Raw genomic sequence first — 57,349 nt, 5'->3', positions numbered from 1 at the left:
AGTCGGCGGCCGGCACCCCCCGGTACACCAGGGAGGTGATGCCGATCCGCCGGTAGCCGGGCCAGACGTTGTCGGCCGTCCCGGCCCTCTCCACCTTCTGCCAGTGCCTGACCGGGTTCTTCTCCGGGTCGTCTGTCGACTCGATCCACAGGAAACCGCTCGCGCCGGGGGCGCGGAACTCCACCCTGTCACGGCCGGCGAACCGCTTGACCTGCCAGTTCATGGGCACCGCGACGGAGAAGCCCATCGGGTCGCGGTGCAGCCGCCAGCCCGCGGGGACGGTCCGGGAAGGACGCGGCGTCGCCGTCGGGGTCGGCTCCGGCGTGGGCTCCTGGGTGGGGTCGGTGGCCGGGGTCGTGACCTCGGCCTGGCCGTCACCGGTGTCCACCGTGATACCCGTGTCCCGCAGGAACAGCCACCCGCCGACCCCGACCGCCACCGCGAGCGCGGGCACCCCGGCCAGGAGCGCCAGCCGCCCCGCCCGCGCCCGTCGTACGGGCTCGGCTCCCGTGTCCGTGGGCCGCTCCCGCCCCGGCCGGGAACCGGGAGACGAGGGCTCGGAGCCGTACGCCCCCTGTCCGGGATGCGTGAACGGGGACCGCTGTTCGTGGTACGCGTACGGAGGCCGCTCGTCGTGCGCGTACGGCTCGGGCCGCGCGTGGGACTCGGGGTGCCGCGGGTACTGAGGCTGCTCGGGCCGCGTGTGCCCGGACGCGTACGGCGACTGTCCCGGGTGTGTGGGCGTGGGCGTGGCGGGGTGCGAAGGCCGCCCGGGACCGCTCGGGGAGTCCCCGTACCCCGGCTGCCACGCGCCCCGTCCCACGTCCTGACGCGTGTCCTGACGCGGTGGCGGGTCGGCGCGCGGCGGGTCGGTGGGGAACCCGGGGGAGGCGTACGCCCGCCCGGAGACAGGCCCGGGACGCGGTGCCCGCCCGGCGGCCGGACCCGGGGAGGCGGGGGAGGAGGCGCGGCCGAGCAGGGCCTCGGCCTGGTCGGGGCCCATCCGGGCGGCGGGGTCCCTCGCCATCAGGCCGAGGATCACCGCCGACAGCGGCCCGGAATGGGCCATCGGGCTGGGCTCGCCGTGCAGGACGGCCATCATGGTGGCGGCGGCCGTGGCCCGCTCGAACGGAGGACGGCCCTCCAGCGCCGCGTACAGCGTCGCGCCGAGCGACCACAGGTCCGACTCCGCGGTGGCGGGCAGCCCGTGCAGCCGCTCGGGCGGCAGGAACGCGGGGGTGCCGACCATCGCGCCCGTACGGGTGATGCCGGTCTCCTGCGTCATGGAGGCGATGCCGAAGTCGGTCAGCACCACCCGGCCGTCGTCGGCCAGCAGCACGTTCTCCGGCTTGACGTCGCGGTGCAGCACCCCAGCGGCGTGCGCGGCCCGCAGCGCGCCCAGCACGTGCAGCCCCACCGAGGCGACCCGCTCGGGCGGGAGCGGCCCGCCCGTGCGGACGATCTCGCCCAGCGACCGGGACCGGACCAGCTGCATCACGATCCAGGGACGCCCGTCCTCCTCGACCACGTCGTGCACGATGACCACGGAGGGGTGGTCGAGACGCCCCGCCGTCCTGGCCTCGCGGATGGTGCGCCGGTTCAGGTCGGTGCGCGCGGCCTCGTCGACCCCCCGGTAACGGACCTCCTTGACGGCCACCACCCGGTCGAGGAGCTCGTCGTGGGCGCGCCAGACGATGCCCATGCCGCCCTCGCCGATGTGTTCGAGCAGCCGGTAGCGGCCCGCCACCTTTCTCTCCGCCATCCCCCGCCCTTCCAAGCTCACCGACCGCGGGCGTCAGGGCTCCCGCTCACTTTTTCGAGGAGAAGGTCGCGGTGAACCCTTCGAAGAGATGCATGTTCTTCTTCGCGTCCTTGGCCAGGGTATGCCAGTAAATCGCATACCCCCGGCCGCCCTTGGTGACGAACCCCCGGTTGATCACGCGAGCCTTGCCGGAGCTGGTGTTCCAGGTGAACTCCCAGTCGGCGGCCTTCTCCATGTACTTGACGTTCGCGATCTTGATCCGCTGGTAGCCGGAGAAGTTGCCCCGGACGGCCCTCTCCTGGTTCTCCCAGTCCTTCTTCGGATCGGGGTTCGCCTTGTCGACGTACTCGACGAAGACGAAGCTCGTCCGGTCGGGGCCGCGGAACCACACCTGCTGGCCGGGCCGTTTCTCCACGGCCCACCCCTTGGGCAGGCCGATCGAGAAGCCGTTGCCGTCCTTGTGCATTCGCCATCCGGACGGGAGGGCGGACTTCTTCTCCGTCTTGGTGGGGCTCGGGCTGGACGAGGGGGACGCCGAAGGCGACTCCGAGGAGGAGGCCGACGAGGACGGCGACGTCTCCGGGTCCGGCGAGCCCTCCGGCGTCGTCTCGGCGGTGCCGCTCGGAGCGTTCGACGCGCTGGACGCGCTCGGCTCGCCAGGCCTGGCCTGCGGGGTCTCGTCGCCGTCGCCGCTGCGCAGGCCGAGCCAGCCGGCGATCCCGCCGACGATCAGCAGCGCGGGTACGAGCACCAGCAGACCACGCCTCACCGGGGAGCCGCCCGGCCCTCGCGAGGCGAGCGTGTCGTGGTTCCCGGAGTAGGCGCCGCCGCCTCCCGCGTGGGGGGGCGCGAGCTCCTCGCGCGGAGCGGGCTCGGCCCTGGAGGCGGAGACGGGCTCCACGACGGGTTCCGGCCTCGGCGCGGGCTCCCGCCCCACGGGCGGGAAGGGGTTGGGACGCGCGGCGGGCTTCTGGCGCGCGGCTTCCTGCTCCCCGGCCGGGGGGGCGCTCTCACGGCTCGCCCGGGGCGCGGGCCGCCGCCCGGCGGTGGAGCCGGGAACCGCCGCGCCGGGGGACGCGGAGGCCGCCGTGCCCGGCCTCGCCTCGCGGGCCGCCGCGACGTCGGCGGCGGGTTCGGGCTTCGGGTCGGCGGCGGGCCTCGGCTTGGGAGCGAACCTCGCCAGGATCGGGGGCGCGGCCGCGGCCTCGGGCTCCGGGGCGGGTTCGGGTTTCGGGGTGGTGGCGGGCCTCGGCTTGGGGGCGAACCTGGCCAGGATCGGGGGCGCGCTCTCGGCGGGGGCCACCGGGGGAACGGGCGTGCCCTCGGCGGCGGGACGGCTCGCCTTCGGGTCCGTTTCCGCGTCGGAGCCCTGCTCGGAGTCCGGCGCGGAGACCTGGGCACCCGCTCCGGCGGCCGAGACGGGAGCTCCGGCTCCGACCCCGGCAGCCTGGCCGCTCTTCGCGGCGGACGCGTCCTTCTCGGGCGCCTTCTCGGGCTCCTTCTTGGGTTCCTCAGCCTTCCCGGGCCTCTCCACGGCACCGGCCGCCGCGGGGGCGGACTCCTGCCGCGCGTCCTCGGCGGGCGCCTTCGGGATGGCCTTCCGCGGCTCCTCGCGGCGCGCGGGCGGGGCGTCTTTCTGCTGAGCCGGGGGTACCGAGTCCAGCTTCGCGCCCGTCTCGGGGACGGCGCCGGGCCGGAAGCCGACTCCGGGGTCGGTCTCGTCCGCCGGGCTCACGGCCGGCATGACGGCGGTCCTCGCGGGCCGGCCCCGGTCGCCGTCGCCCTCGGCCACCCGGCGCAGCAGCCGCTCGGCCTCCTTGTAGGGCATGCGCAGCGCCGGATCCTTGCGGAGCAGCCCTTCGAGGACCGGGGCGAGCGGCCCGGCGTGGGCCGGGGGCTCGGGCTCGTCGTTCAGGATGGCGTGCATGGTCGGCAGTGCCCCGCCCCGGTCGTGCGGGGGCCTGCCCTCGACTGCGGCGTACAGGGTCGCGCCGAGCGACCACAGGTCGGACTCGCGCTGCGCGCTGCCGCCCTTGATGCGTTCCGGCGGGATGAACGCGGGGGTGCCCGCGATGCCGGTCATGGTCAGCGCGGTCTCGGCTTCGAGGGTCGCGATGCCGAAGTCGGTCAGCACCACCCGGCCGTCGTCGGCCAGCAGCACGTTCTCCGGCTTGACGTCGCGGTGCAGCACTCCCTGGGCGTGGGCGGCGCGCAGCGCCTCCAGCAGCTTGAGGCCGATCTCCGCGACCCGGCGCGGCGGCAGCGGGCCGTCCTGGCGCAGCACCTTGCCGAGGGAACGCGACTCCACCAGCTGCATGACGATCCAGGGACGCCCGTCCTCCTCGACGACGTCGTGGACGACCACCACGTTCGGGTGCGCCAGGCGACCGGCGGCACGCGCCTCGCGCTTGGTGCGCCGGTTGAAGTCCTCCTGGTTGTCCTCGCCGAGCATGTCGGCGTAGCGGACCTCCTTGATCGCGACCTCGCGGTCGAGGAGCTCGTCATGGGCCCGCCACACGATGCCCATGCCACCCCGGCCGATGGCTTCGAGCAGGTGGTAGCGGGAGGCGATACGGCGCCCCTCGGGCTGTGCTTCGGCCATCAACCGGCTTACCTCCTTCTGAACCCCCGAATACTCTCATAGCCCGGTAAAGTGATCGACTCACCCGGCTCTGGAAAGGTCCATATCTTGAGATCCGATGTCCAGTACGTGGCGGATGTCGGGAAGGTGACCTAAGATTGGCCGCATGACCTGTCACTTTGTGTCCAATGGCTCGGCTCCGGAGAGCCGATCGTGACAGTGTTGAACTAGCGACCGGACGGAGCAGGCACGAGGCGGAGACGCGAAGTCTCTGCCTCTTTCTCTGTCCGAAGTCCCTTTCCGAACGGCCGCCGGCTCGCGGGACGCGCGTCGGCCGAACATGGGGAGCCTCATGTCGTCCACCGCACGGTACGCCACCCACCGTGAACGCGCGGCGATACGGATGGGCACGCTCACGGTGGGCGCCGGACCGGCCGTGGTGATCGGCGGGCCCGGCGCGGACGCCCACTGGATCAGCCTGCGGGACCACCACGGACACGGCCGTGCGACAGTCTTCGCAACCTCCGCAACCTCCGCAACCTTCGCGCCCGAGGCCGTGGCGGCGGCCCGCGCCCAGGGGACGGGGCCGGTCCTGGTGGAGCCGTCCTCGGCGGAGGACCTGCCGCTGATCGCCGAGGGGGCCGACGGCGCGGTGGTCGGCGCGGCCTGGATGCGCGACTCCGCGCTGGTACGCGCCACCGCCGGGCTCGGCCTGCCGGTGCTCGTCCAGCGCGACCCCCGCGCGACGCTGGAGGAGTGGCTGGAGGTCGCCGGTCACTGCGTGGCGGAGGGCAACGACGGGATCGTGCTCTGCGAGGGCGGCGGCCGCGCCTACCCGGGGGGAGCCGCTCTCGACCTGGCCCTGCTGCGCGCCGCGTGCGAGAGGTCGGGGCGCCCCGTGCTGGCCGGGCTCGGCGCCGACCCCGCGCTGGCCGCCGCGGCGATCGCCGCCGGGGCCGACGGCCTGCTCCTCGACCCCTCCGCCACCGAGCGGGACGCGCTGGCCGCCCGCGAGGCCGTGCGGATCGTCGGCGCCCTCACCCGCAGGGAGAGCCCCGACTCCGTGCGCGCCGCCCGCGAGGCCATCGACCGCGTCGACGCCGCCCTCGCCGTCCTCCTGGAGCGCCGCGCCGAGCTGGCCGGGACCATCCAGCGCCTCAAGCCCGTCGGGGGCTTCGCCGGTCGCGACGCCGACCGCGAGCGGCGGCTGGTCGCCGAGATGGCCCGCCGCGCCCCCGTCCTGGGCGAGGCCAGGCTCGCCCCCATCATGAACGCCGTCATCGAGGCGGGCCTCCACCTCGCCGAGGAACGCCGGTCGGCGCCCCAAGACCGAGCGCCCCGGGACTGAACGCCCCAGGGCCGGCCGGTTCACATGACTTCCGGCCGTAGGTCGAGCCGGTGCCGGGCGGTGGCGGCGAGGCGGGTCAGCCGGGCCGTCTCCTCGGCCAGGACCGTGCGGCCCTCGCCCCTGAGGCCGTAGTAGCGCCGGTGGCGGCCGTCGACGACCTCCTCCTTGACCACGCCGATCAGGCCCTCTCCCGACAGGCGGTCCAGGGCGCCGTAGAGGGTGCCGGCGCCGAGCCGCACGCGCTCCTCCGACAGCTCGCGCACCGTCCTGGCCACGCCGTATCCGTGCAGCGGGCCCTCGGACAGGGCCAGCAGGATCAGGTAACTCTGCTCGCGTAGCGCCATGGGCGATATATATCGTTACTCGTACTATGGAGCAAGGGTAGACCTCGCGCCGGGAGGTCCGGGGCGTCGCGGGGGAAGAGGCGACCTGGAGCACACCCGGCGCACAGGGCACTTTCGAAACCCAGATTTGGATACGCTTTCCCCGCCGACGGTGCGACTAGGGGAGGACGGGGCCGCATGTCAGACTCGTTTGTGCATCTGCACGTTCACACGGAATACTCCATGCTGGATGGGGCCGCCCGTTTGAAGCAGATGTTCAAACAGGTCGGTGACCTGGGCATGCCCGCCATCGCGATCACCGACCACGGCAACATGCACGGCGCCTACGACTTCTACAGGCAGGCGACCGGGGCCGGGATCAAGCCGATCATCGGCATCGAGGCCTACGTCGCCCCGGCCTCCCGGCACCAGAAGAAGCCGGTGCTGTGGGGCGAGCCGCACCAGAAGCGCGACGACGTCTCCGCGGGCGGCTACTACACCCACATGACCATCTGGGCGAAGAACGCCACGGGCCTGGGCAACCTGATGAAGCTCTCCTCGCGCGCCTACACCGAGGGCTTCGTCCGCAAGTGGGCCCGGATGGACGCCGAGATCCTCGCCGAGCACGCCGAGGGCCTGATGGCCACCACCGGCTGCCCGTCGGGCGAGGTGCAGACCCGCCTGCGCCTGGGCCAGTACGACGAGGCGGTCGCGGCGGCGGCCAGGTTCCAGGAGCTGTTCGGCAAGGACAACTACTACCTGGAGATCATGGACCACGGGCTCGACATCGAGCGCCGGGTCCGCGAGGGCCTGACCCGCATCTCCAAGGAGCTGAGCATCCCGCCGCTGGTCACCAACGACTCCCACTACACCTACGAGTCGGACGCGACCTCGCACGACGCGCTCCTGTGCATCCAGACCGGCAAGCAGCTGTCCGACCCCGACCGCTTCCGCTTCGACGGCAGCGGTTACTACATCAAGAACGCCGACGAGATGCGCGCCGTCGACTCCTCGGACCTGTGGGCCGAGGGCTGCCGCAACACCCTGCTGGTCGCCGAGAAGGTCGACCCGAGCGGCATGTTCGGCTTCAAGAACCTGATGCCCACCTTCCCCCTGCCCGAGGGGGAGACCGAGGAGAGCTGGTTCCGCAAGGAGATCTGGTCGGGCATGGACCGGCGCTTCCCCGAGGGCGTCGACGATGAGCACCGCACGCAGATCGAGTTCGAGATGGGCGTCATCCTGCAGATGGGGTTCCCCTCCTACTTCCTCGTGGTCGCCGACTTCATCATGTGGGCCAAGAACAACGGCATCCGGGTCGGCCCCGGGCGAGGCTCGGCCGCGGGCTCGCTGGCCGCGTACGCGCTGGGCATCACCGACCTCGACCCGCTGCCGCACGGGCTGATCTTCGAGCGGTTCCTCAACCCCGACCGCGTCTCCATGCCCGACGTCGACATCGACTTCGACGAGCGCAGGCGCGGCGACGTGATCCGTTACGTGACGGAGAAGTACGGCGCCGACAAGGTCGCGATGATCGCCACCTTCGGCACCATCAAGGCGAAAGCGGCCATCAAGGACGCGGCTCGCGTCCTCGGGCACCCGTACGCGCTGGGTGACAAGGTCTCCAAGGCGTTCCCGCCCGCGGTGATGGGCAAGGACATCCCGCTGTCGGGCATCTTCGACAAGGACCACCCGCGCTACAACGAGGCGGGCGAGCTGCGCAGGCTGTACGAGGAGGACGTCGACGTCAAGTCGGCGATGGACCTCGGCAGGGGCCTGGAGGGCCTGATCCGGCAGACCGGCGTGCACGCCGCCGGGGTCATCATGTCGGCGGAGGTGCTGACCGACTACATCCCGATCATGCGCCGCGACTCCGACGGTGTGATCATCACGCAGTTCGACTACCCGACCTGCGAGACGCTCGGCCTGCTGAAGATGGACTTCCTGGGCCTGCGCAACCTCACGATCATCGACGACTGCCTGAAGATGATCGAGGCCAACACCGGCGAGCAGATCGACCTGCTCAAACTGCCGCTGGACGACCGCAAGACGTACGAGCTGCTCGGCCGGGGCGACACCCTGGGCGTGTTCCAGCTGGACGGCGGCGGCATGCGGTCGCTGCTGCGGCTGATGAAGCCCGACAACTTCGAGGACATCTCCGCCGTCGGCGCCCTGTACCGGCCGGGCCCGATGGGTGCCAACTCCCACACCAACTACGCGCTGCGCAAGAACGGCCAGCAGGAGATCGTCCCGATCCACCCGGAGTTCGAGGAGTCGCTCCAGGAGATCCTCGGCACGACGTACGGCCTGATCGTCTACCAGGAGCAGGTCATGGCCATCGCGCAGAAGGTCGCCGGGTTCTCGCTCGGCAAGGCCGACCTGCTGCGCCGCGCGATGGGCAAGAAGAAGAAGTCGGAGCTGGACAAGCAGTTCGAGTCCTTCGAGCAGGGCATGAAGGACAACGGCTACTCGGCGGCCGCGATCAAGACGCTCTGGGACATCCTGCTGCCCTTCTCCGACTACGCCTTCAACAAGGCGCACAGCGCCGCGTACGGCCTGGTCTCCTACTGGACCGCCTACCTCAAGGCCAACTACCCGGCCGAGTACATGGCGGGCCTGCTCACCTCGGTCAAGGACGACAAGGACAAGTCGGCCCTCTATCTGAACGAGTGCCGCCGGATGGGCATCAAGGTGCTGCCGCCGGACGTCAACGACTCCGACTTCGACTTCACCCCGCGCGGCACCGACGTCCGGTTCGGCCTGTCGGCGATCCGCAACGTCGGCGGCAACGTGGTCGACGGGATCATCGCCGCGCGCCGGGAGAAGACCCGCTTCGCCGACTTCAAGGACTTCCTGCGCAAGGTCCCCATGGTGGTCTGCAACAAGCGGGTCATCGAGTCGCTGGTGAAGGCCGGTGCCTTCGACTCCTTCGGGCACGTGCGCAAGGGCCTGGTGATGATCCACGAGCAGGCCGTCGACAGCATCATCGGGATCAAGAAGAACGAGGCCCAGGGACAGGACTCCCTGTTCGGCGCCGTCGAGGGAGCCGAGGACGAGACCTTCGACGTGCAGATCCCGGTGGGCGAGTGGGACAAGAACACCCTGCTGCAGTTCGAGCGGGAGATGCTCGGCCTGTACGTCTCCGACCACCCGCTCTTCGGCGTGGAGCACATCCTCGCCTCCGGCGCCGACTGCACCGTCGCCGCGCTGCAGGACGAGCACCGTCCCGACGGCCAGGTCGTCACCGTCGGCGGCATCCTGAGCGGCCTGCAGCGCAAGGTCACCAAGAAGGGCGACACCTGGGTCCTCACCCAGCTGGAGGACCTGGAGGGCGCGATCGAGGTGATGATCTTCCCGTCCGCGTACCAGCTCTGCGCGACGGTGCTCGCCGAGGACGCGATCGTGTTCGTCAAGGGGCGCCTGGACAAGCGCGAGGACGTCGGGAAGATCATCGCGATGGAGGTGACGGCGCCCGACCTGACCCGCGAGGCCGGTGGCCCGCTCGCCGTGAGTCTCGCGCTGGCCCGCTGCACCCCGCCGGTGGTCGGCCGCCTCAAGGAGGTGCTGACCGCGCACCCCGGCACCACCGAGGTGCACCTGCAGGTCCACAACGGTCCGAAGACCACCATCGTGCGCCTCGACGACCGCCTGCGGGTCTCGCCGTCCCCGGCCCTGATGGGCGACCTGAAGCAACTGCTCGGCCCCGCCTGCCTCGGAGCCTGACGCGATCCATGTGACATTTTGCATCGGGGCGCGCCCCGGCCCTCGTCCTGGCGGACCAGGAACAGGTCGTCCGCGGTGAGGAGGGCGGGCCGGGCCGGAATTGCGATGATCGTTATGTCGTACATTCCGGATCTGAGGAGCTGACAGCCGATGACTCTCGCGCGACTTCCCCACCGTGGACGGACGATCGCCGGCCTCGGGTTGAGCGCGATACTCGTGACCTGGGCCGTCGCGCCTCCCGCGTCCGCCGAACCCGTACCCGCGCCCTCGGTGTCCGCCGGGCGGGAGACCGGGCTCGACCGCGAGGCGCTCCGGCTGAGCCTCGCCGCGATGCACGAGGCCGGCATGTACGGCACCTACTCCGCCGTCCGGGACGGCGGGTCGAAGTGGCTCGGGGCGGCGGGCGTCGCCGACGTGCGGACCCGGCGGCCCGTCCACCCCCGGATGGTCCACCGGGTGGGCAGCATCACCAAGACCTTCACGGCCGTGGCGATCCTCCAGCAGGCCGAACGGGGCCGCGTCGAGCTGGACGCGCCCGTCGCCCGCTATCTCCCCGGCCTGCTGCCGGACGACCTCGGGCAGAGGACCACGGTCCGGATGCTGCTCAACCACACCAGCGGCATCGGCGACTACATCGCGGGCGCCTTCCCCTCCCTCCTCGAAGCCTCCCCGCGGAGCCTCGACGAGAACCGGTTCCGCAGGATCAGCCCGGCGGAGCTGGTGAGGTTCGCGCTGGAGGCACCCCGAACGGGCGAGCCGGGGCAGGGGTGGTCGTACTCCAACGCCAACTACGTGATCGCCGGCCTGCTCCTGGAGAAGGTGACCGGCACCGGCGCGGAGGCGTACATCACCCGGCACGTGATCCGGCGGGCCGGGCTGCGCGACACGTCCTTCCCGCGCACGCCGGTCATCCCCGGGCCGCACTCCAAGGCGTACGAGGCGCTGTACGGCTACATCGACCCGCCGCGCGACTACAGCGTCTACGACATGTCGTGGGCGGGCACGGCGGGTGCCGTCGTCGCGACCATGGAGGACCTCAACCGGTTCTACCGGGAACTGCTGGGCGGCCGGCTGCTCGCCCCGGCGCAGCTCGCCCAGATGCGGACGACGGTGCCGGTCACCGACGCCGAGGGCAACGTCATCATGAACTACGGTCTCGGCGTCTACGCCCAGGACCTGCCCTGCGGCCGGTTCTGGGGCCACGACGGGGGAGTGTTCGGCATGGGCACGGTCTCCCTGTCCACCGAGGACGGCCGGCGCCAGCTCTCCCTGGGGTTCAACCTGATGAAGTACCAGAGCGTCGACGAGAACGGCGACATCCAGCCGCACGCGATCGACTACGCGATGGCGAGCCACCTCATGCGGGCGCTGTGCGGGCCGCTCGCGGCGACGGCGAAGGGCTCCCGGCCTCCGGTGCTCCTGCCGACCCAGCAGGTGCTGGTCAAGCGCTGACCCGCCGGTCGGCCGGTTCCGGGGGGGGGACGGTGTCCGGGCGCGCGTCCGCCGACCGGGTGCCGGGTGGCGGGGGCGGCGAGGGGCTTCCGGTGCTCCTCCCGTCTCGGCAGGTCGAGCGGTCCGGCGTCCGGGCACCGGTTCACCAGGCACCGGTCAGCGGGGGCGGTCGCGCCAGTGGGGGGTTCGGTACCCGCGGTGGGCGCCGTTCCCCCGGTACCGGCGCTCCTGCCGGTAGCGCCGCTCCTCCCGGTACCCGCGTCCGTCCCGGTACCTGTACTCCTCGCGGAAGCGGCGTCCGTGGTCTCCCCGGGCGCCGCGACGCCCCTCGGCGTCAGCGCCCTCGGCGCCCTCCTCCTCGCGTTCCCTGGCCAGGGCCTCCTTCATGCCTGGGGTGAACCCGCCGCCGAAACGGCCCATGTCGGGATGGTGGAAGCGGGTCTCGCGCGTGCCGTCGAGAGCGGCCGACATCGACGAGACCCAGATCGGTCCCGGCAGGGAGGCGCCCTGCACCGCGCCGAAGTACTCGTCGCCGATCTCGACGTCGGTCAGCGGGTAGCGGTACGAGCCCCGGATGTCGCCCACGCTGACCGCCGCCGCCAGGTCGGGGGTGTAACCGGCGAACCAGGCCGAGGTGTAGCCGTTGTTGGTGCCCGTCTTGCCCGCGGCCGGGCGGCCGATGTCCTGGCCGGTCATGGTGCCCTTGGTGAACACCCCGGCCAGCAGGTGGTTGACCGCGTCGGCCACGTCGCGCTCGATCGCCCGCGCGCAGCTGGGCGGGACCTTGAAGCGCCTGCCGTCCCGCTCGACGATCTCGACGATGGCCATCGGGCGGCAGTAGCGGCCCCGCGCCCCGAACGCGGCGAACGCGGCCGCCACGGTCACCGGGTCCATCTCGTTCACGCCGAGGGTGAAGGTCGGCACCTCCCGCAGCGGGGTGCCGTCGGCGCGGGCGATGCCCAGCGCCCTGGCGGTCGTGACGACCGGGCACAGGCCCACCCGCTGCTCCAGCATCATGTAGAAGATGTTCACCGACTTCCAGGTGCCGGTGGACAGGCTCTGCGGGCCGCCCTTGCCCTCGCCGCTGGCGTTGAAGATCTCCGCGCCGGGGTCGTTGACCTTGCGGCCCTCGCAGTCGGTGAAACCGCTGCCGGGGACGAAACTGCCCGGCGTCATGAAGCCCTGGTCGAACCGCCAGCCCTGGGCCAGCGCGGTCGCCAGGGTGAACACCTTGAACGTCGATCCCGCCTGGAAGCCCTGGCCGCCGCCGTGCGCCATGTCGGCGGCCAGGTTGTAGGTGGTGTCGGGGCCGTTCTTGGTGTTCGCTGTATTGCCGCCGTTGCTGCCGTACCGCTTGCTCGCCGCCATGGCCCGGATCCGGCCGGTGCCCGGCTGGATCATGGCCTCGGCCGCGACCTCGGTGTCCCTCCTGCCGACCCTCGCGGCGATGGCGCGCTGCGCGGCCCGCTGCGCCTTCGGCGCCAGGGTGGTGCGCAGCACGATGCCGCCCCTGGCCAGGCGGCGCTCCCGCTCCGCGCGGGTGGGGCCGAAGGCCGGGTTGGTCAGCAGCTCCCGGTGCACGTAGAGGCAGAAGTAGGGGTAGACGCTCCCCTGGCAGCCGCCGGGTTCCGGCTTGAGGCGGATGGCCAGCGGGCGCCTCTTGGCGGCCTCGGCCCGCGCCGGGGTGACGTACGACAGCTGGGCCATCCGGTCCAGGACGATGTCCCTGCGCTCGCGCAGCCGCTCCCTGCGTTTCAGGTCCAGAGACGGGTCGGTGGCGTACGGCGTGCGGACCGCGCCGGCCAGCGTCGCCGCCTGGGGCAGGGTGAGCCGGGCGGCCGGGACCGAGAAGAACCGCTGGGCGGCGGCCTCCACCCCGAAGGCGCCCGCGCCGAAGTAGGCGATGTTGAGGTAGCGCTCCAGGATCTCGGCCTTGCTGTACTTGCGCTCCATCGCCAGCGCGTACCGCAACTCCGTGATCTTGCGCTGGACGCTGGGCGCGCGGGCCTGGGCGCGTTCGGTGTCGCTCTCGGAGTTCTCGACCAGGATGTTCTTCACGAGCTGCTGGGTGAGCGAGGACCCGCCCTGCCGCACCTCGCCCGCCTTGGTGTTGGTGACCAGGGCGCGCAGGGTGCCCTTGATGTCCAGGCCCGCGTGCTCGTAGAAACGCGAGTCCTCGATCGCCACGATCGCGTCACGCATGACGGGGGCGACCTGGGCGAGCGTCACGACCGTCCGGTTCTCCGTGTAGAACTGGGCGAACCGCTTGCCGTTCCTGTCCAGCAGCACGGTGCGCTGGGGGAGCGGGTTCTCCCGGGGGCTCGGGGGCAGGTCGGTGAGGGTCCTGGTGACGTTGTTGACGGTGAGCCCGGCCGTGCCGACCAGCGGCAGCGCGGCCAGGGCGGCGAGCAGCCCGCCGAACACCCCGCAGGCCAACAGCCCGCGCAGGCACGCGCCGGGACCACGTCTCACCTCTGGGCGCGATGTCACGCATAGTAACGTGCGACCGGGTGATCACCCACAAACGCCCGATTGCCAATCCTTACCCGTCCTGCACCTTTTCTCGACTGATCTTCAGCCCGAGCGAGGCGAACTGCTCGAACGGCCGGTGGTAGCCCCGTTCGATGTGGTGCACCCCGCGCAGCGTGGAGGTGCCCTCGGCGGCGGCGGCGGCCAGCACGGCCGAGAACCCGGCCCGGATGTCGGGCAGCGTCACATCGGCGCCGCTCAGCCTGGACACGCCGCGCACGACCGCCGAGTGCTTGGCGTTGGTGTCGTGGTATCGGCAGGCGGGGCCGCCGAGGCAGACGTCGAACACCTCGATCTCGCAGCCCATCCTCTGCAGCGCGGGCACGTAGACCAGGCGGTTCTCGAACACCGTCTCGTGCAGCACCGACATGCCCTGGGCCTGCGTGAACAGCACCATCAGGGGCGTCTGCCAGTCGGTCATGAACCCCGGGTGGGTGTCGGTCTGCACCGCCGCGGCCCGCAGCCCGTGCGGCGCGGACGCCGACAGGTAGTCGTCGGTGATGTCGACCTCGGCGCCCATCCTGGCCAGGGTGGTGATCGCGGTCACCAGCCGGTCCTGGGGACAGCCGTGCACCCGCACCTGCCCGCCGGTGATCAGACCGGCCGCCAGGTAGGAGAACGCCTCGATGCGGTCGCCGTTGAGCCAGGTGGAGGCGCCGTGCAGGCGCTCCACGCCCTCGATCACGATGCGCCGGTCGGGGCTCAGCTCGATGCGGGCGCCCATGCGCTGCAGGAAGAGGGCGAGCTCCACCACCTCGGGCTCCATCGCCGCGCCCTTCAGCACGGTCTTGCCCTCGGCCAGCACCGCCGACATCAGGATCGTCTCGGTGGCCCCGACGCTGGGGTAGGGCAGCTCGATCCGGGTGCCGCGCAGCCGCTTGGCCTTGGCGTACACCCCCGTGTCGCTCACCTCGACCTCGGCGCCCATCGCGCGCAGCGCCTCGACGTGGAAGTCGACGGGCCGGCGGCCGATCGGGTCGCCGCCCACCAGCGGCACGAACGCCTCGCCCGCCAGGTGCAGCAGCGGGCCGAGCATCAGGATCGGGATCCTGTTGAGACCGGTGAACGCCGCGGGGACGTGCGGGTTGATCTGCTTCCCCGGGGCGACGGAGATCTCCCCCGAGCTGATCTCCACGTCGATGCCGAGCGCCCTCAGCATCTGCGCGGTGATCCCCACCTCGCCCACGTCGGGGGCGTTCTGGATCGTGCTCTCACCGGTGCCCAGCATCGCGGCGACCATGTGCTTGGAGACGCCGTTCTTGGAGCCGCGGACCTCGACATCACCGCGGAGCGGCCCGGAGGGTTCGATCAGCCATACCTCTTCATTCACAACGCCAGAGTAACGGGATTCGGTCGAAGCCTCGGATGGCGCCGGGCCGAGGGCTATGTAACATCGGGCACATCTGCACAGAGGGTGAGGGAACCATGGTGCGCGGTGTGCGTGACTTCGTGATCACCGTGCTGGTGCTCGCGCTGGCCGGGGTCGTCGCCGGGATCCTGTGGTCGCTGGCCGCGCCGCGCGCCCCGTACGTCGCGACGAGCGAGGGGCCGCTGCTGGCCGATCCCTCCACGCAGGCGCTGATCGCCGCCGACGGCTGGTTCGCCCTGATCACCGGCGCGCTGGGGCTCGTCTGCGGGGCCGTCGGCTACAGCGTGTCGCGCGGGGGCCGCCCGCTGCCGGTGGTGGTGGGCCTGGCCGCGGGCGGCCTGGCCGGCGCGTACCTGGCGCTGGTGGTCGGGGAGACGGTCAACCTCGGGGCCGTGAGCGTCACCGCCTCGGGGACGTCCAGGCCGCTGATCGCGGGGCCGCTGGTGCTGACCGCCAGGGGGGTGCTGTTCGCGTGGCCGACGCTGGCCGCCGGTCTCTTCTTCGCCCTGGAGGGCATCGCTGGCTACCGCGACTCCCCGCTGCGCTGGCCGTTCGGCGGGAACGACCCCTACGGGCCGCTGTCGTCGTACGACATCAGCGACCGGTTCGGCGACCGGTAGGCGCCCTCGTTCCGTGCTCCCGGGGGGTGAGGGCCGGGTCAGAGGGGCGGGCGGCGTGAGCCGTGGCCGGTGGCGCGTTCGAACGCGTGGGCCAGCCGCAGCACCGCCATGTCGGCGAAGGGGCGCCCGATGATCTGCACCCCCACCGGCAGCCCGCCGGAGGTGAACCCGCACGGCACCGACGCCGCCGGGGCGTGCAGCACGCTGACCCAGTAGGCCGAGCGCATCCACGCCAGGTAGTCGGGCAGCGCCTCCCCGTTGATCTCCGAGACGTACGGGGCGTCCACCGGGAACGGCGGCACCTGGCTGACCGGCGCGATCAGGAAGTCGTAGGTGTCGAAGAAGGAGTTCATCCGCTGGTAGAGGCCGCTGCGCAGCCGCTCCGCGCGGGCCAGGTCGGCGCCGGTCACCTCGCGGCCCCGCTCGACGTTCCAGCGCACGTTCGCGCCCAGGCTCTCCTGCGGCAGGTCGCCGAAGGAGAGCGCGTAGTACCACGCCCGGTAGATCCGGAAGGCGTCCTCGGCGGCGGACAGGTTCAGGTCCACCCGCTCCACCCGCGCGCCCAGCTCCGCGAGCGTGGCCGGGGCGTCCGCGGTGACCTTGGCCGTCTCCGCGTCGACCGGCAGCCCGCCCAGGTCAGGGCTCCAGGCCACCCGCAGCCCGGTCAGGTCGAGGTCCATCGGCCCGGCGAAGGCGGAGCCGCTCCCGATGATCGACAGGGGGGAGGCGGCGTCGAACCCCGCCACCGCGCTCATCAGCAGCGCCAGGTCCTCCGCGGTACGGGCCATCGGGCCCGGCACGCCCAGGGTGAACCAGGCCGCGACGGGCGACGGCGAGGGGACCCGCCCCGGGGTGGGCCGCAGCCCCGCCACGTTGCAGAAGGAGGCCGGGTTGCGCAGCGAGCCGCCCATGTCGGAGCCGTCGGCCAGCGCCACCATGCCGGTCGCCAGCGCCGCCGCGGCCCCGCCGCTGCTGCCCCCGGCCGACTTCGACAGGTCGTAGGGGTTGCGGGTGGCGCCGAAGATCTCGTTCACGGTGTGCGAGCCGGTGCCGAACTCCGGGGTGTTGGTCTTGCCGACCGTGATCGCCCCGGCCTCGCGCATCCGCCGCACGATCGGCGCGTCGGCGTGGGGGACGTGGTCGGCGAAGATCGGGGAGCCGTACGTGGTGCGAATCCCCGCGGTGTCGGCCAGGTCCTTGTGCGCGACCGGCAGGCCGTGCAGCGGCCCCCGCCAACGGCCGCGGGCCAGGTCCCGGTCGGCCTCCTCGGCCTCCCGCCTGGCACGCTCGGCCACCAGCGTGACGATCGCGTTGACCTCCGGGTTGACCTCCTCGATCCGCCGCAGGTGCGCGTCGAGCAGCTCGACCGCGCCGACCTGTCTGGTGCGTAGCAGTTCGATCATCTCGGTAGCGGTCAAATAGTGCATCTTCCCCCCGATGGCCCTGGTCAGGTGTGTCCTGTCGTACCGAGTCTGACCGAACGCCGCCGCGCGCCGCGTCGGCAACCTTCGACAGGACCTTGCGGGGGGAGCGGGTCCGTCTTGTGGGGCCTCGCCCAGGTGGGGCCCGTGGGGCCCCGGGAGGTCGTCAGCCGGTTTTGCCGATGGGGGCGGTGACGGCCTGGGTGAGCCGGACCAACTCCGAGGGGGCGGTCTCGATCTGCAGCCCGCGCCGCCCGGCGGAGAAGTAGATCGTCGCGAAGCCGAGCGCGGAGGCGTCGACCACGGTCGGCAGGCGCCTGCGCTGCCCCAGGGGGCTGATGCCGCCGACCACGTAGCCGGTGACCCGCTCGACCTTGGCCGCGTCGGCCATCGCCGCCCGCTTGCCCCCCAGCGCCGCCGCGAACGCCTTGAGGTCGAGCTTGCCCGCCACCGGCACCACCGCGACGGCGAGCCCGCTCTCCACCTCGGCCACCAGGGTTTTGAAGATCTGCCCGTACGGCACCCCGAGGGCGTCGGCCGCCTCCTCGCCGTAGGCCTGCGCGTTCGCGTCGTGCTCGTAGGGGTGCAGGGTGAAATCGACCTTGGCCTGGGCCAGGGCCACCGTCGCGGGGGTTCCCTGGCCGCCCTTGTTCTTGCTCTTGCTCACGGGGGAAGCGTAGCGGCTGATTAAAATCTACATAGTAAAGGCGCCGTCCGGATAATGGACGAGACGATATCGGGTGGCGGACCTCCGTAGACTGAACGGGTGATTTCGCGTACCGACCTGCGAGGGCCACTGCCTGAGGACCTTCGCGACGTGCTGCCCCGCGCCGACCTCGACGTCGAAGCCGCCCTGGAGAAGGTGCGGCCCATCTGCGAGGACGTCCATCATCGCGGGGTCGCCGCCGTGCGCGAGCTGACCGCCAGGTTCGACGGGGTCGAGCTGGAGTCCACCCGGGTGCCCGCCGAGGCGATCACCGGGGCGCTGGAGACCCTCGACCCGAAGGTGAGGGCGGCGCTGGAGGAGTCGATCCGCCGCGCCCGCCTCGTCCACCGCGACCAGCGGCGCGCCGACGTCACCACCCAGGTCGTGCCCGGCGGCACCGTCACCGAGCGGTGGGTGCCCGTCGACCGCGTGGGGCTGTACGTCCCCGGCGGCCGGGCGGTCTACCCCTCAAGCGTGGTCATGAACGTCGTTCCCGCCCAGGAGGCGGGGGTGCCCTCCCTGGCGGTCTCCTCGCCCGCGCAGCGCGAGTTCGGCGGGCTGCCGCACCCGGCCATCCTGGCGGCGTGCGCGCTGCTCGGCGTGGACGAGGTCTACGCGGTCGGCGGCGCCCAGGCGGTGGCGATGTTCGCGTACGGCACCGAGGAGTGCCCGCCGGTCACCATGGTCACCGGCCCCGGCAACATCTGGGTCGCCGCCGCCAAGCGCCTGCTCAAGGGGCGCATCGGCATCGACTCCGAGGCCGGTCCCACCGAGATCGCGATCCTCGCCGACGCCACGGCCGACCCGGTGCACGTCGCCGCCGACCTGATCAGCCAGGCCGAGCACGACACGATCGCCGCCGCCGTGCTCGTCACCGACTCGGTGGAGCTGGCCGAGGCCGTCGAGGGGGAGCTGCCCCGCCAGGTCGCCGCGACCAAGCACGCCGAGCGGATCACCGAGGCCCTGTCGGGGCGCCAGTCGGGCATCCTGCTCGTCGACGACATGGAGGCCGGGCTGCGCGTCGTCGACGCGTACGCCGCCGAGCACCTGGAGATCCACGCCGCCGGGGCGCACGCCCTGGCCGCCCGGGTGCGCAACGCCGGAGCGATCTTCGTCGGCTCCTACGCGCCGGTCTCGCTCGGCGACTACATGGCCGGTTCCAACCACGTGCTGCCCACCGGCGGCTGCGCCTGCCACTCCTCGGGGCTGTCGGTGCAGACGTTCCTGCGCGGCATCCACGTCGTCGACTACAGCCGCGAGGCCCTCGCCGGTGCCGCCGCCCACGTGTGCGTGCTGGCCGACACCGAGGACCTCCCGGCGCACGGCGCGGCGATCCGCGCGCGTTTCGACTGGGAGGTGCCCTCGTGAGGGCCCTTCCGCTGATGCCCACTCGACCGGGAAGGGCTTTCCCGCCGGTGTTCACCGGGGATGTCCGTGTTCGATTTCGCTGGGAGACTTCGTCGTGAGGCTTGAAGATCTGCCGATCCGCGACGACCTTCGGGGGCGCACGCCGTACGGTGCCCCCCAGATCGACGTCCCGGTCAGGCTCAACACCAACGAGAACCCCTACGGGCCCTCCGCGTCCCTGGTCGCGGACCTGGCCGAGGCCGTACGGGCCCAGGCGGGCGAGCTCAACCGCTACCCCGACCGCGACGCGCTCGCCCTGCGCGGGGAGCTGGCCAAGTATCTGGGGCACGGCCTGGACGTGGAGCGGGTCTGGGCGGCCAACGGCTCCAACGAGGTGCTCCAGCAGATCCTGCAGGCCTTCGGCGGCCACGGCCGGGTCGCGATGGGCTTCGAGCCCTCCTACTCGATGCACCCGATCATCACCACCGGCGCCTCGACCGAGTGGATCTCCGGGGCGCGTGAGGACGACTTCGGGATCGACCCGGACAAGGCCGTCGCCGCGATCGAGGAGCACCGGCCCGACATCGTCTTCCTGACGTCGCCCAACAACCCGACCGGCACCGCCCTGGACCCGGAGGTGATCGCCAGGATCGTCGAGGCGGCGCCGGGCATGGTGGTGGTGGACGAGGCGTACTTCGAGTTCGCCCGCACCGGCACCCCGTCGGCGCTCACCCTGCTGCCGGACAACCCCCGGCTGATCGTCACGCGGACGATGTCCAAGGCGTTCGCGATGGCCGGGACCCGGCTCGGTTACCTGGCCGCCGACCCGGCGGTGATCGAGGCGCTGCTGCTGGTCCGGCTCCCGTACCACCTGTCCACGCTCACCCAGACGGCGGCGCGGGTCGCGCTCGCCCACGGCGCCGAGCTGCTCGGGGCCGTCGACGCGCTGCGGGCCGAGCGGGACGCCACGGTGGAGTGGCTGCGCGGCCGGGGGCTGACGGTCGCCGACTCGGACGCCAACTTCGTGCTGTTCGGGCTCTTCGAGGACAGGCACGCGGTGTGGCGGGGCATGCTGGATCGCGGGGTGCTGATCCGTGAGGTGGGGCCGCCCGAGTGGCTGAGAGTTTCGATCGGTACCCCCGAGGAGATGGCGGCGTTCCGCGCCGCCCTGGAGGAGATCCTGTGAGCAGCATCATCGCCGGCACCGACGGCACCGCCGTCGTGGCCGCGCCGCGTCGCGGTCGCGTCGAGCGTGTCACCAAGGAGACCTCGGTGCTGGTCGAGGTCGACCTCGACGGCACCGGGAACGTCGAGGTGTCCACCGGTGTCGGGTTCTTCGACCACATGCTGAACCAGCTCGGCAAGCACGGCCTGTTCGACCTGACCGTGAAGACCGAGGGTGACCTGCACATCGACGCCCACCACACGATCGAGGACACCTCGCTCGCGCTTGGGGCGGCGTTCCGCGAGGCTCTGGGCGACAAGTCGGGCCTGCGGAGGTTCGGCAACGCGTCCTGCCCGCTGGACGAGTCGCTCGCGGAGGTCACGGTCGACCTGTCGGGGCGCCCCTACCTGGTGCACAGCGAGCCCGAGGGCATGGCCCCCATGATCGGGCCGGAGTACGACACGACGATGACCAGGCACATCCTGGAGTCGTTCGTCGCCCAGGCCGCGATCTGCCTGCACGTGCGCGTCCCGTACGGCCGCAACGCCCACCACATCGTGGAGGCGCAGTTCAAGGCGCTGGCCAGGGCGCTGCGGGCGGCCTCGGAGCGTGACCCGCGCGCCACCGGGGTGCCCAGCACGAAGGGCGTGCTGTGACCGTTTCTCGTTCTCGTACGGGGAGGGGGGCGCGCCGGTGAGCGACAACTGGACGGCCGTCGCGATGGCCTTCGTGGCACTCTTCCTCGTCGGCGGGATCGTCTCATTCCTCAAACAGGGTCTGAAGAAGGGCGCGGTGCTGCTCGCCGCCCTCGCGGCCCTGGCGACCACGGCGGCGGTGCTCTGGTGGTGAAGAAGGTAACCGTTCTCGACTACGGCTCGGGCAACCTCCGTTCGGCGGAGCGCGCGCTGGCCCGGGTCGGCGCGGAGGTCACGGTGACGGCCGACTACGAGGCGGCGATGGAGGCCGACGGCCTCGTCGTGCCGGGGGTGGGGGCGTTCGCCGCGTGCATGGCGGGGCTGCGCGCCGCGCGGGGCGACCGGATCGTCGCGCGGCGCCTGTCGGCGGGGCGGCCGGTCCTCGGCATCTGTGTCGGCATGCAGATCCTCTTCGAGACGGGCGTCGAGCACGGCGTCACGACCGAGGGCTGCGGGGAGTGGCCGGGCACGGTGGAGCGCCTGGAGGCTCCTGTCCTGCCGCACATGGGCTGGAACACGGTGAAGGCGCCCGCCGAGACCGTGTTGTTCGCCGGGCTCGACGCCGGCACGCGCTTCTACTTCGTGCACTCGTACGGCGTGCGCTCCTGGGAGCTCCAGGCGGGACCGGGTTTCACCGACCCGCTGGTCACCTGGTCCGAGCACGGGGTGCCGTTCGTCGCGGCGGTGGAGAACGGCCCGCTGACGGCCACCCAGTTCCACCCGGAGAAGTCGGGCGACGCCGGAGCGCAGCTGCTCACGAACTGGCTCGGGACCGTCACGTGATCTCGCGGGCCGCGGGTGGGGTTTCGTTCGGGGCTCCTTTACGGTTCTCGGCGGGGTCTCCGTCCGGGGGTTCCGGCGGGGGCTCCGCCGGGTTTCCGTTCGGGTTCTCGTCCGGGGGCGCGGGCGGGTCTCCGTTCGGGGTTTCCGGCGGGTTCTCGTCCGGGGGGCCGGTGAGTTCCCGATGAGCAAGGAGCGGGCCAGGCGCAGGGCCGAGCGGGAGGCCGAGCAGGCGCGCCAGGCGGCTCTGCGTGCCGAGCGGGAGGCGCGGCTGGCGCGACGGCGCGAGCGGGTCGGCAGGGTGGTCGCGCTGCTGCCGGGCAGGCCCGTCCGTATCGTGTCCCAGGGCGGCATCATGGCCCGCCGCCGCCGGACGCAGAACGGCGTCGCGGCGGTGCTGTTCCTGATCGCCCAGGTGATCGTCTGGCTGCTGTGGTCCTCGTGGGCGGCCCGGGTCGGGGCTCTTGTCATCTCTCTGCTGTTACTACCGCTTCTCATCACCCTTGTCTTCGACCGGAGGTCGTGAACCGATGTCGCTTGAGCTGCTCCCCGCCGTGGACGTCGCCGACGGACAGGCGGTCCGCCTGGTCCAGGGCGCGGCCGGTACCGAGACGTCGTACGGCGACCCCCTGTCCGCGGCGCTGGCCTGGCAGGAGGCCGGTGCCGAGTGGATCCATCTGGTCGACCTCGACGCGGCCTTCGGACGGGGCAGTAACCGCGAGCTGCTCGCCACCGTGGTCGGCGCGCTCGACGTCGACGTGGAGATGTCCGGCGGCATCCGCGACGACGCCTCCCTGGAGATCGCGCTGGCCACCGGCTGCCGCCGGGTGAACATCGGCACCGCGGCGCTGGAGAACCCCGCCTGGTGCTCCAAGATCATCTCTGAGTACGGTGACCGGATCGCGATCGGGCTGGATGTGCGGGGGACGACCCTGGCCGCCCGCGGCTGGACCCAGGAGGGCGGCGACCTGTGGGAGGTCCTTGAGCGCCTTGAGGGCGACAACTGTCCTCGCTACGTCGTCACCGACGTCACCAAGGACGGCACGCTGCGCGGCCCCAACCTCGACCTGCTGCGCGAGGTCTGCTCCCGTACCGACAAGCCGGTGGTCGCCAGTGGCGGCGTCTCGTCCCTGGACGACCTGCGCGCCCTGGCCGCGCTGGTCCCGATCGGCGTCGAGGGGGCCATCGTGGGCAAGGCGCTGTACGCGCAGGCCTTCACCCTCGAAGACGCCCTCGCCGCCGTGAGTTCGTGAGGGGTTGCAGATGACTGTCGCGGTGCGAGTGATTCCCTGCCTGGACGTGGACGCCGGGCGGGTGGTCAAGGGCGTCAACTTCGGGAACCTCCGTGACGCGGGCGACCCGGTCGAGCTGGCTCGCCGTTACGACGAGGAGGGGGCCGACGAGCTGACGTTCCTCGACATCACGGCCTCCAGCTCCGACCGGTCGACGATGTACGACGTGGTCAGCCGGACGGCCGAGCAGGTGTTCATCCCGCTGACCGTGGGCGGGGGGGTGCGCTCGGTCGAGGACGTCGACAAGCTGCTGCGGGCGGGCGCCGACAAGGTGAGCCTGAACACGGCGGCGATCGCCCGGCCCGAGCTGCTGACCGAGGCGTCGCGGCGCTACGGGGCGCAGTGCATCGTGCTGTCGGTGGACGCCCGCCGGGTCGTCGACGGGCCGCCGATGCCGTCCGGTTTCGAGGTGACCACGCACGGCGGCCGCCGGGGCGCGGGCCTCGACGCGCTGGAGTGGGCCCGGCGGGGCGAGGAGCTCGGGGTCGGTGAGATCCTGCTCAACTCCATGGACGGTGACGGCACCCGCCACGGCTACGACCTGGAGCTGATCCGGGTCGTACGGGCCGCGGTGTCGGTTCCGATCATCGCCAGCGGCGGGGCCGGCGCCGTCGAGGACTTTCCTCCCGCGGTCGAGGCGGGGGCGGACGCGGTGCTGGCGGCGTCGGTGTTCCACTTCGGGCAGCTCAAGATCGGTGACGTCAAGGACACGCTGCGGGGGGCGGGGTATCCCGTCCGCTGACGTCGTCGAGTGCCGCGGGCGTCCCTCACCCCACTTCGTCGGGTGCGGTCGCCGTGTTCCGGTCGCTGTCCGCGCCCGACTTCGAGGCGCGGGGGGTCACGGTCGTCTCCCGGTTCGCGGTGGGGCAGCCCATGGTCTACGGCGGCGAGTCGGTGAAGCGGGTCCGGATCGGTGAGTCACTGGCCTGCAGGGAGCCGAAACCCGAACTCAGCTGGGATCTTCAGCCCGTCTGGCACGAGGGGATCCTGCACCACCGGATCGTCAACGCCGAATCGAGGCTCTGCCTGGACGTGGAGGCCAGGCTCCCTCGCCAGTCCTCCCATCTCACCAATTCCCCGTGCGACGAAGCCTCCGACGGGCAACTGTGGCGTCTGATCGACGGCACCTCCCAGGGCAGGATCGCCTCCTACGGCGGCGAACTCTGCATCGACATCGAGCAGGCGGTCCGCGATCCCGGGGTCGCACTGGTCCTGCGAAACTGTTCCGGCCGGGCCGGCCAGTACTGGCAGATCACCAGGGGCCTGCCGCCCGGCACGGGCAGCGCGATCGCCGGCGCCCAGAACGGTGACTGTGTCGACGTTCCCTTCACCGGCGGACGGCTCCTGCGCTGGGACTGCCACGGCGAGTCCAACCAGGCGTTCACCTACCAGGAGGTCTCCCCGGGGCCGGGGGCGTACGTGATCCGCAACGGGTCCGGCTGCGTGGTCCCCCAGGCGGGCGACGACGCGGCGGGGGTCGTCCGGCGGCCGATCTGCCCGAGAGGGGACCCTCCGGCCGACGCGATCTGGGACTTCGACGCGCGGGACACCGGGCGCGAGTGGCAGTACTGGGAGATCAGGCATCGCCTGACCGGCCGCTGCCTCCGGGTGGAAGGCGAGTCGTACGAGGCCGGAACGGAACTCACCCTCCGGGCCTGTGATCGCACGGACATCCATCAGCAGTGGCGCACCCCCCTGTGGGCCCGCTACCCCGACGCGCCCCGCACGTGATCGACCCGCGCGCGGCTCATGGGGTCGGCGGTCCTTGTGGGGTTCTTGGTTCGTGCCGCGTTCGGGGTTCTTGGTTCGCGCTGCGGCGGGCCGGTGCTCCGGGCGGCCGTCGTGGTGGACGTCTGGTGATTCCGGCCTCCGGCCTGCTCGGGCGCGCCGGTTGCCGGCTTCTTTCAAGCGGCCCGGAACACCGGCCCGCCTCCGCGCACGGCGGTGCCGTTCCGCTGGGGTGCGGGCCGTAGTCGCTCCGTTTCCGGCCGCCCAGGATGCGTTCCCGCGCTGAAGCCTCCGTACGGGGTGGTCCGAGGGGCCGGTCGCCGTAGCTGAAGCGCCCCTGCGGAAAGGAGCTCAGGGCTGAGCTTTTTGACGTACAAAATGCCGGTGTGCGCGGATTTGACGGCATAAAGTGGCTCCGGTGAACATGATCGGCGGCTACGTGCTCAGGCGTGAGCTGGGCCAGGGCGGCATGGGAGTGGTGCACCTCGCCACGACCCCGGCGGGGGGCCTGGCCGCGGTGAAGGTGATCCATCCGTGGCTGGCCCGTGACCCGGCCTTCCGGCGGCGCTTCGACCGCGAGGTGGCGGCGGCGCGCAGGGTGGCGAGGTTCTGTACGGCCCCCGTGCTCGACGCCGGGGTCGAGAACGGCGTCGCCTACCTCGTCACCGAGTACGTCAGGGGACCCGACCTGGCGCAGGCCGTACGCGAGCAGGGGCCGCTGACCGGAGCCAACCTGGAGGCCCTCGCGGTCGGGATCGCGACCGCGCTGCACGCGATCCACGGGGCGGGAGTGATCCACCGCGACCTGAAGCCGTCGAACGTGCTGCTGTCGCCGCTCGGCCCGCGCGTGATCGACTTCGGTATCGCGCAACTCGTCGACACCCAGAGCCCGGCCAGCCAGACGATCATGGGCACACCCGCGTTCATGGCGCCCGAGCAGGTGCGCGGCGAGCCGCTGACGCCCGCGGCCGACGTCTACGCGTGGGGCGGGGTGATCGCGTTCGCCGGCACGGGACGGTTGCCGTTCGGCGGCGGCGCGCCGTCCGAGGTCCTCTACCGGATCGTCAACGAGGGACCGAACCTGGAGGGCCTCGACGAGCGTGTCCGTGCCGTCGTCGAGGGGGCGATGGCCAAGGACCCCGCGCGACGGCCGAGCGCCCAGCGGCTGCTGGACGAGCTGGTCGGTGGCCGGCCGACCCCGGCGACGGCCAGCCAGGCCGTCGAGCGCGCCTGGGCCGGTGGTGGAGGTGGTGAAGGTGGCGGGGCGGGCGTCCTTGAGGAGCCGGCCGTACCAGGGGGAGCGGCCGTGTCCGTCGAGGCCGGTGCGGGGGCCGTTGGGGGGCGGCGGTGGCCGTGGGTCGCGGGGGTCGCCGCGCTCGTGGTGGTGCTGGCGGGCGGGTGGACGTTCTACGCCGGTCTCGGTGCGGCCGCGTCGTCCTACCGTGCCGGTTTCGCCGACTCCTGGGCCGTCGGCGCTTCCGACGGCGGCGGGGCCCGGCTGGACGGCGGGACCTACCTGCTGACCGCCAACCCCGGATGGCGGCTGTGGAAGTCGGCCCCCTTCGCCGAGGGGTCCGCCGGGGGTGTCGTGGTCAGCTCCAGGATGCGGCTGGAGGGGGGTTCGGGGGAGTTCGGCGTGTGGTGCCGCGGTGACGTGGGCACCGGCGACCGCTACGAGTTCGCGGTCACCGCCTCGGGCGAGGCCTCGATCGTCAAGCGGCGCGGCGGGCGGGGCGTCGTCCTGCACGGGCCGGTGCGGATGGGGAAGGCGGCCGACAACCGTGTCGTCGCCCAGTGCGAGCAGCGGGGCGAGCGGGTCGTCCTCGGCATGTGGCTCAACGAGGAGCCGGTGGGGGAGGCCGCCGACGAGGAGGACCCCTACGGCCCGGGGGCCACCGGCGTCTACGCGGCACCGGACGCGGCCACGCCCGTCCGGGTCGGGTTCCACACGTTCGAGGTCCGCCCGGTGGCGGGATGAACGTGCGGTTCGGCGTGCTGGGAGCGCTCCGGGTCGTCGAGGGGGAGCGTGACCTGACGCCCGGCCCCGCCAAGCACCGCACGCTCCTGGCCGCCCTGCTGCTGAGGCCGGGACGGACGCTGACCGTCGACCGGCTGATCGCCGAGGTGTGGGGCGAGGAGCCGCCGGCCTCCGCGGAACCGGTGCTGCGGGTGTACGTGAGCGCGCTGCGCAAGGTGGTCGGCGGGATCCGCACCGTGCCCGGCGGCTATCTCCTCGACGTCGATCCCGACGAGGTGGACGCGCACAGGTTCGAGCGCCTGGTGACCGCGAACCGGCGGGCCAGGGACGCGGGCAGGACCGCCGAGGCGGCCGACGGCCTGCGTGCCGCCCTGGCGCTGTGGCGAGGGCCCGCGCTGGGCGGTGTCGACTCGGCCGAGCTGCGGCGCGCGTACGCCGTACCGCTGGAGGAGCTGCGGCTGACCGCTCTGGAGGAGCGCGTCGAGCTGGACGTGGCGCTCGGCCGGGGCGCGGAGGTGACGGGGGAGCTGCGCGCGCTCGTGGCCTCGTACCCCCTGCGGGAGCGGGCGTGGGCGCAGCTCGTCCTCGCGCTCGGCCAGGCCGGGCGCAGGCCGGAGGCGTTGGCCGCCTACCGGGAGGCGCGGCGGCTGCTCGTCGGCGAGCTCGGCCTTGAGCCGGGTCCCGAGCTGCGGGAGGCGCACGGGCGCGTGCTGGCGGGAGGAACGCCCGCGCGGACCGTACCGAACGAGACGCCGCCCGACATCGCCGACTTCACCGGGCGCGAGCACGTGCTGGACTGGATCCGCCGGTCCGTGCCCGTCGCCGGGAACGCGCCCGTCCACCTGGTGCTGCACGGTCCCGCGGGGACGGGCAAGTCCGCGGTGGCGGTTCACGCGGCGGCCGGGCTCGACTTCCCCGGCGGGCGGCTGCACGCCTCGCTCGGGACCAGGACGCCGGGCGCGGTGCTGGAGGACCTGCTGCGCTCGCTCGGCCACCCGCGGGGCGCGGTGCCCGCCGACCCGGCCGAGCGGACGCGCCTCTACCGCAGCCTGGTGAGCGGCCGGCGGCTGCTGGTGGTGCTGGACGACGCCGCCGACGAGGCTCAGGTACGCCCGCTGCTGCCCGCGGGGCCCGGCTGCCTGACGCTGGTGACCAGCCGCTCGCCGCTGTCCGGCCTGGAGGCGGCGCGAGGCTTCGAGCTCGGCGTGTTCGGCGTGGACGAGTCCGTGGAGATGCTGGCGCGGGTGGCGGGAGAGCGGCGGGTGCGGGCCGAGCCGCGGGAGGCCGCGCGGATCGCGGTGTTGTGCGGCGGATTGCCGCTGGCACTCAGGATCGCCGGGTCCAGGCTCGCGCGGCGGCCGAGCTGGACGCTGGAACACCTGGCGGGGCGCCTGGAGGACGAGCGCGGACGCCTCGACGAGCTCAGCGCGGGGGACCTGGCCGTACGCGGCAGCCTGGCGCTCGGCTACCGCGCGCTCCCGGATCGCGAACGCCTGCTGCTGCGCCGCCTCGGCGCGCTGTCCGCGACCCACGTCGCCCCGTGGGCGGCCACCGCCGTGCTCGGGGAGCCCGCCGACCGGTCGCTGGAGGCGCTGGCCGAGGCGGGCCTGCTGCGGGCGCGCGGGCTCGACGCGAGCGGCCAGGAGAGGTACGACCGGCATGACCTGACCAGGCTCTACGCCGCCGAGCGGCTGGCCGCCGAGGAGGGGCCGCCCGCCCGGGTCCTCGCCGCGGCCACCGGGGAGATCCTCGACCGCGCCCGGCGGGCCAGGGCGCTGCTCCTGCCCGCCGAACCGGGCTCCGGCCGGACCGTGGCCCGTACGGCGGAGCAGGCCGCGGACCTGGACACCGCGCGGCTGCGGGAGTCGGCCCGCTGGCTCGCCGCCGAGCGGGGCTTCCTGGTCGCGACCGTCGCCGACCTTGAGCGGGCCGGCCTGGACGAGGCGACCTGGCGGCTGGCCTTCTACCTGACCCCCTTCTTCGAGCTGGGCGCGCACCACGAGGACTGGCACGCGGTCGTGGAGCTCGGCCTGCGGGCCGCGCGGCGCACGGGCCACCGCCACGCCGAGGCACTGCTGCTGCGCTCCCAGGCCGACCTGCGTCGTGCGGAGGGCCGCATGGAGGAGGCCGCCGACCTCCTCCGGCGGGCGCTTCCGCTGGCGGAGGCGCACGAGGTGCCCCGTACCAGGCACCGGCTCGGCCTGGTGCGCCTCGCCCAGGGAAGGCGGCCGGAGGCGGAGGCCTGCTTCGTGGCCTGCCTGGCCGCGTTCTCGGCGATGGGGGACCGGCGCGGCAGGGCCGACGCGCTGCGCGCGCTCGGCGGGTCGAGGCAGGCCGAGGACCTGCTGCGCGAGAGCCTCGCGGCCTACCGCGAGCTGGGCGATCCGCGCGGCGAGGCGGCCGTCTCGCTCGACCTCGCCGGGCTCCACCTGGACCGCGAACGCCCCTCGGAGGCGCGCGAGCGTGCCGAACGCGGCCTCGGCCTGGCCAGGCGCCTGGGGGACCGGCTCCCCGAGGCCGCGGGACTGGTGCTCATGGCCAGGGTGGCCCTGGCCGAGGGACGGCCGGACGCCGCACGCGGGGCCGCGGAGGAGGCGCTCGGGACGTTCCGCGAGTACGCGGACCGCCGGGGCGTCGCGCGGGCGCTGCTCACTCTCGCGGCGGCCCTGCTGGACCTCGACGAGGTGGCTGAGGCGGTTGATGCCGTATCGGGCGCTGTGGGAGAGTTTGACGCTCTTGGTGACCGGGACGGTCTCGCCGAGGCCGGAGAGCTCGCCCGCGAGGCGTCGCGGCGCCGTGGCCTGCGCGCATAGCGCTGTGGGGGCTTGTTCGGGTCTACACGGGTCTATGCGGGTTCTGAAGGTAGCCCGCGTACGGTCGGGCTCGACGTGATCCACGACGGGGGAATGGGGATGATATGCGGTTCGTGTCTGGAGTGGCCGGGGTGGCCGGGGTGGCCGGGGTGGTGCTGGCGGTCGTGTTGAGCGGCTGCGGGGTGCTTCCCGGGCAGCAGGGGAGTGGTGGGGAGGAGCGGGTGACGGGGGCGTCGGATACGGCGGATACGGCGGACCCCGTCGACACCGTGAAGGCGACGGAGGTCGCGGAGCCGACGGAGGCCGGTGATCCCGCCGAGCGTGAGCGGGCGATCGCCCGCAGGGAGGTCAAGGCGAGCGGCGCCGACCTGACCGTGGAGATCACCGGCATCCGGCGCCAGGGCCGGCTCTCCACGCTGACCTGGACGGTCACCAACAACAGTGACGACCGATGGCAGATGAACAGCGACATGGGCGACACCCCGGGCGGTCTCGGACTGACCGTGGCCGGGATCAGCCTGGTCGACCCGGTCAACGGCAAGCGGTACGTCGTCGCGCGCACCGGGAAATACCCCAAGGCCGAGTGCCTGTGCTCCGACTACGACGTGTTCACCGAGGCCGGTGAGGTGCTGTCGCTGCACGCCACGTTCGCCGCCCCGCCGCCGGACGTCACGAAGATCAATGTGGACCTCAAGGTGCTGGGTGTGTTCACCGATGTCCCGATCTCCTGAGCGCCTCACGATCCTGGCACTCGGGCTCGCCCTGTTCGCGGGCCCCGCGACGGCCGCGTGGGCGGATCCGGGAGACTGGGCGGATCCGGGAGACGACACCACGGCCGGGGTGGAGGACGTCGTCGCTCCCGTCGAGGACATCGTCGCCGAGGTGCGGTCGCTCGACGGCGCCGAGAGCGAGGCGCGGCAAGGCGAGCAGGTCACCGTGGCGCTCACCAGTGACGTGCTGTTCGCGCTCGACAGAGCCGTGCTGACGCCCCGGGCGCGGCAGCGGCTGGGGCGGGTCGCCGCGAGGGTCCAGGCGGACTCCGCGGGCGGGACGGTCAGGATCGAGGGGCACACCGACGACCAAGGTGACGACGCCTACAACGCCGCGCTGTCGCTCAGGCGGGCGCAGGCCGTGCGGCAGTCCCTCCAGGGGACGTTGACGGGGGTGGTCTTCCAGGTCACGGGCTTCGGCGAGAGGCGGCCCCGGGTGCCCAACGTCGTCCGGGGCCGGCCGCTGGAGGAGAACCGGGCGAGGAACCGGAGAGTCGAGATCGTCTTCACCGCCAAGGGGTGACCCTCGCGGCCACGCCGTGCCTCGGTGGCAGCCGTGGTCACCACGACTTGAAGATGATCTGCTCGATGCGGCGTCACAGCTCGTTCGCTGGCATCATTGGACAGGGCGCAGCGAGGAGGAGTGGAGATGTCAGAGACAGCTGGTGGGCCCTGCCCGACATGAGAGTGGGGACTCGGGTGACCATCGGGGACCGCAACCCGACATCGTGATCATTCCTGCCGGAAGCCTCAGCGACGACGAGAACCCGGTCCGCGAGGAGATCGTGGCGGCGGTCATCGAGGTCGTGTCGAAGAACACCCGTTCCGAGGATTACGGTGACAAGCCGGAGGCGTACGCCTCGATGGGTATTCCCGTCTATGTGATCATCGACCGTAGGTGCGAGACCATCCGGGTGTTCAGTGAGCCCGATGTCAACCGCTACACCCGCGAGAACGTGAGTTCCTCCGGCAAGCCGTTCACGCTGCCGGAGCCGGTGCTGCTGACGATCGGCACGGAAGGCTATCCGGCCGCCCTGTAGCGACGGTCTCGCCGAGCCCCGGTGCGGGTCACGGAATCCCGGTCGATCACCGGGATTCGTTCCTCGGGCCCTGCCTGTGCGTCTGTTCGGAGCCGGCGGTTCGGGCGGCCGTCGTACGTTTCGTCTTACCAGCCGCCGGTGCCGAAGGTGCTTTCGTCGTGGTCGCCGTTCGTCGCCCACCAGAGGGACAGGGCCGAGCCCCATTCCGGGACGTCTCCGGTGGGGGACCAGGTCAGCAGCAGTTCGTCCCGTCCGTCGCCGTCGTAGTCGGCCGCCGCCCGAGGGTGTGCCAGGCGTTCCTCGGGGCGCAGCCTCCTGCCGGTCGGGTCCGTGGCCGGTCCGAGCCGGCGGATCGTCCTCCCGCCGCGTCGCAGCCCGTCTCTCCCGCCGTGGAGCAGCTCGACGCCGTCGGGGCCACGGTCGATCGCGAGGTCGTCGGTCCCGTCGCCGTCGTAGTCTCCCGTCGTCAGGCTCCGCGCGAACCTGAGGTTTCTGAACACCTGTGGGGTGCGCCGCGCCCCGCCGGAGTAGACGGTCATCACGCCGTCGACCGAGGGCGGCTCGGTCTCGTACCCCGGCTCGTTGTTGCGGCTGCCGCTGTCGGCGACCACGACGTCGCCCCTGCCGTCCCCGTCGAAGTCCCCGAACGCGAGGGCGTTGCCCTCGTTCAACCGGCGGCTCTGGCGGGACAGCCCGCCGGACCCGCCCTTGACGAGCCAGGACGCCACCTGCTCGCCGTCGCTCGTGTCACGCACGAGCAGATCGGTGGCCCGGCGCCCGCCGATCCCGCCCGCGGCCAGGTCCTGGACGCGCATGCCGTCCGGCGAGGGCTGGACGGTGTGACGGCGGGGTACGCCCTCCCGGGTGAACGGCCCGTACAGCACGGCCAGATTCTCCCGAAGCTCGCCGGTTCCCTTCGTCATCGGTGTCCTCAGCGCCAGATCGGCCGCGCCGTCGCCGTCGAAGTCACCCGGCACCGTCCCGTGGGAGAAGCCGAAAGGGGCCACGGACGTCGGGACGGCGGTCGGCGTCGCGTCCGGATCCACCCCCTCCGGGCCGCCCCACAGGATGTGCGGGACCTCCGGATTCCGGTCGGCCCGCACCACGTGGCCGTGGACGAGGACGTCGGCGAAGCCGTCGTCGTCCAGGTCGGCCGTGCTCGTGAGCCCGCCGAACTCCAGGTGGGTGCCGGGCACCACCGTCCTGGTCCGGGGATCCAGGCCGTCCTTCGAGCCGTACACGATCACGAGATCGGGTGACCAGGGGGCGTGGAACATGACGAAGGTCAGGTCCGCGAAGCCGTCGCCGTTGACGTCGCCGGGGTCGCGGCCGCCCTTTCCCTCGGCGGGCGGTGATCCCCGCGACCTCAGCGACGCGGGCCGGGGGGACGACGACGGTGGCGGCGGCGGTGGTTCGGGGAGCAGCGCCGACGGTGTCACGTACGGGACCGGCGTCGCGTCCCTCTCGCCTCCGAAGCCGCCTCCGAAGCCGCCTCCGAAGCCGCCTCCGAGGCCGCATCCGCCGAGCAGGAGGACGAGTGCCAGGGCCGTTCCGGTTCCGCTTTTTATCGCGCCCTCCCACATATGTGGGGATATTAGGACCTAGAAGACCCGGAAGTGGTGGAACATCTCGTAGGCGGCGTCCTGGGCGGCGAAGGATCTCGCCTCGGAGCGTTTGACGGCCAGGTAGGCGGAGGCGCGGAGGGGGCCGAGGGCGTCCATGAGGACGTCGTCGGCCTCAAGGGCGTCGAGGGCCTCGTCCAGGGAGGCCGGGAGGCGGCGGACGCGTCCGGCCGGGAGGGTCGCGGGGTCGACGTCGACGGGGTCGCCGGGGTCGAGGCCGCGGCGGATGCCGTCCAGGCCCGCGTGGATGACGGCGCCCAGCGACAGGTAGGGGTTGGCCGAGGAGTCGGAGGGCTTGAGCTCCAGGTTGGCGGACGCCGCGGCGTCGCGTCCCGTGGGGGAGCAGATCCGCACCGCCGCCTCACGGTTGTCCATGCCGTAGCAGGCGTAGGCGCTCGACCACGACCTCGGTGTCAGGCGCCGGAAGCTGTTCACCGAGCCGCAGGTCAGCGCGGTGAGTGCCGGGAGGTGGGCGACCAGGCCGCCGATGAAGCGATAGGCCGTGGCCGACATGCCGTACCGGTCGGAGGGGTCGCCGAAGGCGTTGGCCCGGAGCCCTGGATCCCACAGGGAGACGTGCAGGTGGGCGCCGTTGCCCGCCTGGTCGGCGAGGGGCTTGGGGGCGAGGGAGGCCCACATCGACATGCGGGCGGCGACGCCCCTGACCGTCTCGCGGTAGACCACGTGGTTGTCGGCGGCCTGGAGGGCGGGGGCGTGCTGGATCGACAGTTCGTGCTGGCCGTGGCCGAGTTCGGGGTGGTAGTGCTCGGGCCGCAGCCCCTGGCTCTCCAGGGCGCGGATCAGGGTCATCGTGTAGTCGTGGAGCTGGTTGAAACCCATGGAGGAGTAACACAGGCTGTCGTCGGCGGGGACCAGCCGGTCCAGGCCGCCCGCGGGGTCGGGCTCGCGGCGGCCCAGGGTGAACTCGGGTTCGTAGGCGGCGACGAGGGCGTGTCCCTCGGCGGCCAGGGCGGCGACGGCCTCGCGCAGGAAGGTGCGCGGGCAGACGGGCCAGGGCGAGCCGTCGACCCGGCGCAGGTCCGCCAGCATGGCCGCGGCGCCTGGAGCGTAGGGCAGGTGGACGAACGTCGCCGGATCGGGGACGAGGCGGACCTCTCCCACCGGGCCGAGGCTCTCGACGTCCTGGAGCTCGTCGAGCATGTTCATCGCCATCATCGCCACGGTGTGCCCGATGCCGGTGTGCAGCCGCTCCGCCAGCCGGAGGCGGGAGGTGGCCTTGCCCCTGATCACGCCGCCATGGTCGGCGTACAGGAAACGGATCAGCTCGACACCCTCGGTGTCGGCGCGTTCGACGACGCGACGCGCCGCGGCGGTGTCGAGGGCGTCGAGCGGGTGGGGGCCGGTCATGGCCTGCTGATCTCCCATGCCTCCTGCGTAACACGTCCTCGTGGGTGAGGGGAAGCACCCCGGGACGCTCGCCCCGGGAGCGATCCGGGGTGATCGGGGCGGCCCAGGGTGATCCGGGGTTATCTGGAGTTATCCGGGATGGTTCGAGGTTGTTAGGAGTGGTTCGTGGCGATTCGGGTGGTCCGCGGTGATGTGCGGTGGCCGTGAGGTCCCTGGCCGCGGTTGTTCGGTGTCCTGCGGTTGTTCGGTGTTACGCGGTGTTGCTTGGTGTCATTCGGTGACCACGTCACCGGCTGAGCAGGGGGTGCCGGTGAGGGAGGGGGACCGGGGGAGCGGGCGGGCGCACTCGCAGGTGACGGTGATGGTCACCGTGCCGGTGGCGCAGCCGCCGGAGGCTACACACGCCTCCACCGGGACCGTCCAGGTGCCGGACACCCGGGAGATGCCGCCGAGCAGGCCGTCGGCGTCGAGCGTGATCCCGGCGGGCAGGAGGGCGGGGTCGACCACCTTGAAGGCGAGCGTCCTGCCGGTCGGGTTCGCCAGCGTGATCCTTCCCCTCAGCGGCCGGTCGACGGCGACGCCGAAGTGGCCGAGGGACGGATGGGCGGAGAGAGACGAGGAGCCTCCCGAGACGGGGCTTCCTGCGACAGGGCTTCCCGAGACAGGGCTTCCTGCGACCGAGTCTCCCGCGGCAGGCTCCCCGGGCCCGTCGTCGGCCGATGTCTGGGCGGAGGCCTGGGCCGGTGCCGGGGTGGGGGCGGGGGACGATGTCGGGATCAGGGCTGGGCCCGGTGCCTGGACAGGGGACGTCGCCGGTATCGGGGTCGGGTCCGGTGCCGGGGTCGCGAGAGCGACTCCCGGGGTCGCCAGTACGCCGCACGTGACGGTCCCGGCGACGATGACCCCGATCCCGGGGATACCCTGCTTGCCACGCATGAACGATCCCCCGTACGAGAAACGGACTTCCCCTCAGGGTGCCGGAAAGATCATCAAGGGAGTGCCGTGATGTCTTCCGTGGTCATCCATGATCGGGTCAGGACGTTCGCCGTACGGGTGGTCTCCGTGTCACGTCACATCGGGTGTCGTCCTCGTCGCCCTGGTTCCGTACCACGCTGTACGGCGTTCCGTACCACTCTGTACGGCGGGGCCGCGCGACTTCGGGCGGCGGGGCGCGGGTGTGACCTCGTGGCTGGGTTCGCGGGTACGGGGGTGCCGTGACGGCTTCCGGTGATCATGGCGATACGGTTCCGGGATCAGCGGAACCGGACGCGTTTCCGGGATCGGCGGGGCCGACGGCATGGCGTTCGGTGCGGGGTGCGCGCTCCCCTGTGGGTCAGCCGGGAACGCGGGTGGCGCGGTTCAGGGCGGGGGACCCCGCCGGGCGGTTAGGTGAGCACTCGGGTGAAGAACAGAGCCAACTGGTCTGCCCCCCTTATGATCCCGTCGAAGACTCCGTTGACCGCGCTCGCCGCTTCGGCGGGCTTGGTGAACAGATAGAAGACCACGAAAGCTACCGCGAGGTAGGTGAGGATCTTCTTGACCTGCATGGGGGCCTCCTGGCAGTTCCAATCCCAGCCGTATATACCCGAATTTTATCGATCTTTGGCATCTGCGGCCCGGGTGGCTCCCGGATTTTGATGATCATACCCGTCGCGCGGGGGCGAGCCGCGGTCTGGTCGCGAGTTTGGCATAGGTCACATCCGCCATCGTGCGGTCGCGAGACGCTCCTGTCCAATCTTCACTGCCAGGTATACCGGTAGGGCTAGCCCGGCGCCGGGCGTACGCCGATCGCGGGAGGTGTTTTTGCCGCTCACCGCCGGTCCGGTGACCGCCCGGGCGCGTCGTTCGCGGTCGGGAGTCCGGTTGTGACCGGCCGATGCCGGCGAGTGCCGGCCGATGTCGACAGGTGCCGGCCGATGCCGGCCGCTGTCGACAGATACCGACGGGTGCCGACCAACTGTCGACAGGTGTGCGGCCTCGCCGTCGGGTGGGCCGGAGGCCGATCGGGGCGCGCCGCCTGGGAACCTCCTCGCCGAACCTTCGGTGACGCCGGGGCACCCCGTCCGGCGGACGGAAGACGAGCCCTCGGGAAAAAACTAAGGGAACTTAGTATTTGGGGCATCCGATCACCCGGTGGCTCCGAATGAAGGGTCGAACCGACCCGAGGGGCCCCCTATGACCCGATTTGCCGGTGCCGTTGTCATCCTGCACGGCGGGCGTGCCCGTGGCCATGAGCCCACGGCGCCGACCCAGCTCGCCGTCCTGCGGATGATTCCCTTCGAGCGGGCCGTACGCCGTGCCGTGCGCGGGCGGGACGTCGCGGTCTCGCGGCCCAGGTTCCGGGTGCGCGGATGGAACGGCGCGGAGGCCTCGCCGGTGGCGGACCTGCACGAGCTCGTCGACGGGCTCGGCGTGCCGACCGTGCTCATCGGTCATTCGATGGGCGCGCGGGCCGCGCTGCGGATGGTGGGACACCCCCCGGTGGTCGCGGTCGCCGCCCTGGCGCCCTGGCTGCCCACCGGCGAGCCGGTCGGTCACCTCGGCGGTACGCGCGTGCTGCTCGCGCACGGCGATCGCGACACCGTCACCGATCCGCGCGCCACCTGGGCCTACGCCGAGCGGTTGCGGCGCGGCTCCGTGCGGGCGTACGGGACCGGGGTGCCCGCCTTCCAGGGGGAGGCCGCCGGTGGGGTGGCCGCGATCGAGGTGGCGGGGGAGGGGCACGCGATGCTCCGCCGGGCCGCGCTCTGGCACCGGCTCGCAGTGGAATTCACCCTTTTGTCGCTTGACGGGCCATCCGGGGCGGGACCGGTGACGAACGCCTTCCGCCGGGCCGCGGCGGGGCTGCCCCGGCCGACGGTCTGAGCGGTCCGAGATGTCGGTGTGCGCGGTTCCGGCCGGTTCGAACGGCCCCACGGTGAGAGGACATTGATGGAAAGACGCAGGATCGCCGTCGTCGGCGGCGGGGTGGCCGGACTGACCGCGGCGTACGTGCTGCGGCGGAGCGGCGACGTCACCGTGTTCGAGGCCGACGACCGGATCGGCGGGCACGCCCACACCCACGACGTGCCGTCCGGCGACGGCCGCACGCTGGCGGTGGACAGCGGGTTCATCGTCCACAACGAGCGGACCTACCCCCATCTCGTCCGGCTCCTCGCGGAGCTGGGCGTGCGGACCCAGCCGTCCGAGATGAGCATGTCGGTCTCGTGCGGGGGCTGCGGCCTGGAGTACGCGGGAGGCAGGAAGGCGCCGGGGCTGTTCGCGCGGCCCTCCAGCCTGGCCCGTCCGGCGTACCTGAGGATGCTCGCCGAGGTGCCGCGCTTCCACCGGCTGGCCCGCGAGGCGCTGGAGCGCGGCGACGACCGCACGCTGGGGGAGTTCGTCGCGGGCTTCTCCCCGTACTTCGCCGCCCACTTCGCGACACCGCTGGTGTCGGCTGTCTGGTCGTGCCCCCCGTCCGTCGCCGGGCGCTACCCGGCCCGCTACCTGTTCGCGTTCCTGGCCAACCACGGCATGCTCGGCGTCTCGGGCTCGCTGCGGTGGCGTACGGTCACCGGGGGCTCGCGCGAGTACGTCGAGAGGATCGCCAAGTCCCTCACCGCGGTGCGCACCTCCGCCCCCGTGCGGGCGCTGCGCCGCACCGGGGAGGGGGTGGAGTTCCACGCCGACGGGGCCGTCCAGCGGTTCGACGCGGCGGTGGTCGCCACCCATCCCGACCAGGCGCTGCGCCTGCTGGCCGACCCCACCCCCGACGAGCGCGACGTCCTCGGCGCGTTCCGCTACTCCCGCAACCCGGCGACCCTGCACACCGACCCCTCGGTACTGCCCGGGGCGCGGCGCGCGCGGGCCTCGTGGAACTACCGGATGGAGGCGTGCGGGGCGGACACGGCGGGCGGGGTGCGGGTCACGTACGACATGAACCGGCTGCAGCGGCTCGACGCGCCGGAACCGCACCTGGTGACCCTCGGCGACGAGATCCCCGACGAGCACGTGATCGCCCGGATGGTCTACGAGCACCCCGTCTACACCCCCGAGTCGGTCGCCGCCCAGGAGCGGCTCCCCGGCCTCAACGGGAGCGTGGTCGCCTACGCGGGGGCGTACCACGGCTGGGGCTTCCACGAGGACGGATGCCGCTCGGGCGTGCGCGCGGCCGAGGCGCTCGGGGCGCGCTGGTGACCGCGCCGCGCGAGACGCCGGTGCGTACGCCCGAGAGCGCGCTGCCAGAGGGCGCGTCGTCAGAGAGCGCGCCGTCAAAGGGCGCGCCGGTCGAGACGTCCGGGACACCGGAGACGCCGGAGAGCGCGCCGTACGAGAACGCGCTGTACGAGTGCGTGATCACCCATGTCCGGTCGGCGCCGGTGCGCAACGCGTTCGCCTACGCCTCCTACATGTGGCTGGTCGACCTGGACCGGATGCCGCGCGACCGGTGGCTGGCCGCGTTCCACGCGCGCGACCACGCGGGCGACCCCGCGCTGAGCATCAGGCAGAACGTCGACGCGTTCCTCGCCGGGCACGGGATCACCGCGAGCCGCGTCAGGATGCTCACCCACGCCCGGGTGCTCGGCCACGTGTTCAACCCGCTCACCGTCTACTGGTGCGACACCGCCGAGGGCACGGCCGTGGTCGCCGAGGTGCACAACACCTACGGCGGGCGCCACCGCTACCTGCTGCGCCCCGGCGAGCGCGAGGTGGCCAAGGAGTTCCGCGTCTCGCCGTTCAACGGCGTGGACGGCCGCTACCGGCTCAGCCTCCCCGAACCCGGTGAGCGGCTCGCGCTCGGGGTCGTCCTGCACCGCGACGGGCAGCCGCCCTTCGTGGCCGGGGTACGCGGGCGCCGCCGCCCGGCGACCGGGGCCTGGCTCTACCGGCTGGCCGCCCGGCACCCGATGGCCCCCCTGGCGGGCAGCGCCAGGATCCGACGCCAGGGCGTCTCCCTGTACCTGCGCGGCCTGAAGATCATTCCCCCCGGAGGACCCAGATGACCACGACGACCGGACGCGCCCCCGCGCTCTGGCCCGACGTCTCCGCCGTTCCCGCCTCGCGCCTGCGCGGCGCCCTCGCCCGGTGGCTCTTCCTGCGCGCCGTACGGCGGCTGCCCCTCACGGTCGAGCTGCCCGGCGGGGAGCGGCTCGGCACCGGCGGCCCGGTGATGCGGGTACGCCGCCCCGGCGACTTCCACCGCAGGATCGGCGCCTCGGGGCTGATCGGCTTCGGCGAGGCGTACATGGCGGGCGACTGGGAGGCCGACGACCTGGCAGGGGTGCTCACCGTGATGGCCGGGCGGCTGACCACGCTCGTCCCGCCCGCGCTGCAGCGGCTGCGGCGGCTGGCGGTGCGCAGGATGCCCGGCGACGAGCTGGGCGCGGAGGAGGACACCCGGCGCAACGTCCACCGCCACTACGACCTTTCCAACGCGCTGTTCGCCGAGTTCCTCGACGAGACCATGACGTACTCCGCGGCCCTGTTCGACGGGCCCGCCTCGTGGGGGACGCTCGCGGACGCCCAGCGGGCCAAGATAGACCGGCTGCTGGACCGGGCGCGGGTGGGGCCGGGCACCCGGCTGCTGGAGATCGGCACCGGCTGGGGCGAGCTCGCGCTGCGGGCGGCCTCGCGCGGCGCGGCCGTCACCACCGTCACCCTGTCGCAGGAGCAGTGGGAGCTCGCCACCGCGCGGGCCGCGGACGCGGGCCTGTCGGACCGGGTGGAGATCCTGCTGGCCGACTATCGAGAGGTGGGCGGCAGCTACGACGCGATCGTCAGCGTCGAGATGATCGAGGCGGTCGGCGCGCGCTACTGGCCCGTCTACTTCCGTACCCTGGAGGAACTCCTCGCCCCCGGGGGCCGGATCGCGATCCAGGCGATCACCATGCCGCACGACCGGATGCTGGCCACCCTCGACACCCACACCTGGGTGCAGAAGTACATCTTCCCCGGCGGCATGCTGCCCTCGGTGCGGGCGGTGGAGGAGAACCTGGGGAACCTGCGCGTCGTGGACCGTCTCTCGCTGCGCGAGGACTACGCCGAGACGCTCCGGCTGTGGCGGGAACGCTACCTGGAGCGCGTCCACGCCATCGGCGCGCTCGGCTTCGACGAGGTCTTCCACCGGATGTGGACGCTCTACCTCGCCTACTCGGAGGCGGGTTTCCGCTCGCGCTACCTGGACGTCTGGCAGTTCACCCTCGGGAGGGAAGCATGACCGTCACCGCACCCACGGCCACGGGCGCCGCGGCCGTTCTCGCGCCGCTGCTGCGCGGCCTGTTCGGCGGGGAGCCGCCGCTGCGGCTGCGCACCTGGGACGGCGGCGCGTACGGGCCGCCGGACGCCCCCGCCGTCGTGCTGCGCTCGCCCCGCGCGCTGCGGCGCCTGCTGTGGAGCCCCGGGGAGCTCGGCCTGGCCAGGGCGTACGTGACGGGGGAGCTGGACGTGGAGGGCGACCTGGCCGACGGGCTGCGCCGGGTCTGGGCCACCGCTCACACGGTTCGTAAGGCTCGCACGGTCGCCCCGTTGCGCGCCGCGCGGGCGCTGGTGAGCGTGCGCGGCGCGCTCGGCCGCCCGCTGCCGCCGCCCGCCACCGAGGCCAGGCTCGGGGGCAGGGCCCACAGCCGGAGCAGGGACCGGGCGGCGATCTCCCACCACTACGACCTGTCCAACGACTTCTACTCGCTGATCCTGGACGAGTCGATGGCCTACTCCTCGGCGTACTTCGAGCCGGGCGACACCCTCGCCGCCGCCCAGCGCCGCAAGCTCGACATGGTCTGCCGCAAGCTGCGCCTGCGGCCCGGCATGCGCCTGCTCGACGTGGGCTGCGGGTGGGGCTCGCTGATCCTGCACGCCGCCCGCGAGTACGGGGTGTCGGCAACCGGGGTGACGCTGTCGAAGGAGCAGAAGGCGTTCGTCGAGTCGCGCTCGGAGGGGCTGGACGTGACCGTCCGGCTGCAGGACTACCGAGACGTCGCTATCGGTACCGCCGGTCCCTACGACGCGATCGGCTCGATCGAGATGGGCGAGCACGTCGGCCAGGACAACTACCCGGTCTACGCCGCCGCCCTGCACCGGCTGGTACGGCCCGGCGGCCGGGTGCTGGTCCAGCAGATGTCGCGCGGCGCGGGCCACCCTGGCGGCGGGCCGTTCATCGAGACGTACATCGCCCCCGACATGCACATGCGCCCGGTCGGGGCGACGATCGGGCTGCTGGAGGCGTCGGGGCTGGTGTTCGAGCACGCCGAGGCGATGGGCGGGCACTACGTCACGACCGTGAACGAGTGGTACCGGACCTTCGAGTCCCGCCACGCCGAGGCCGTCGCGATGGTCGGCGAGGAGATGACCCGCGTCTGGCGGCTCTACCTGGTCGGCGGCGCCCTCGCCTTCGAGCAGGGCAGGATGGACGTCCACCAGATCCTGCTGAGACGGCCCCCCGAACCCGGCGCGCCGACCGGCCCCACGTCTCCCGCCGGGCCCTCCGCCGGGTCCTGGGCGACCGGCTCCACGTCCCCCACCGTGCCCGGGGCCCCGACCGGTCCCGCGTTCCCCGCCGGGCCCGGTCCGTCCGAGGGGTCGGAGGTGCGGGATGTTTGACCTGTCCGCCCTCGGCTGGTCCCTGCTCGGCTCGGCCGCCGCCCTCGTCGTACTGCTGGCGCTCACCCTGGCCGTGGCGCTGCGGGTGGGGCGCCACTCGGTGATCGACGTGGCCTGGGGGCTCGGGTTCGCGGTCGTCGCCCTGGTGTCCTACCTGCTGTCCGACGGGGATCCCGTCCGGAGGCTGCTGGCGCTGGCGCTCACCGCGGTCTGGGGGGTCCGGCTCGCCCTGCACATCGGGCGGCGCAACGTCGGGGAGGGCGAGGACCCCCGCTACGAGCGGATGCTCGGCCGCGCCACCGGTAACCGGACCCTGTACGCCGTCCGCGTCATCTACCTCACCCAGGGTGTCACCCTGCTGTTCGTCTCGCTCCCCGTCCAGGTGGCCATGCTCGGTACGGAGCCGCCCGGCCGGCTCGCCTGGGCCGGGGCCGTCCTCTGGCTGGTGGGATTCCTGTTCGAGGCGGTCGGCGACCAGCAGCTCGCCCGGTTCAGGGCCGACCCGGGAAACCGGGGGAAGGTGCTGGACACGGGGCTGTGGCGCTACACCCGCCACCCCAACTACTTCGGTGACGCCTGCGTGTGGTGGGGCCTGTTCCTCGTCGCCGCCGACCAGTGGCCGGGGGTGCTGACCGTGCTGTCGCCGGTGCTCATGACGTACTTCCTGGCGGGCAAGACCGGCAAGCCGCTGCTGGAGAGCCAGCTGTCGCGATCCCGTCCCGGCTACGCCGACTACGTCCGCCGCACCAGCGGGTTCTTCCCGTTCCCGCCCAGGTCACCGCGCGGGAAGGACGGCGCGTAGACGGCTGGAGCGGCGTTTGTGGTCCTGAAAAGAGGGGAATTGGTCGATGTATCGTAACTATGAGTAATTATTCAGTAGCGAGGAGTGGGGACGATGACATCGCCCGTCGGATCAGGCCAGCCAGGTGATCGGCCGCGCAACATCGGCTCTCGCGGGTTGAGCTCGGAGACAAGACCAGCGTTCCAGACCACGGAGTTCATCGCCTACATCGTCATCCTGATCGCGATCGTGATCACGGCCTTCGCGGTCGGCGGCGACTCGCGCGGTTACGGTGACCCCTTCGGGGCGGAGCACGCCATCAGGTACATCACCATCCTCACGGTCGGCTACATGATCGCCCGAGGTCTGGCGAAGGCCGGGAGCTGGGACCGGGGCGACAGCGTCCGCTAGCCCTCCGGGTCTCCCACCGACCGGCTGACCGGCCGACCGCCGGCGGACGGCTGATCGGCGGCCGTCCGGCGACGGGTCGCCGCCGGTGGTCGCCCGGCGGCCGGGCCGCTGCGACCGGTGCGGCCGCTGTGGCCGTTGTGGCCGCGCGCCGCCGAGCCCGGACCACGAGGGGCCGGGCCGTCGCCCGCGACCCTCTCCCCGCTGCCCAGGAAGCGGCCCGCCCGGATGCCCGCTCAGGCCCCCGCTCGGCTCCTTCGTCCTGATGCCCGCTCGGACTCCCCGCCCCGGACTCTCGCCCGTGCCCCCGCCCCGACTCCCGCCCGCACCCCCGCTCAGACGCCCAGGGAGGCGTCCATCAGCTTGGCCACGGCCTCCTCGTCGCCGCTCACGTCGACCTTGGCGTGGGACTGGCGGCCGAAGCAGAACAGCAGCAGCTCCCCGGCCGTGCCCGTCACCTCGACCTGAGGCCCGTCCTTGGGGCCGCCGATCGCGACACCCCCGCCGACGCGGTGCAGGATCACCCGGACGGGAGAGCGGCGCAGGAACAGCCGGGCGCCGCTGTGGATCTGCCTCCAGAACCTCTCCTCCAGCTCGGCGGGCAGCTCCCGCGGCTCCCAGACCCGCTGCGCCCGCCGCACGTCCTCGTGGTGGACGAAGAACTCCGTCGTGTTGACGGCCTTGTCCAGGCCGGGCAGACGGTAGGGCCCCAGGGGACCGGAGCGCACGAGCTCGACGAGGCCCGCGTACCCCTTCCTGGTCTTCACGGACTCCTGCACCCTGGCGGTGTGCCCGGCGAGCGGCTTGAGGAGGATGCCTCCGGCGGCGTCGGGGCGGCTCTCGCGGACGACGAGGTGGGCGGCGAGGTCGAAGGTGGTCCAGCCCTCACAGAGCGTGGGAGCGTCCGGGCCGAGCTGGGCGAACAGGTCGCTGAGCGCGGATCGTTCGGCGCGGGCGTAGTTCATTTCAGATCCTAACGAGCCGTTGTGCGAGCAACCGGAGGTGTGAACGTGACACTAACCGAAGGTGGTTCGGGAATAACCCGATGATCCAGAGTGATAGGGACTTAGGTAGCAACGTTCCCCGTCGAAAGGACACCCCCCGCGTGGCGAGCAAGATGACCACCGCAGTCATGCGCAGGGGACTCGGGGTCCTCGGGGTGGCCGTCCGGGCGGAGAAGGCGATCTTCTCCGCCGCGGTGCTGTCCAGCGCCCTGTACGGCGTGATGACCGTCGCCGCGGCGTGGGCACTGGGCTGGGCCACCGACCACGTCGTGCTCCCGGCCTTCAGGGACGGGCGGATCACGACGGGCACGCTCACCCTCGGCGCGCTCCTCATCCTCGGGATCTCCCTGCTCAAGGCGCTGGGCGTGGCCGGGCGGCGATACTTCGCCGGTGTCATGCAGTATCGGATGCAGGCCCGTTCCCGCCGCGACGTCACCCGCCAGTATCTGCGGCTCCCCCTCGCCTGGCACCACAGGCACCCGACCGGGCAGCTGCTGTCGAACGCCGGGTCAGACGTGGAGGCCGCCTGGGCGCCGCTCGCCCCGCTGCCGATGGCGGTCGGCGTGGTCGTGATGCTGGTGACCGCCGCCGTCGCGATGGTGATCACCGATCCGGTCCTCGCTCTCGTCGGTTTCCTCGTCTTTCCCGCGATCGCCGTCCTCAACCTGGTCTACCAGCGCAAACTCAATCCGCTCGCCACCCGCGCCCAGCAGTTGCGCGCCGAGGTCAGCGAGATCGCCCACGAGAGCTTCGACGGCGCCCTGGTCGTCAAGACCCTCGGCCGCGAGGACGAGGAGACCGCCAGGTTCCGGGTCAAGGCCGACGAGCTGCGCGACGCCAACATCGCCGTGGGCCGGGTCCGCGGCCTGTTCGACCCGATGCTGGAGGCGCTGCCCACCCTGGGCGTGCTCGCCGTGCTGCTGATCGGCGCGATGCGGCTGGAGAGCGGCGCGATCGGCTCCGGCGTGCTCGTCCAGGTCGCCTACCTGTTCACCCTGCTCGCCTTCCCGATCCGCGCGCTGGGCTGGGTGCTCGCCGAGCTGCCCCGGGCCGTCGTCGGCTACGAGCGGGTCCAGGCCGTGCTCGACGCCACCGGCTCCATGGAGCACGGCGCCGTCGAGCTGCCCGGCACCGAACCCGCCAGGCTGGAGGTCCGCGACCTCGGCTACGCGTACGGCGACGGCGAGTTCCCCGTCCTGCGCGAGGTGAGCCTGGAGGTCGGAGCCGGCCGTACCGTCGCCCTGGTCGGCCCCACCGGCTCGGGCAAGTCGACGCTCGCCCAGGCCCTCGTCCGCCTCGTCGACCCGGCGGAGGGCGCCGTGCTGGTGGACGGCACGGACCTGCGCGAGGTCGCCAGGAACGGGGTGAGCGACGCGGTGGCGCTGGTGCCGCAGCAGACGTTCCTGTTCGACGACACCGTACGCGGCAACGTCACCCTCGGCCGGACGGTCGGGGACGAGGACGTCTGGGCGGCGCTGCGCCTGGCGCAGGCCGAGGGGTTCGTCAGCGCCCTGCCCTCGGGGCTGGACACCCGGGTCGGCGAGCGCGGCACCACCCTGTCGGGCGGCCAGCGCCAGCGGATCGCCCTGGCCCGCGCGCTGGTGCGCCGACCGAGGCTGCTCGTCCTGGACGACGCCACCTCCAGCGTCGACCCGCAGGTCGAGGCGAGGATCCTGTACGGGCTGCGGGACGCGGCCCAGGTCTCCACGGTGGTCGTCATCGCCTACCGGATGGCCACCATCGCCCTGGCCGACGAGGTCGTCTACCTCGACCACGGCCGGGTCGTCGACCGGGGCGGACACGCGGAGCTGCTCGCCCGCTGCGAGGGCTACCGCAACCTGGTCACCGCCTACGAACGACAGGGGGCCGAGCGCGAGGCGCTCGACGCCGAGCGAGAGGAAGAGGTCAGCGCGTGAGGAAGCACCACCGGCCGGGGGAGATCCCCGGCGGCCGCGGGCGGGGTCCGCTGGGGGGACGGTGCCGGTGAGCTCGTTCCAGGGGGTCGAGCGTTCGGGGCTCGCCACCGTCAGGCACGGCCTGTCGCTCACGCCGGAGTTCCGCAAGGGGCTGGCCGGGACGCTCGCGCTCGCCGTGGTCGCCACGGTCGGCAAGATCATCGTGCCGATCGCCGTCCAGCAGACCATCGACACGGGGCTCGCGGAGGGGGCCCCGGACGTGGCCTACGTCCGCACCGCCGTGCTGCTGTGCGCCGCCGCCGTGGTGTTCACCGCGCTGTGCGCGTACCTGATGAACGTCCGCCTCTACCGGGCCACCGAGTCCTCGCTCGCTACGCTCAGGGTGCGCGGCTTCCGGCACGTGCACGACCTGTCGGTGCTCACCCAGAACTCCGAGCGGCGCGGCGCCCTCGTCTCCCGGGTCACCGGCGACGTCGACCAGATCAGCGTGTTCATGCAGTGGGGCGGGCTGATGATCATCATCGCCCTGGGGCAGCTCCTGGTCGCCACCGGGCTGATGTTCGTCTACTCCTGGCAGCTCGCCCTGCTGGTGTGGCTGTGCTTCCTGCCGCTCATGGTCGTGCTGCCGCGCTTCCAGCGGTGGCTCTCCGGTGCCTACACGCGGGTCCGCGAGCGCACCGGCGACATGCTCTCGGCCGTCAGCGAGTCGGTCGTGGGCGCGGCCGTGATCAGGGCACACGGCTCCGAGGCCCGTACGGCCGAGCGGCTCGACGTCGCGATCGACGCCAACATGGCGGCGCAGGCCCGCACCCAGCGGATCGTCGCGACCGTGTTCCCGCTGACCGAGATCGTCGCCGCCGTCACCCTGGCGGCCGTGGTGCTGGTCGGGGTGCGGCTCGGGCTGGCCGAGGACATCACCGAGGGGCGCCTGGTCGCCTTCCTGTTCCTCATCACGCTGTTCGTCTCGCCGATGCAGATCGCCACCGAGGTGCTCAACGAGGCGCAGAACGCCGTCGCCGGGTGGCGGCGCGTCCTCGGCGTGCTCGACACCCCCGCCGACGTCGCCGACCCGGGCACTGAGGGGGTCGAGCTGCCGCGCGGCCCCATCTCGGTCTCCTTCGAGGACGTGGGGTTCTCCTATCCGGGAGGGGTCCCGGTGCTGCACGAGGTCTCGGCGGACATCCCGCCGCGCTCGCGGATCGCGGTGGTGGGGGAGACCGGTTCCGGCAAGACGACCTTCGCCAAGCTGCTCACCCGCCTGATGGACCCGGTCTCGGGGCGGATCACGGTCGACGGCCACGACCTGCGGACCGTCCGGTTCTCCTCGCTGCGCAGCCGTATCGTCATGGTGCCGCAGGACGGCTTCCTGTTCGACGGCACCCTGGCGGAGAACATCGCCTTCGGCCGCCCCTCGGCGACCGAGGCGGAGATCCGGCTCGCCCTGACCGAGCTGGGGCTCACCGACTGGCTGGAGGGGCTGCCCGCCGACCTGTCGACCAGGGTCGGCCAGCGCGGCGAGTCGCTGTCGGCGGGCGAGCGCCAGCTCGTCGCGCTCGCCCGCGCCTACCTGGCCGACCCCGACCTGCTGCTGCTGGACGAGGCCACCTCCGCGGTGGACCCGGCGACGGAGGTGCGGCTGGCCCGCGCCCTGGAGGGCGCGACCCGGGGCCGCACCGCCGTCTCCATCGCCCACCGGCTCTCCACCGCCGAGGCGGCGGACGAGGTGCTCGTCTTCGACAGGGGACGGATCGTGCAGCGCGGCCCGCACGCCGAGCTGGTACGCCGTCCCGGCGTCTACGCGGACCTGCACGCCTCCTGGGTCTCGGCCGCCCGTTCCCAGCGGCCCTGAGAGATGATCTTCTCGAAGGGGTGGGGGCCGACCGTCTCGGGGTCGGCCTCCAGGTCGTAGAGCGGGGTGTATCCGGTCGAGAGGTACAGCCCGGCCGCCTCGGGCTGCCGGGGGCCCGTGGTCAGGTAGATCCTGCGGTAGCCCTGCCGCGCGACCTCTCGCTCCAGCTCCCGTACGACGGCGACCCCCAGGCCGCGCCTGCGGTGGCCCGGGTGGGTCCAGATCCGCTTGAGCTCGGCGGTCTCCTCGTCGTGACGGAAGAACGCGCCCCCGGCGATGGTCAGCCCGTGCTCGACGAGGACGAGGAACGCGCCCCCGTGCTCCGGGGTGAACCGCTCGTCGGGGTAGCGGCTCATCTCCTCGTTGGGACCGTACCGGCTGGTGTACTCGTGGTGCAGGTCCTCCAGGAGCGGCCTGACCTCGGGGTCGCGGACGGCCACGTACCGCACCTGGAGGTGGGTGTCCGGGGGGTGGACGTCCTGGGGGTGCCCGCCCCGTCCGCCCGGGGCCGGGGAGTGGGGACTTTCGGTGCCCGGGACCGGAGAGTGGCGAGAATGTTCGGTGCCCGGGGTGGCGGGCCGCGCGGAGTCGATCGTCACTTCGGCTGCCTCGGCAGGCCGGGCGGGTTGATCTTCGAGGTGGGCAGCGCCTCGTTGCCCAGACCCCAGCGCTTGAGCACCTCGGCGTACTTGCCGTTCTCGATGAGCGTGTTGATCGCCTCGTTGACCGGCTGGACCAGGCCGTTGCCCTTCAGGGTCATGACCGCGATCAGGCCCTCGACCGACCCGCCGCCGGAGAGCGTGCCGACGATCTTGCTGTCGCCGCCCACCGCGACCTGGTAGGCGATGGGCGGGTTCGGTCCCAGATAGGCCTGGATGCGCCCGGACTTCAGCGCGAGCAGGACGTCGCCGTACTTCTGGTAGTACTGGATGTTCGCGGCCTTGAGCCCGGCCTTCTGGTTCTGCGCGTCCCACTCCAGCAGGATCTTCTCCTGGTTGGTGCCGGAGCCGACGGAGACGTTCAGACCGGCGATGTCGGCGGGCTTCTCGATCTTGGCGATCTCGCTGGTGGTGCCGACCTGCCAGGCCAGCTGGTCCACCCGGTAGGTGGCGAAGTCGTAGATGTCCTTGCGCTCCTCCGTCACCGTGACGTTGTTGAGCACCAGGTCGTACTTGCCGGACTTGACCGCGAGGAACAGGTTCTCCCAGGAGGTGTTCTCCTCCTTCAGGGGCAGGCCCAGCACGTCGGCGATCAGGTGGGCGAGGTCGGTCTCCACGCCGACCAGGGTGGTGTCGTCGTCGGCCAGGAACACCAGGGGCGGTGCGCCCTCGCCGTTGAATCCGGCGACGAGCCCGCCCTTGGAGCGGATCGCCTCGGGGACCTTGGCGGCGATCGCCTCCACCTTCTCGGCGCGGACGCGGTTCTGCTCGGGGGATGTGTTGATCTTCACCCCGCCGGTTCCCGACGGGGCCGCGGCCGGGGCGGCCTCCGCCTTGTCCGTCGTACCGGCTGAGGTTCCGGCACTGCCGCAGGCGGCGGCGAGGAGGAGAGGCAGGGCGGCGATGGCGGGGGCGAGCCTCGATATGAACGACATGTCGGTCCTTGCTCGGGTGATGGGTGCGGGTAGCGGACGGTGGTGGGTGAGTCGGTGGGTGGGTGGATGGGTGGCGCCGGGAGGTTCGCGGGGTCTTCGAGGGTTTTCGCGCAGGGTCGTTCCGCGGGAGGGCTCCGTGAGAGGTCTTCGCAAAAGGCTCTGCGGGAGGGCTCCGCGAGGGGGTTCGTGAGAGGGGTTTCGCGGGGGGTCAGAGGACCTTGCTGAGGAAGAGGCGGGTGCGCTCGTGCCGGGGGGCGTCCAGCACCTCGGCGGGAGTGCCCCGCTCGACGATCCGGCCCTCGTCCATGAAGACCACCGTGTCGGCGGCCTCGCGGGCGAAGCCGACCTCGTGTGTGACGACGATCATGGTGGTCCCGCTCCCGGCGAGGCCCTTGACCACGTCGAGCACCTCGCCGACGAGCTCGGGATCCAGCGCGGACGTCGGCTCGTCGAAGAGGATGACCTTGGGCTCCAGGGCCAGGGCGCGGGCGATGGCCACCCGCTGCTGCTGCCCGCCGGAGAGCTTGCGGGGGTAGGAGCGCGCCTTGTCGGAGAGCCCGACCCGCTCCAGCAGCCGGGTCGCCAGCGCGTCCACCTCCGCCTTCGGCCTGCGCTGGGCCGACCGGGGCGCCTCGGTGACGTTCTGGTGCACGGTCAGGTGCGGGAAGAGGTTGAAGCTCTGGAAGACGAAGCCGATCTTGGTCCGCTGCCGGAGGATCTCGCGTTCTGGCAGCTCGTACAGCTTGTCGCCGGACCTGCGGTAGCCGACCAGCTCGCCGTCGACGCTGACCGAGCCGCTGTCCACCTTCTCCAGGTGGTTGACGGTACGGAGGAGCGTGGACTTTCCCGACCCCGACGGGCCCAGGATCACGGTGACCTCGCCCGGGGCGACCCGCAGGTCCACCCCGCGCAGCACCTCCAGCGACCCGAAGCTCTTGTGCACGCTCCGCAGCTCGACCATCGCGGTGCTCATGCCCGGCCCTTCCCGTAGTGCCGCTCGATGTAGTGCTGCGCGATGGACATCACGGAGGTCATGACGAGGTACCAGATGGTCGCCACCAGCAGCAGGGCGATCACCCTGCCGTTGCGGTTGTAGATCACCTGGACCTGGTAGAAGAGCTCGGGCAGCGCCATGATGTAGACGACCGAGGTGCCCTTGACCAGGCCGATGATCTCGTTGCCCGCGGTCGGCACGATCGATCTCATGGCCTGCGGCAGGACGATCCGGAACAGCTGCCTGCTCTTGGGGATGCCCAGCGCCGCGGCCGCCTCCCGCTGGCCGTGGTCCACCGAGAGCAGCCCGGCCCGGACGATCTCCGCCGCGTAGGCGGCCTGGTGCAGGGCGAGGCCCAGCGCGGCGGCGGTGACCGGGCCGATCAGGTCCATCGTCCCGACGTCGAAGAACGCCGGGCCGAACGGCACGCCGAAGGAGAGCCTCGGGTACAGCAACGCCAGGTTGTACCAGAACAGCAGCTGCAGGATCAGCGGCACCGACCTGAACAGGGCGATATAGCTCCAGGCGACCGAGTTGAGCAGCGGATTCCCCGACAGCCGCATGAGCGCCAGGACCGTGCCGAGCAGGAAGCCGAAGACGATTCCCAGCGCGGTCAGCTCCAGGGTGAACACGACCGACCGCAGCACGGAGGGCGCGAACAGATACTCCCCGACCACCTCCCACTCCCAGGCCGGGTTGGTGACCAGGGCGCTGGTCGCCATGGCCAGCAGCACCGCGACACCCAGGGCCGCCACCCACCGCCCGGGGTGACGGGTGGTGACCACCTTCAACGGGCGCTCGTCGGCCGCCGCGTGATCCTGGTCGCCAGGGGGTCCGCCCGCGGGGGGAGTGGCGGCCAGGATCACGCGGGGCCCGGGAGCGGTCCCGGCGGACCTGCCGGAGACGGAGGCGGACGCGGGGACGAGACGGGCCCGGTTCCACGCGTACCCGCGGGCCCCGTTCACCCGGCGGCCCGTCACCGGGGGCGGTGCCTTCGCGGAGGCCGGGGAGGCCGCGGGGGTCACGGGAGTCGCGAGGGCCGCGGGGGCCGCGGGGGCAGTGGGGACCGTGGAGGCCGCGGGGGGATCGTGCGTGTCACCGCCGTCGGCGCCTGAGAATTCGACGGGCATGGTTGAGGCCTTCCTGGCTGGTCGTACCGGGCTGAAAGTGGTGCGGGGCGCGCTTCGCCGACGGAGCGTCGGAAGGTCGGCGGAGCGCCGGAGGAGCGGCGGTGACGCGGGTCAGCGACGACAGGAGAGGGGGCGGGGGCGGCGTGGGGCGACGTGCTCGCCCGCCACCGGCTGGAACTCTGGGCGCACGGCATCACTTCAACACACGTTCACAATCCCGTCAAGACCTACTTGTTTAGTAGGTTTTTGGTCGAGGTGGATCGCCCCGAGTTTCCGAGACGGTCACCTCGAATTTTTCAGATGGATCATTTCAAGGCGGAAAGGGACGCCCGGGGAAGGATTAGCCTGCTCAGGGCGAGGTAGAGGCAGGGCGGAGGCGGGCCCCACGCCCGCCCTAGGGAAGGGACCGATGGCAGAGTTGGTTGGCGGAGAGATCTCGGACGGCCAGTTCCCCGTGGTGGACGTCCACGCGGCGATAGACCGCAGCGACCTGCTCGACGAGCTGACCGATCTGCGGGTCAACGACGATGACGACGACGATCCCGTACTGATCCGCAAGGACGGCAGCCCGGTCGACACCTGGCGGGAGAAGTATCCCTACGGTGAGCGGATGGACCGGGCGGAGTACGACCGGCTCAAGCGGCTGCTCCAGATCGAGCTGCTCAAGCTCCAGTACTGGATCAAGGACACCGGCGGGCGCGTGGTCGTCCTCTTCGAGGGACGCGACGCCGCCGGCAAGGGCGGCACGATCAAGCGCTTCATGGAGCACCTCAACCCCCGGGGCGCGAACGTGGTGGCGCTGGAGAAGCCGAGCGAGCGCGAGAGCACCCAGTGGTACTTCCAGCGCTACATCTCCCACCTGCCCGCCGCCGGGGAGATGGTCTTCTTCGACCGCTCCTGGTACAACCGCGCGGGGGTCGAGCGGGTGATGCGCTTCTGCACCCCCGAGGAATACCTGGAGTTCCTGGAGCAGGCCCCCGAGTTCGAGCGGATGCTCGTCCGCGACGGCATCCACCTGGTGAAGTTCTGGTTCTCGGTCTCGCGGACCGAGCAGCGCACCCGGTTCGTGATCCGCCAGGTCGACCCGGTGCGGCAGTGGAAGCTGTCGCCGATGGATCTGGAGTCGCTCGACAAGTGGGAGGACTACACCGCCGCCAAGGAGGACATGTTCGTCAACACCGACACGGAGGAGGCGCCGTGGACGGTGATCAAGAGCAATGACAAGAAGCGGGCCAGGATCGAGGCGATGCGCCACGTCCTGAGCCTGTTCGAGTACGACAACAAGGACCACGAGATCGTCGGCACCCCCGACCCCAGGATCGTCGTCCACGCCGCCGACGTGCTCGACGACGACCGCAGCCGCTGAGCCGCCGCGGGGCCGCCGCCGGGGGGCGTTCCCGGGGGCGTGGCGAAGGCCGGACGCGACCCCTCCCCCCGGTTGCGGCACAATTGCCGCATGTCCCTTGACCTCGCCATCGCGGCCCGGCTGAAGCGCACCGCCGACGGGCTGGTGCCCGCCGTCGTCCAGCAGTACGACACCGGCGAGGTGCTCATGCTCGCCTGGATGGACGACGAGGCCCTGCACCGCACGCTCACCACCGGCAGGGCCACCTACTGGTCGCGCAGCCGCGGGGCCTACTGGGTGAAGGGCGACACCTCCGGCCACGTGCAGCACGTCAAGTCCGCCGCGCTCGACTGCGACGGCGACACAATCCTGCTCAAGGTCGACCAGGTGGGCGCCGCCTGCCACACCGGCGACCGGACCTGCTTCGACGCCGACGAGCTGACGGTGACCCGGGCGTGACCGCCAGGCGGGAACCGTGGACCTGGCTGGCGGTGTGCGTGGCGGGCGCCGCCCTGGTGCTCCTCGCCGCCGGGCGCGACTGGTTCACCGTGACGTACGACACCCGCGAGGTGGCGGTCTCCGCCGCCGAACTGGTCCCCGCGCTCGGCCCCGCAGCCTGGGCGGCGCTCGCCGCGGTGGTCGCCGTCCTCGCCACGGGAGGGGTGTGGCGCGGGCTCGTGGGAGCGGTGCTGGCGCTCGGCGGGGCCGGGATGATCGCCGGTTCCTGGTGGGGCGGCGGCGCGGACGCCGCGCTGCGGATCGCCGCCGACCAGGCGCCGATGACCGCCGGCGCCGCCCCGCAGGTAGCGCCGGCCGTCGTCTGGCCGGTCCTCGCCTCCGCCGGAGGGCTCCTGCTGCTGGCCGGAGGCGTGGCGGCGATCCTGCGCGGCGGGCGCTGGCCGGGCATGTCCGGCCGGTACGACCGGCAGGGGGCCGGTCCCACCGGCGCCGCGAACCGTCCCGCGCCCACCCGGAGCGCCCCCAGCGAGCGGGCGCTGTGGGACGCCATCGACGAGGGCACCGACCCGACGGCCGACCCGGACCTCCGCGAGCGCTGACCCCCGGTGAGCGCCGGCCTCCGGTAAGGCGCCGAGCGCGCCGAGGGGTGTGCGCTTTCGGCTACGACTTGCTCACAACGCGCTCACAAGCGTGAACGGATCCTCTCCTTCTGGGAGCATTTTCGCTAGGATTTCGCCCGCAACTCGGATAATTGGGGGTCATTCATGAGCTATGGCAATCACTCGGATGGCTATGGCCAGCCCCCGGGAAACGGTGGCCACGGCTCCCCGGGTGGCTACGATCCATCCGGCGGTTACGGCTCACCCGGCGGTTACGGCGCCAAAGGGTACGGCGGCTACGACCCCTACAGGGGCTACGGCGCGCCGCCGCCCACCAGGGGCAACAACGGCATGGCCGTCGCCGCGCTGATCATGGGCATCGCGGGGTTGTTCCTCTGCGGCCTCACCTCGATCGTGGGCGTGGTGCTCGGCCACATCTCGATGGGACAGATCAGGCGGACGGGCGAGGAGGGCCGGAGCATGGCCATCGCGGGCCTGGTCCTGTCCTACTTCGGCGTCCTGTGCTGGCTGGGCGTGGCCCTGCTGATCTGGCTGATCGGCGTCGGCACCTTCGCGGTGTCGGCCTGAACCCCTGACGCCGGTCCACGACCGGCACCGAATTCCGTTTCCGCCGAGGGGTCCGTGACCGCTCCCTCGCGGGCCCGCGACTCCCTCGAAGGCCCGCGACCGGAAGCCCGGTGGCGCGACGGCCCGGTGGCGCGGCGGCGGCGTGAGTAAGGTGGCCGGTGAGGCTCCGGACCACCGGCGAGGGATGCTGACGAGCCATGACGACGGGGAAGACCGAGGGTTCGCGCGGGTCGCGTACGACGGCCGTGCTGGCGCCGCTCGGCGTCGCGCTGGCGGCGGGCGCGGCGGTGGCGTTCGTGGGGGCGGTGGACCCCAACGAGCCCGGCCACTACCCGACCTGCCCGTTCCTCATGCTCACCGGCCTCTACTGCCCCGGCTGCGGCGGCCTGCGGACGGTGTACGCGCTCGTCCACGGGGATCCCGTGACGGCCCTGGGGCTCAACCCGTTCGTCGCGCTCCTGATCCCGGTGCTGGTCGCGCTCTGGGGCCGGTGGGTGCTGCGTGCCTGGTCGGGCGGCGAATCCGGGGGCGCGCCCATGGGAAAATCGATACACCCGGCGTACGTGTGGTTATTGCTCGCTTTGATGGCCGTGTTCTGGATAGTACGAAATCTTCCTTTTGGGGAATTCCTGGCCCCATAGTCACCGATAGGTCTCACCCCGTGGCGGAGCGACCCCGGCAGGGCCGATAGCATCGGCGGGACAAGGGCAGTCGATTCGGGAGGGGCCTAACTCGTGAGCGAGCGGAGCGAGCGAACCACGGATACGGCGGCGTTCGCGAACCCGGCCCCGGAGCTTCGCGAGGAGGGCAAGTGAGCGTGCTCGAGGAGATCCTCGAAGGAGTCCGCGCCGATCTGGCCGAGCGGCAGGAGAGGGTGACGCTGGCCGAGCTCAAGGAGCGGGCCGGACGGGCGCCCGCCCCCCGCGACGCGTACGCGGCGCTGGGCGGCGACCAGGTGGCGGTCATCGCCGAGGTCAAGCGCTCCAGCCCGTCCAAGGGCGCCCTGGCCGCGATCGCCGACCCCGCCGCGCTGGCGGGTGACTACGAGTCGGGCGGTGCCCACGTCATCAGCGTGCTCACCGAGCGGCGGCGCTTCGGCGGCAGCCTCGACGACCTGGCCGCCGTGCGCGCCGTCGTCGACATCCCGGTGCTGCGCAAGGACTTCATCGTCACCTCGTACCAGCTCTGGGAGGCCCGCGCCTACGGTGCCGACCTGGCGCTGCTGATCGTCGCGGCGCTCGACCAGAACGCGCTGGTCTCGCTGATCGAGCGGGCCGAGTCGATCGGGCTGGCCCCGCTGGTCGAGGTGCACACCGAGGAGGAGCTCGACCGGGCGCTCGCCGCCGGAGCCAAGATCATCGGTATCAACGCACGAAACCTCAAGACCCTTGAGGTCGACCGCGAGGTGTTCGCCAAGCTGGCTCCCGAGATCCCCGACGGCGTCATCAAGATCGCCGAGTCGGGCGTGCGCGGTCCCCACGACCTGCTCGCCTACGCCAGGGCGGGCGCCGACGCCGTCCTGGTCGGCGAGAGCCTGGTGACCGGCAAGGACCCGCGGGCCGCCGTGGTCGACCTGGTCACCGCCGGTGCCCACCCAGCATCCCGACCCGAGGGGCAGTAAGCAGTGACAACGCACGACGGAACCGTCATCACCACCGCCGACCTCGCGGGGAACGCCGCCCACGGCAACGATCCCGACATCAACGGCAAGTTCGGCGTCTTCGGCGGACGCTACGTGCCCGAGGCGCTCATCCCGGCGCTGGACGAGGTCGCGGCGGAGTACGACAAGGCGAAGAACGACGAGGCGTTCCTGCGGGAGTTCGACCACCTGCTGCGCACCTACGCCGGGCGGCCGACCACGCTGACCGACGTCCCCCGCTTCGCCGAGCAGGCGGGCGGCGCCAGGATCGTCCTCAAGCGCGAGGACCTGACCCACACCGGCGCCCACAAGATCAACAATGTGCTCGGCCAGGCCCTGCTGACCAAGCGTCTGGGCAAGACACGGGTGATCGCCGAGACCGGTGCCGGCCAGCACGGCGTCGCCACCGCGACCGCCGCCGCCCTGATGGGCCTGGAGTGCGTGATCTACATGGGGGCCGTCGACTGCGAGCGCCAGGCGCTCAACGTCGCCCGCATGAAGCTGCTCGGCGCCACCGTCGTCCCGGTCACCAACGGCAGCCAGACCCTCAAGGACGCCATCAACGAGGCGTTCCGCGACTGGGTCGCCAACGTCGACCGTACGCACTACCTCTTCGGCACCATCGCGGGCCCGCACCCGTTCCCGGAGATCGTCCGCGACTTCGCCCGGATCATCGGCGTCGAGGCCCGCCGCCAGATGCTGGAGCTCACCGGGAAGCTGCCCGACGCGGTCGCCGCCGCCGTCGGCGGTGGATCGAACGCCATCGGCATCTTCCACGCCTTCCTCGACGACAAGGACGTCCGGCTGCACGGCTACGAGGCCGGCGGCCGGGGCCTGGAGAGCGGCGAGCACGCCCTCACCCTCACCGAGGGCTCCATCGGCGTGCTGCACGGCTCGCGCACCTACGTGCTGCAGGACGACGAGGGCCAGACGATCGAGTCGCACTCGATCTCGGCCGGGCTCGACTATCCCGGCGTCGGCCCCGAGCACGCCTGGCTCAAGGACAGCGGCCGCGCCACCTACCACGGCATCACCGACG

At 72.2% G+C, this 57,349-nt stretch carries 50 protein-coding genes (2 of these 50 only partly in view); 34 read left to right on the top strand and 16 right to left on the bottom strand.

Annotated elements, in window-relative coordinates; genetic code table 11:
• Together ACSC1Q_RS02020 and ACSC1Q_RS02015 are read right to left on the bottom strand one after the other, a co-directional pair.
• Positions 1-1,762, bottom strand: the 5' portion of a protein-coding gene (locus ACSC1Q_RS02020; RefSeq protein ID WP_436756893.1) for a serine/threonine-protein kinase. 158 nt of this gene lie to the left of the window's left edge; 1,762 of the gene's 1,920 nt are visible here — the first part of the coding sequence; it begins with the start codon at positions 1,760-1,762; the stop codon falls past the left edge of the window.
• Between the two features lie 46 nt (positions 1,763-1,808).
• Positions 1,809-4,364 carry a serine/threonine-protein kinase gene (locus ACSC1Q_RS02015; protein ID WP_436756892.1) on the bottom strand — a complete coding sequence of 852 codons (2,556 nt, stop codon included), beginning with the start codon at positions 4,362-4,364 and terminating at the stop codon, positions 1,809-1,811.
• 331 nt (positions 4,365-4,695) lie between these two features.
• Between ACSC1Q_RS02015 and ACSC1Q_RS02010 the strand changes: the two genes are divergently transcribed.
• A complete protein-coding gene (locus ACSC1Q_RS02010; RefSeq protein WP_436756891.1) occupies positions 4,696-5,691 on the top strand; it encodes a chorismate mutase in 996 nt (331 codons plus the stop codon).
• Positions 5,692-5,711: 20 nt separating this feature from the next.
• Here ACSC1Q_RS02010 and ACSC1Q_RS02005 read toward each other — a convergent pair whose 3' ends face one another.
• Complete coding sequence (locus ACSC1Q_RS02005) at positions 5,712-6,035, bottom strand: PadR family transcriptional regulator (RefSeq protein ID WP_436756890.1); 324 nt, start codon at positions 6,033-6,035, stop codon at positions 5,712-5,714.
• 177 nt (positions 6,036-6,212) lie between these two features.
• Here ACSC1Q_RS02005 and dnaE point away from each other — a divergent pair, with 177 nt between their 5' ends.
• Together dnaE and ACSC1Q_RS01995 are read left to right on the top strand one after the other, a co-directional pair.
• Positions 6,213-9,734: a DNA polymerase III subunit alpha gene (gene dnaE / locus ACSC1Q_RS02000; RefSeq protein WP_436756889.1), complete on the top strand. Its 3,522-nt coding sequence runs from the start codon at positions 6,213-6,215 to the stop codon at positions 9,732-9,734.
• A 150-nt stretch (positions 9,735-9,884) separates the two neighbouring features.
• Positions 9,885-11,186 (top strand): serine hydrolase domain-containing protein, encoded by a 1,302-nt coding sequence (locus ACSC1Q_RS01995; protein ID WP_436756888.1) that lies wholly within the window; start codon positions 9,885-9,887, stop codon positions 11,184-11,186.
• Positions 11,187-11,342: 156 nt separating this feature from the next.
• Here ACSC1Q_RS01995 and ACSC1Q_RS01990 read toward each other — a convergent pair whose 3' ends face one another.
• Both ACSC1Q_RS01990 and murA read right to left on the bottom strand, forming a co-directional pair.
• A complete protein-coding gene (locus ACSC1Q_RS01990) occupies positions 11,343-13,676 on the bottom strand; it encodes a transglycosylase domain-containing protein (RefSeq protein ID WP_436756887.1) in 2,334 nt (777 codons plus the stop codon).
• Between the two features lie 52 nt (positions 13,677-13,728).
• A complete protein-coding gene (murA, locus tag ACSC1Q_RS01985) occupies positions 13,729-15,045 on the bottom strand; it encodes a UDP-N-acetylglucosamine 1-carboxyvinyltransferase (protein ID WP_436756886.1) in 1,317 nt (438 codons plus the stop codon).
• A gap of 107 nt (positions 15,046-15,152) precedes the next feature.
• Between murA and ACSC1Q_RS01980 the strand changes: the two genes are divergently transcribed.
• Positions 15,153-15,704, top strand: a complete 552-nt coding sequence (locus ACSC1Q_RS01980) for a hypothetical protein (RefSeq protein WP_436756885.1) — start codon at positions 15,153-15,155, stop codon at positions 15,702-15,704.
• Positions 15,705-15,742: 38 nt separating this feature from the next.
• On the opposite strand, the gene ACSC1Q_RS01975 is transcribed toward ACSC1Q_RS01980, so the two are convergent.
• Positions 15,743-17,131: an amidase gene (locus ACSC1Q_RS01975; RefSeq protein WP_436756884.1), complete on the bottom strand. Its 1,389-nt coding sequence runs from the start codon at positions 17,129-17,131 to the stop codon at positions 15,743-15,745.
• 160 nt (positions 17,132-17,291) lie between these two features.
• The gene (ybaK, locus tag ACSC1Q_RS01970; RefSeq protein ID WP_362842810.1) at positions 17,292-17,792 is read right to left on the bottom strand and encodes a Cys-tRNA(Pro) deacylase; all 501 of its coding nucleotides are present in this window, start codon (positions 17,790-17,792) and stop codon (positions 17,292-17,294) included.
• Positions 17,793-17,891: 99 nt separating this feature from the next.
• On the opposite strand from ybaK, the gene hisD reads away from it, so the two are divergent.
• The 14 genes from hisD to ACSC1Q_RS01900 all read left to right on the top strand — a co-directional run bounded on the left by hisD (position 17,892) and on the right by ACSC1Q_RS01900 (position 31,439).
• Positions 17,892-19,199 carry a histidinol dehydrogenase gene (gene hisD / locus ACSC1Q_RS01965; protein WP_436756883.1) on the top strand — a complete coding sequence of 436 codons (1,308 nt, stop codon included), beginning with the start codon at positions 17,892-17,894 and terminating at the stop codon, positions 19,197-19,199.
• 94 nt (positions 19,200-19,293) lie between these two features.
• On the top strand, positions 19,294-20,364 hold the full coding sequence (locus ACSC1Q_RS01960; protein WP_436756882.1) for a histidinol-phosphate transaminase: 1,071 nt from the start codon (positions 19,294-19,296) through the stop codon (positions 20,362-20,364).
• Between the two features lie 5 nt (positions 20,365-20,369).
• Complete coding sequence (hisB, locus tag ACSC1Q_RS01955; RefSeq protein ID WP_436757236.1) at positions 20,370-20,999, top strand: imidazoleglycerol-phosphate dehydratase HisB; 630 nt, start codon at positions 20,370-20,372, stop codon at positions 20,997-20,999.
• A 37-nt stretch (positions 21,000-21,036) separates the two neighbouring features.
• On the top strand, positions 21,037-21,192 hold the full coding sequence (locus ACSC1Q_RS01950) for a CG2302 family histidine operon protein (RefSeq protein WP_350950340.1): 156 nt from the start codon (positions 21,037-21,039) through the stop codon (positions 21,190-21,192).
• Positions 21,186-21,821, top strand: coding sequence for an imidazole glycerol phosphate synthase subunit HisH (hisH, locus tag ACSC1Q_RS01945; protein ID WP_436756881.1), 636 nt, complete (start codon positions 21,186-21,188; stop codon positions 21,819-21,821). The genes ACSC1Q_RS01950 and hisH overlap by 7 nt, the downstream gene beginning before the upstream one ends.
• A gap of 181 nt (positions 21,822-22,002) precedes the next feature.
• Positions 22,003-22,344, top strand: coding sequence for a hypothetical protein (locus ACSC1Q_RS01940; protein WP_436756880.1), 342 nt, complete (start codon positions 22,003-22,005; stop codon positions 22,342-22,344).
• Between the two features lie 4 nt (positions 22,345-22,348).
• A complete protein-coding gene (priA, locus tag ACSC1Q_RS01935; protein WP_436756879.1) occupies positions 22,349-23,071 on the top strand; it encodes a bifunctional 1-(5-phosphoribosyl)-5-((5-phosphoribosylamino)methylideneamino)imidazole-4-carboxamide isomerase/phosphoribosylanthranilate isomerase PriA in 723 nt (240 codons plus the stop codon).
• A gap of 10 nt (positions 23,072-23,081) precedes the next feature.
• Complete coding sequence (hisF, locus tag ACSC1Q_RS01930; protein WP_436756878.1) at positions 23,082-23,852, top strand: imidazole glycerol phosphate synthase subunit HisF; 771 nt, start codon at positions 23,082-23,084, stop codon at positions 23,850-23,852.
• A gap of 53 nt (positions 23,853-23,905) precedes the next feature.
• A complete protein-coding gene (locus ACSC1Q_RS01925; protein WP_436756877.1) occupies positions 23,906-24,841 on the top strand; it encodes an RICIN domain-containing protein in 936 nt (311 codons plus the stop codon).
• A gap of 421 nt (positions 24,842-25,262) precedes the next feature.
• Complete coding sequence (locus ACSC1Q_RS01920; RefSeq protein WP_436757235.1) at positions 25,263-26,816, top strand: serine/threonine-protein kinase; 1,554 nt, start codon at positions 25,263-25,265, stop codon at positions 26,814-26,816.
• Complete coding sequence (locus ACSC1Q_RS01915; RefSeq protein WP_436756876.1) at positions 26,813-29,629, top strand: AfsR/SARP family transcriptional regulator; 2,817 nt, start codon at positions 26,813-26,815, stop codon at positions 29,627-29,629. The genes ACSC1Q_RS01920 and ACSC1Q_RS01915 overlap by 4 nt, the downstream gene beginning before the upstream one ends.
• A 104-nt stretch (positions 29,630-29,733) precedes the next feature.
• Positions 29,734-30,360: a hypothetical protein gene (locus ACSC1Q_RS01910; protein ID WP_436756875.1), complete on the top strand. Its 627-nt coding sequence runs from the start codon at positions 29,734-29,736 to the stop codon at positions 30,358-30,360.
• The gene (locus tag ACSC1Q_RS01905) at positions 30,344-30,922 is read left to right on the top strand and encodes an OmpA family protein (protein WP_436756874.1); all 579 of its coding nucleotides are present in this window, start codon (positions 30,344-30,346) and stop codon (positions 30,920-30,922) included. Before ACSC1Q_RS01910 ends, ACSC1Q_RS01905 begins: the two co-directional genes overlap by 17 nt.
• Positions 30,923-30,938: 16 nt before the next feature.
• Complete coding sequence (locus ACSC1Q_RS01900) at positions 30,939-31,439, top strand: Uma2 family endonuclease (RefSeq protein WP_436756873.1); 501 nt, start codon at positions 30,939-30,941, stop codon at positions 31,437-31,439.
• A gap of 125 nt (positions 31,440-31,564) precedes the next feature.
• Here the strand turns inward: ACSC1Q_RS01900 and ACSC1Q_RS01895 are convergent, their stop codons facing one another.
• The 4 genes from ACSC1Q_RS01895 to ACSC1Q_RS01880 form a co-directional block, all read right to left on the bottom strand.
• Positions 31,565-32,878, bottom strand: coding sequence for an FG-GAP repeat domain-containing protein (locus tag ACSC1Q_RS01895; protein ID WP_436756872.1), 1,314 nt, complete (start codon positions 32,876-32,878; stop codon positions 31,565-31,567).
• A 162-nt stretch (positions 32,879-33,040) separates the two neighbouring features.
• Complete coding sequence (locus ACSC1Q_RS01890) at positions 33,041-34,447, bottom strand: glutamine synthetase family protein (RefSeq protein ID WP_436756871.1); 1,407 nt, start codon at positions 34,445-34,447, stop codon at positions 33,041-33,043.
• A 252-nt stretch (positions 34,448-34,699) separates the two neighbouring features.
• Positions 34,700-35,365, bottom strand: a complete 666-nt coding sequence (locus ACSC1Q_RS01885; protein WP_436756870.1) for a hypothetical protein — start codon at positions 35,363-35,365, stop codon at positions 34,700-34,702.
• A gap of 449 nt (positions 35,366-35,814) precedes the next feature.
• Positions 35,815-35,976 (bottom strand): hypothetical protein, encoded by a 162-nt coding sequence (locus tag ACSC1Q_RS01880; protein ID WP_344744406.1) that lies wholly within the window; start codon positions 35,974-35,976, stop codon positions 35,815-35,817.
• A 628-nt stretch (positions 35,977-36,604) separates the two neighbouring features.
• Between ACSC1Q_RS01880 and ACSC1Q_RS01875 the strand changes: the two genes are divergently transcribed.
• The 7 genes from ACSC1Q_RS01875 (at position 36,605) to ACSC1Q_RS01845 (ending at position 43,196) form a co-directional block, all read left to right on the top strand.
• Positions 36,605-37,294: an alpha/beta fold hydrolase gene (locus ACSC1Q_RS01875; protein ID WP_436756869.1), complete on the top strand. Its 690-nt coding sequence runs from the start codon at positions 36,605-36,607 to the stop codon at positions 37,292-37,294.
• Positions 37,295-37,360: 66 nt separating this feature from the next.
• Positions 37,361-38,605: an NAD(P)/FAD-dependent oxidoreductase gene (locus ACSC1Q_RS01870; protein WP_436756868.1), complete on the top strand. Its 1,245-nt coding sequence runs from the start codon at positions 37,361-37,363 to the stop codon at positions 38,603-38,605.
• Between the two features lie 143 nt (positions 38,606-38,748).
• Entirely contained in the window at positions 38,749-39,411 is a 663-nt protein-coding gene (locus ACSC1Q_RS01865) for a DUF1365 domain-containing protein (protein ID WP_436757234.1), read from the top strand.
• Entirely contained in the window at positions 39,408-40,625 is a 1,218-nt protein-coding gene (locus ACSC1Q_RS01860; protein ID WP_436756867.1) for a class I SAM-dependent methyltransferase, read from the top strand. Before ACSC1Q_RS01865 ends, ACSC1Q_RS01860 begins: the two co-directional genes overlap by 4 nt.
• On the top strand, positions 40,622-42,004 hold the full coding sequence (locus ACSC1Q_RS01855; RefSeq protein WP_436756866.1) for a class I SAM-dependent methyltransferase: 1,383 nt from the start codon (positions 40,622-40,624) through the stop codon (positions 42,002-42,004). The genes ACSC1Q_RS01860 and ACSC1Q_RS01855 overlap by 4 nt, the downstream gene beginning before the upstream one ends.
• On the top strand, positions 41,997-42,806 hold the full coding sequence (locus tag ACSC1Q_RS01850) for a DUF1295 domain-containing protein (RefSeq protein ID WP_436756865.1): 810 nt from the start codon (positions 41,997-41,999) through the stop codon (positions 42,804-42,806). The genes ACSC1Q_RS01855 and ACSC1Q_RS01850 overlap by 8 nt, the downstream gene beginning before the upstream one ends.
• A gap of 93 nt (positions 42,807-42,899) precedes the next feature.
• Complete coding sequence (locus tag ACSC1Q_RS01845; RefSeq protein ID WP_436756864.1) at positions 42,900-43,196, top strand: hypothetical protein; 297 nt, start codon at positions 42,900-42,902, stop codon at positions 43,194-43,196.
• Positions 43,197-43,528: 332 nt separating this feature from the next.
• Here the strand turns inward: ACSC1Q_RS01845 and ACSC1Q_RS01840 are convergent, their stop codons facing one another.
• On the bottom strand, positions 43,529-44,158 hold the full coding sequence (locus tag ACSC1Q_RS01840; RefSeq protein WP_436756863.1) for a TIGR03085 family metal-binding protein: 630 nt from the start codon (positions 44,156-44,158) through the stop codon (positions 43,529-43,531).
• Positions 44,159-44,310: 152 nt separating this feature from the next.
• Between ACSC1Q_RS01840 and ACSC1Q_RS01835 the strand changes: the two genes are divergently transcribed.
• Both ACSC1Q_RS01835 and ACSC1Q_RS01830 read left to right on the top strand, forming a co-directional pair.
• Entirely contained in the window at positions 44,311-46,113 is a 1,803-nt protein-coding gene (locus tag ACSC1Q_RS01835; RefSeq protein WP_436757233.1) for an ABC transporter ATP-binding protein, read from the top strand.
• A 67-nt stretch (positions 46,114-46,180) separates the two neighbouring features.
• Positions 46,181-47,962: an ABC transporter ATP-binding protein gene (locus tag ACSC1Q_RS01830; RefSeq protein ID WP_436756862.1), complete on the top strand. Its 1,782-nt coding sequence runs from the start codon at positions 46,181-46,183 to the stop codon at positions 47,960-47,962.
• Here the strand turns inward: ACSC1Q_RS01830 and ACSC1Q_RS01825 are convergent.
• The 4 genes from ACSC1Q_RS01825 to ACSC1Q_RS01810 form a co-directional block, all read right to left on the bottom strand.
• Positions 47,908-48,402 (bottom strand): GNAT family N-acetyltransferase, encoded by a 495-nt coding sequence (locus ACSC1Q_RS01825; protein WP_436756861.1) that lies wholly within the window; start codon positions 48,400-48,402, stop codon positions 47,908-47,910. The two genes, ACSC1Q_RS01830 and ACSC1Q_RS01825, sit on opposite strands and share 55 nt — an antisense overlap.
• Before the next feature lie 155 nt (positions 48,403-48,557).
• Positions 48,558-49,556 carry an ABC transporter substrate-binding protein gene (locus tag ACSC1Q_RS01820; RefSeq protein ID WP_436756860.1) on the bottom strand — a complete coding sequence of 333 codons (999 nt, stop codon included), beginning with the start codon at positions 49,554-49,556 and terminating at the stop codon, positions 48,558-48,560.
• A gap of 208 nt (positions 49,557-49,764) precedes the next feature.
• Positions 49,765-50,529, bottom strand: a complete 765-nt coding sequence (locus ACSC1Q_RS01815; protein WP_436756859.1) for an amino acid ABC transporter ATP-binding protein — start codon at positions 50,527-50,529, stop codon at positions 49,765-49,767.
• Complete coding sequence (locus tag ACSC1Q_RS01810) at positions 50,526-51,680, bottom strand: amino acid ABC transporter permease (protein WP_436756858.1); 1,155 nt, start codon at positions 51,678-51,680, stop codon at positions 50,526-50,528. The genes ACSC1Q_RS01815 and ACSC1Q_RS01810 overlap by 4 nt, the downstream gene beginning before the upstream one ends.
• A gap of 409 nt (positions 51,681-52,089) precedes the next feature.
• On the opposite strand from ACSC1Q_RS01810, the gene ppk2 reads away from it, so the two are divergent.
• From ppk2 to trpB, 7 genes are all read left to right on the top strand, one after another.
• Positions 52,090-53,046 carry a polyphosphate kinase 2 gene (gene ppk2, locus ACSC1Q_RS01805; RefSeq protein ID WP_436756857.1) on the top strand — a complete coding sequence of 319 codons (957 nt, stop codon included), beginning with the start codon at positions 52,090-52,092 and terminating at the stop codon, positions 53,044-53,046.
• Between the two features lie 90 nt (positions 53,047-53,136).
• Positions 53,137-53,484, top strand: a complete 348-nt coding sequence (hisI, locus tag ACSC1Q_RS01800; RefSeq protein ID WP_344743796.1) for a phosphoribosyl-AMP cyclohydrolase — start codon at positions 53,137-53,139, stop codon at positions 53,482-53,484.
• A complete protein-coding gene (locus ACSC1Q_RS01795) occupies positions 53,481-54,083 on the top strand; it encodes a Trp biosynthesis-associated membrane protein (RefSeq protein ID WP_436756856.1) in 603 nt (200 codons plus the stop codon). Before hisI ends, ACSC1Q_RS01795 begins: the two co-directional genes overlap by 4 nt.
• Positions 54,084-54,248: 165 nt before the next feature.
• A complete protein-coding gene (locus ACSC1Q_RS01790) occupies positions 54,249-54,671 on the top strand; it encodes a DUF4190 domain-containing protein (RefSeq protein ID WP_436756855.1) in 423 nt (140 codons plus the stop codon).
• Between the two features lie 197 nt (positions 54,672-54,868).
• Positions 54,869-55,312 (top strand): DUF2752 domain-containing protein, encoded by a 444-nt coding sequence (locus ACSC1Q_RS01785; RefSeq protein ID WP_436756854.1) that lies wholly within the window; start codon positions 54,869-54,871, stop codon positions 55,310-55,312.
• A gap of 170 nt (positions 55,313-55,482) precedes the next feature.
• Positions 55,483-56,292 carry an indole-3-glycerol phosphate synthase TrpC gene (gene trpC / locus ACSC1Q_RS01780; protein ID WP_436756853.1) on the top strand — a complete coding sequence of 270 codons (810 nt, stop codon included), beginning with the start codon at positions 55,483-55,485 and terminating at the stop codon, positions 56,290-56,292.
• 27 nt (positions 56,293-56,319) lie between these two features.
• A protein-coding gene (gene trpB / locus ACSC1Q_RS01775; RefSeq protein WP_436757232.1) for a tryptophan synthase subunit beta crosses the window boundary here: on the top strand, positions 56,320-57,349 show its 5' portion. The gene runs 191 nt beyond the window's last position; only the first 1,030 of its 1,221 coding nucleotides appear in the window; the start codon lies at positions 56,320-56,322; the stop codon falls past the right edge of the window.

It is taken from the genome of Streptosporangium heterodermiicola (assembly GCF_051390675.1).
Lineage (GTDB): Bacteria > Actinomycetota > Actinomycetes > Streptosporangiales > Streptosporangiaceae > Streptosporangium.
The sequence above is the reverse complement of the archived record's forward strand: the minus strand, read 5'-3'. Positions and strand labels throughout refer to the sequence as shown.

Bases quoted from the DNA above. Each gene is read 5' to 3' on its own strand.
- ACSC1Q_RS02015 (WP_436756892.1), bottom strand. From the start codon at position 4,364: ATGGCCGAAGCACAGCCCGAGGGGCGCCGTATCGCCTCCCGCTACCAC.
- ACSC1Q_RS02010 (WP_436756891.1), top strand. From the start codon at position 4,696: ATGTCGTCCACCGCACGGTACGCCACCCACCGTGAACGCGCGGCGATA.
- ACSC1Q_RS02005 (WP_436756890.1), bottom strand. From the start codon at position 6,035: ATGGCGCTACGCGAGCAGAGTTACCTGATCCTGCTGGCCCTGTCCGAG.
- dnaE (WP_436756889.1), top strand. From the start codon at position 6,213: ATGTCAGACTCGTTTGTGCATCTGCACGTTCACACGGAATACTCCATG.
- ACSC1Q_RS01995 (WP_436756888.1), top strand. From the start codon at position 9,885: ATGACTCTCGCGCGACTTCCCCACCGTGGACGGACGATCGCCGGCCTC.
- ACSC1Q_RS01975 (WP_436756884.1), bottom strand. From the start codon at position 17,131: ATGCACTATTTGACCGCTACCGAGATGATCGAACTGCTACGCACCAGA.
- ACSC1Q_RS01940 (WP_436756880.1), top strand. From the start codon at position 22,003: ATGAGCAAGGAGCGGGCCAGGCGCAGGGCCGAGCGGGAGGCCGAGCAG.
- priA (WP_436756879.1), top strand. From the start codon at position 22,349: ATGTCGCTTGAGCTGCTCCCCGCCGTGGACGTCGCCGACGGACAGGCG.
- hisF (WP_436756878.1), top strand. From the start codon at position 23,082: ATGACTGTCGCGGTGCGAGTGATTCCCTGCCTGGACGTGGACGCCGGG.
- ACSC1Q_RS01920 (WP_436757235.1), top strand. From the start codon at position 25,263: ATGATCGGCGGCTACGTGCTCAGGCGTGAGCTGGGCCAGGGCGGCATG.
- ACSC1Q_RS01915 (WP_436756876.1), top strand. From the start codon at position 26,813: ATGAACGTGCGGTTCGGCGTGCTGGGAGCGCTCCGGGTCGTCGAGGGG.
- ACSC1Q_RS01910 (WP_436756875.1), top strand. From the start codon at position 29,734: ATGCGGTTCGTGTCTGGAGTGGCCGGGGTGGCCGGGGTGGCCGGGGTG.
- ACSC1Q_RS01905 (WP_436756874.1), top strand. From the start codon at position 30,344: ATGTCCCGATCTCCTGAGCGCCTCACGATCCTGGCACTCGGGCTCGCC.
- ACSC1Q_RS01890 (WP_436756871.1), bottom strand. From the start codon at position 34,447: ATGGGAGATCAGCAGGCCATGACCGGCCCCCACCCGCTCGACGCCCTC.
- ACSC1Q_RS01885 (WP_436756870.1), bottom strand. From the start codon at position 35,365: ATGCGTGGCAAGCAGGGTATCCCCGGGATCGGGGTCATCGTCGCCGGG.
- ACSC1Q_RS01880 (WP_344744406.1), bottom strand. From the start codon at position 35,976: ATGCAGGTCAAGAAGATCCTCACCTACCTCGCGGTAGCTTTCGTGGTC.
- ACSC1Q_RS01875 (WP_436756869.1), top strand. From the start codon at position 36,605: ATGACCCGATTTGCCGGTGCCGTTGTCATCCTGCACGGCGGGCGTGCC.
- ACSC1Q_RS01870 (WP_436756868.1), top strand. From the start codon at position 37,361: ATGGAAAGACGCAGGATCGCCGTCGTCGGCGGCGGGGTGGCCGGACTG.
- ACSC1Q_RS01860 (WP_436756867.1), top strand. From the start codon at position 39,408: ATGACCACGACGACCGGACGCGCCCCCGCGCTCTGGCCCGACGTCTCC.
- ACSC1Q_RS01855 (WP_436756866.1), top strand. From the start codon at position 40,622: ATGACCGTCACCGCACCCACGGCCACGGGCGCCGCGGCCGTTCTCGCG.
- ACSC1Q_RS01850 (WP_436756865.1), top strand. From the start codon at position 41,997: ATGTTTGACCTGTCCGCCCTCGGCTGGTCCCTGCTCGGCTCGGCCGCC.
- ACSC1Q_RS01845 (WP_436756864.1), top strand. From the start codon at position 42,900: ATGACATCGCCCGTCGGATCAGGCCAGCCAGGTGATCGGCCGCGCAAC.
- ACSC1Q_RS01840 (WP_436756863.1), bottom strand. From the start codon at position 44,158: ATGAACTACGCCCGCGCCGAACGATCCGCGCTCAGCGACCTGTTCGCC.
- ACSC1Q_RS01835 (WP_436757233.1), top strand. From the start codon at position 44,311: ATGACCACCGCAGTCATGCGCAGGGGACTCGGGGTCCTCGGGGTGGCC.
- ACSC1Q_RS01820 (WP_436756860.1), bottom strand. From the start codon at position 49,556: ATGTCGTTCATATCGAGGCTCGCCCCCGCCATCGCCGCCCTGCCTCTC.
- ACSC1Q_RS01815 (WP_436756859.1), bottom strand. From the start codon at position 50,529: ATGAGCACCGCGATGGTCGAGCTGCGGAGCGTGCACAAGAGCTTCGGG.
- ACSC1Q_RS01810 (WP_436756858.1), bottom strand. From the start codon at position 51,680: ATGCCCGTCGAATTCTCAGGCGCCGACGGCGGTGACACGCACGATCCC.
- ppk2 (WP_436756857.1), top strand. From the start codon at position 52,090: ATGGCAGAGTTGGTTGGCGGAGAGATCTCGGACGGCCAGTTCCCCGTG.
- hisI (WP_344743796.1), top strand. From the start codon at position 53,137: ATGTCCCTTGACCTCGCCATCGCGGCCCGGCTGAAGCGCACCGCCGAC.
- ACSC1Q_RS01790 (WP_436756855.1), top strand. From the start codon at position 54,249: ATGAGCTATGGCAATCACTCGGATGGCTATGGCCAGCCCCCGGGAAAC.
- ACSC1Q_RS01785 (WP_436756854.1), top strand. From the start codon at position 54,869: ATGACGACGGGGAAGACCGAGGGTTCGCGCGGGTCGCGTACGACGGCC.